The organism is Lentzea alba (assembly GCF_011067745.1).
Taxonomy (GTDB): Bacteria; Actinomycetota; Actinomycetes; order Mycobacteriales; family Pseudonocardiaceae; genus Lentzea; species Lentzea alba.
The window spans coordinates 452,956-508,748 of the sequence record NZ_JAAMPJ010000003.1; the positions used below are offsets into that span (position 1 = coordinate 452,956).

The 55,793-nt window shown below is 69.2% G+C and carries 56 protein-coding genes (1 of these 56 running past the window's edge); 27 read left to right on the top strand and 29 right to left on the bottom strand.

Going from position 1 to position 55,793, the window contains the following annotated elements:
• Together G7043_RS14540 and G7043_RS14545 are read left to right on the top strand one after the other, a co-directional pair.
• Positions 1-800 carry the end of an AbfB domain-containing protein gene (locus G7043_RS14540; protein WP_166046135.1) on the top strand. The gene continues 1,915 nt to the left of window position 1, outside the view, so 800 of the gene's 2,715 nt are visible here — the last part of the coding sequence; its start codon lies off the left edge, out of view; the stop codon is at positions 798-800.
• 8 nt (positions 801-808) lie between these two features.
• Positions 809-1,882 carry a S1 family peptidase gene (locus G7043_RS14545; protein WP_166046136.1) on the top strand — a complete coding sequence of 358 codons (1,074 nt, stop codon included), beginning with the start codon at positions 809-811 and terminating at the stop codon, positions 1,880-1,882.
• Positions 1,883-1,931: 49 nt separating this feature from the next.
• On the opposite strand, the gene G7043_RS14550 is transcribed toward G7043_RS14545, so the two are convergent.
• Positions 1,932-2,963, bottom strand: a complete 1,032-nt coding sequence (locus tag G7043_RS14550; RefSeq protein ID WP_313887876.1) for an NAD(P)/FAD-dependent oxidoreductase — start codon at positions 2,961-2,963, stop codon at positions 1,932-1,934.
• Positions 2,964-3,126: 163 nt separating this feature from the next.
• Here G7043_RS14550 and G7043_RS14555 point away from each other — a divergent pair, with 163 nt between their 5' ends.
• The 3 genes from G7043_RS14555 to G7043_RS14565 are packed head-to-tail and all read left to right on the top strand — an operon-like array spanning position 3,127 to position 4,740.
• Entirely contained in the window at positions 3,127-3,903 is a 777-nt protein-coding gene (locus G7043_RS14555; protein WP_207311144.1) for a heparin lyase I family protein, read from the top strand.
• Between the two features lie 40 nt (positions 3,904-3,943).
• Positions 3,944-4,309, top strand: a complete 366-nt coding sequence (locus tag G7043_RS14560) for a hypothetical protein (protein ID WP_166046138.1) — start codon at positions 3,944-3,946, stop codon at positions 4,307-4,309.
• On the top strand, positions 4,306-4,740 hold the full coding sequence (locus G7043_RS14565) for a hypothetical protein (RefSeq protein WP_166046139.1): 435 nt from the start codon (positions 4,306-4,308) through the stop codon (positions 4,738-4,740). Before G7043_RS14560 ends, G7043_RS14565 begins: the two co-directional genes overlap by 4 nt.
• 9 nt (positions 4,741-4,749) lie before the next feature.
• On the opposite strand, the gene G7043_RS14570 is transcribed toward G7043_RS14565, so the two are convergent.
• Positions 4,750-5,136 carry a RidA family protein gene (locus tag G7043_RS14570; protein ID WP_166046140.1) on the bottom strand — a complete coding sequence of 129 codons (387 nt, stop codon included), beginning with the start codon at positions 5,134-5,136 and terminating at the stop codon, positions 4,750-4,752.
• Positions 5,137-5,231: 95 nt separating this feature from the next.
• Between G7043_RS14570 and G7043_RS14575 the strand changes: the two genes are divergently transcribed.
• On the top strand, positions 5,232-5,594 hold the full coding sequence (locus G7043_RS14575) for a winged helix-turn-helix transcriptional regulator (protein ID WP_313887877.1): 363 nt from the start codon (positions 5,232-5,234) through the stop codon (positions 5,592-5,594).
• Here the strand turns inward: G7043_RS14575 and G7043_RS14580 are convergent.
• Positions 5,591-9,094, bottom strand: coding sequence for an NACHT domain-containing protein (locus G7043_RS14580; RefSeq protein ID WP_166046141.1), 3,504 nt, complete (start codon positions 9,092-9,094; stop codon positions 5,591-5,593). The genes G7043_RS14575 and G7043_RS14580 overlap by 4 nt on opposite strands.
• A 117-nt stretch (positions 9,095-9,211) precedes the next feature.
• Here G7043_RS14580 and G7043_RS14585 point away from each other — a divergent pair, with 117 nt between their 5' ends.
• Positions 9,212-10,147, top strand: a complete 936-nt coding sequence (locus tag G7043_RS14585; RefSeq protein WP_166046142.1) for an NmrA/HSCARG family protein — start codon at positions 9,212-9,214, stop codon at positions 10,145-10,147.
• Here the strand turns inward: G7043_RS14585 and G7043_RS14590 are convergent.
• The 11 genes from G7043_RS14590 to G7043_RS14640 all read right to left on the bottom strand — a co-directional run bounded on the left by G7043_RS14590 (position 10,134) and on the right by G7043_RS14640 (position 17,894).
• Positions 10,134-10,547, bottom strand: coding sequence for a MarR family winged helix-turn-helix transcriptional regulator (locus G7043_RS14590; protein ID WP_278185749.1), 414 nt, complete (start codon positions 10,545-10,547; stop codon positions 10,134-10,136). The two genes, G7043_RS14585 and G7043_RS14590, sit on opposite strands and share 14 nt — an antisense overlap.
• A 10-nt stretch (positions 10,548-10,557) precedes the next feature.
• A complete protein-coding gene (locus G7043_RS14595) occupies positions 10,558-11,232 on the bottom strand; it encodes a DUF4328 domain-containing protein (protein WP_166046144.1) in 675 nt (224 codons plus the stop codon).
• Between the two features lie 67 nt (positions 11,233-11,299).
• The gene (locus G7043_RS14600) at positions 11,300-11,641 is read right to left on the bottom strand and encodes a VOC family protein (RefSeq protein ID WP_242642249.1); all 342 of its coding nucleotides are present in this window, start codon (positions 11,639-11,641) and stop codon (positions 11,300-11,302) included.
• 56 nt (positions 11,642-11,697) lie between these two features.
• On the bottom strand, positions 11,698-12,486 hold the full coding sequence (locus G7043_RS14605; RefSeq protein WP_166046146.1) for a hypothetical protein: 789 nt from the start codon (positions 12,484-12,486) through the stop codon (positions 11,698-11,700).
• Positions 12,486-13,682, bottom strand: coding sequence for an RNA polymerase sigma factor (locus G7043_RS14610; protein WP_166046147.1), 1,197 nt, complete (start codon positions 13,680-13,682; stop codon positions 12,486-12,488). The genes G7043_RS14605 and G7043_RS14610 overlap by 1 nt, the downstream gene beginning before the upstream one ends.
• A complete protein-coding gene (locus tag G7043_RS14615; protein ID WP_166046148.1) occupies positions 13,679-14,050 on the bottom strand; it encodes a YciI family protein in 372 nt (123 codons plus the stop codon). The genes G7043_RS14610 and G7043_RS14615 overlap by 4 nt, the downstream gene beginning before the upstream one ends.
• Before the next feature lie 72 nt (positions 14,051-14,122).
• Positions 14,123-15,016 (bottom strand): LLM class flavin-dependent oxidoreductase, encoded by an 894-nt coding sequence (locus G7043_RS14620; protein WP_207311145.1) that lies wholly within the window; start codon positions 15,014-15,016, stop codon positions 14,123-14,125.
• A 10-nt stretch (positions 15,017-15,026) separates the two neighbouring features.
• Complete coding sequence (locus G7043_RS14625; protein WP_166046149.1) at positions 15,027-15,653, bottom strand: CoA transferase subunit B; 627 nt, start codon at positions 15,651-15,653, stop codon at positions 15,027-15,029.
• The gene (locus tag G7043_RS14630; RefSeq protein WP_166046150.1) at positions 15,637-16,398 is read right to left on the bottom strand and encodes a CoA transferase subunit A; all 762 of its coding nucleotides are present in this window, start codon (positions 16,396-16,398) and stop codon (positions 15,637-15,639) included. Before G7043_RS14630 ends, G7043_RS14625 begins: the two co-directional genes overlap by 17 nt.
• Positions 16,395-17,513 (bottom strand): acetyl-CoA C-acetyltransferase, encoded by a 1,119-nt coding sequence (locus tag G7043_RS14635; RefSeq protein WP_166046151.1) that lies wholly within the window; start codon positions 17,511-17,513, stop codon positions 16,395-16,397. The genes G7043_RS14630 and G7043_RS14635 overlap by 4 nt, the downstream gene beginning before the upstream one ends.
• A 21-nt stretch (positions 17,514-17,534) precedes the next feature.
• Positions 17,535-17,894 (bottom strand): muconolactone Delta-isomerase, encoded by a 360-nt coding sequence (locus tag G7043_RS14640; RefSeq protein ID WP_313887878.1) that lies wholly within the window; start codon positions 17,892-17,894, stop codon positions 17,535-17,537.
• A 121-nt stretch (positions 17,895-18,015) separates the two neighbouring features.
• Here G7043_RS14640 and G7043_RS14645 point away from each other — a divergent pair, with 121 nt between their 5' ends.
• Both G7043_RS14645 and G7043_RS14650 read left to right on the top strand, forming a co-directional pair.
• Positions 18,016-18,813 (top strand): IclR family transcriptional regulator domain-containing protein, encoded by a 798-nt coding sequence (locus tag G7043_RS14645; RefSeq protein WP_166046152.1) that lies wholly within the window; start codon positions 18,016-18,018, stop codon positions 18,811-18,813.
• A 10-nt stretch (positions 18,814-18,823) separates the two neighbouring features.
• On the top strand, positions 18,824-20,131 hold the full coding sequence (locus G7043_RS14650; RefSeq protein ID WP_166046153.1) for an NAD(P)/FAD-dependent oxidoreductase: 1,308 nt from the start codon (positions 18,824-18,826) through the stop codon (positions 20,129-20,131).
• On the opposite strand, the gene G7043_RS14655 is transcribed toward G7043_RS14650, so the two are convergent.
• Complete coding sequence (locus G7043_RS14655) at positions 20,128-20,634, bottom strand: DinB family protein (RefSeq protein ID WP_166046154.1); 507 nt, start codon at positions 20,632-20,634, stop codon at positions 20,128-20,130. The genes G7043_RS14650 and G7043_RS14655 overlap by 4 nt on opposite strands.
• Positions 20,635-20,663: 29 nt before the next feature.
• On the opposite strand from G7043_RS14655, the gene G7043_RS14660 reads away from it, so the two are divergent.
• The 4 genes from G7043_RS14660 to G7043_RS14675 all read left to right on the top strand — a co-directional run bounded on the left by G7043_RS14660 (position 20,664) and on the right by G7043_RS14675 (position 24,070).
• Positions 20,664-21,176 (top strand): GNAT family N-acetyltransferase, encoded by a 513-nt coding sequence (locus G7043_RS14660; protein ID WP_166046155.1) that lies wholly within the window; start codon positions 20,664-20,666, stop codon positions 21,174-21,176.
• 52 nt (positions 21,177-21,228) lie between these two features.
• Entirely contained in the window at positions 21,229-22,095 is an 867-nt protein-coding gene (locus G7043_RS14665) for an RNA polymerase sigma-70 factor (protein ID WP_166046156.1), read from the top strand.
• A gap of 81 nt (positions 22,096-22,176) precedes the next feature.
• Entirely contained in the window at positions 22,177-22,923 is a 747-nt protein-coding gene (locus G7043_RS14670; protein WP_166046157.1) for an SDR family oxidoreductase, read from the top strand.
• Between the two features lie 148 nt (positions 22,924-23,071).
• Entirely contained in the window at positions 23,072-24,070 is a 999-nt protein-coding gene (locus G7043_RS14675; protein ID WP_166046158.1) for a hypothetical protein, read from the top strand.
• 7 nt (positions 24,071-24,077) lie between these two features.
• Here the strand turns inward: G7043_RS14675 and G7043_RS14680 are convergent, their stop codons facing one another.
• Complete coding sequence (locus G7043_RS14680) at positions 24,078-26,750, bottom strand: helix-turn-helix transcriptional regulator (protein WP_166046159.1); 2,673 nt, start codon at positions 26,748-26,750, stop codon at positions 24,078-24,080.
• A gap of 112 nt (positions 26,751-26,862) precedes the next feature.
• Here G7043_RS14680 and G7043_RS14685 point away from each other — a divergent pair, with 112 nt between their 5' ends.
• The 7 genes from G7043_RS14685 to G7043_RS14715 all read left to right on the top strand — a co-directional run bounded on the left by G7043_RS14685 (position 26,863) and on the right by G7043_RS14715 (position 34,293).
• Positions 26,863-27,309: a VOC family protein gene (locus G7043_RS14685; protein WP_166046160.1), complete on the top strand. Its 447-nt coding sequence runs from the start codon at positions 26,863-26,865 to the stop codon at positions 27,307-27,309.
• Positions 27,309-28,649, top strand: a complete 1,341-nt coding sequence (locus G7043_RS14690) for a dihydrolipoyl dehydrogenase family protein (protein ID WP_166046161.1) — start codon at positions 27,309-27,311, stop codon at positions 28,647-28,649. The genes G7043_RS14685 and G7043_RS14690 overlap by 1 nt, the downstream gene beginning before the upstream one ends.
• Positions 28,646-29,242, top strand: a complete 597-nt coding sequence (locus G7043_RS14695) for a VOC family protein (protein WP_313887879.1) — start codon at positions 28,646-28,648, stop codon at positions 29,240-29,242. Before G7043_RS14690 ends, G7043_RS14695 begins: the two co-directional genes overlap by 4 nt.
• A gap of 9 nt (positions 29,243-29,251) precedes the next feature.
• Positions 29,252-31,294, top strand: a complete 2,043-nt coding sequence (locus tag G7043_RS14700; RefSeq protein WP_166046162.1) for a hypothetical protein — start codon at positions 29,252-29,254, stop codon at positions 31,292-31,294.
• Between the two features lie 66 nt (positions 31,295-31,360).
• The gene (locus tag G7043_RS14705; RefSeq protein ID WP_166046163.1) at positions 31,361-32,329 is read left to right on the top strand and encodes an NAD(P)-dependent alcohol dehydrogenase; all 969 of its coding nucleotides are present in this window, start codon (positions 31,361-31,363) and stop codon (positions 32,327-32,329) included.
• 50 nt (positions 32,330-32,379) lie between these two features.
• Entirely contained in the window at positions 32,380-33,822 is a 1,443-nt protein-coding gene (locus tag G7043_RS14710; RefSeq protein WP_166046164.1) for a carboxylesterase/lipase family protein, read from the top strand.
• 54 nt (positions 33,823-33,876) lie between these two features.
• Positions 33,877-34,293 (top strand): tetratricopeptide repeat protein, encoded by a 417-nt coding sequence (locus G7043_RS14715; protein ID WP_166046165.1) that lies wholly within the window; start codon positions 33,877-33,879, stop codon positions 34,291-34,293.
• Between the two features lie 102 nt (positions 34,294-34,395).
• On the opposite strand, the gene G7043_RS14720 is transcribed toward G7043_RS14715, so the two are convergent.
• Genes G7043_RS14720 through G7043_RS14730 form a run of 3 tightly spaced genes read right to left on the bottom strand, consistent with a single transcriptional unit; the run spans position 34,396 to position 37,765 of the window.
• Positions 34,396-36,009, bottom strand: coding sequence for an SDR family oxidoreductase (locus G7043_RS14720; RefSeq protein WP_313887880.1), 1,614 nt, complete (start codon positions 36,007-36,009; stop codon positions 34,396-34,398).
• A 2-nt stretch (positions 36,010-36,011) separates the two neighbouring features.
• On the bottom strand, positions 36,012-36,908 hold the full coding sequence (locus G7043_RS14725; RefSeq protein WP_166046167.1) for a PDR/VanB family oxidoreductase: 897 nt from the start codon (positions 36,906-36,908) through the stop codon (positions 36,012-36,014).
• Positions 36,908-37,765, bottom strand: coding sequence for a metal-dependent hydrolase (locus tag G7043_RS14730; RefSeq protein ID WP_166046168.1), 858 nt, complete (start codon positions 37,763-37,765; stop codon positions 36,908-36,910). Before G7043_RS14730 ends, G7043_RS14725 begins: the two co-directional genes overlap by 1 nt.
• 71 nt (positions 37,766-37,836) lie before the next feature.
• Between G7043_RS14730 and G7043_RS14735 the strand changes: the two genes are divergently transcribed.
• Positions 37,837-38,448, top strand: a complete 612-nt coding sequence (locus G7043_RS14735; protein WP_166046169.1) for a TetR/AcrR family transcriptional regulator — start codon at positions 37,837-37,839, stop codon at positions 38,446-38,448.
• Here the strand turns inward: G7043_RS14735 and G7043_RS14740 are convergent.
• On the bottom strand, positions 38,393-41,086 hold the full coding sequence (locus G7043_RS14740) for an ATP-binding protein (protein ID WP_207311146.1): 2,694 nt from the start codon (positions 41,084-41,086) through the stop codon (positions 38,393-38,395). The genes G7043_RS14735 and G7043_RS14740 overlap by 56 nt on opposite strands.
• A gap of 64 nt (positions 41,087-41,150) precedes the next feature.
• Between G7043_RS14740 and G7043_RS14745 the strand changes: the two genes are divergently transcribed.
• Entirely contained in the window at positions 41,151-41,717 is a 567-nt protein-coding gene (locus G7043_RS14745) for a DUF4386 domain-containing protein (RefSeq protein WP_166046171.1), read from the top strand.
• Here G7043_RS14745 and G7043_RS14750 read toward each other — a convergent pair.
• Positions 41,655-42,611: a class I SAM-dependent methyltransferase gene (locus G7043_RS14750; protein ID WP_166046172.1), complete on the bottom strand. Its 957-nt coding sequence runs from the start codon at positions 42,609-42,611 to the stop codon at positions 41,655-41,657. The two genes, G7043_RS14745 and G7043_RS14750, sit on opposite strands and share 63 nt — an antisense overlap.
• A 173-nt stretch (positions 42,612-42,784) precedes the next feature.
• On the opposite strand from G7043_RS14750, the gene G7043_RS14755 reads away from it, so the two are divergent.
• From G7043_RS14755 to G7043_RS14765, 3 genes are read left to right on the top strand one after another with little or no spacing between them, the layout of a single operon-like run.
• Entirely contained in the window at positions 42,785-43,315 is a 531-nt protein-coding gene (locus G7043_RS14755; RefSeq protein WP_166046173.1) for a hypothetical protein, read from the top strand.
• Positions 43,296-43,940 carry a response regulator transcription factor gene (locus G7043_RS14760; RefSeq protein WP_166046174.1) on the top strand — a complete coding sequence of 215 codons (645 nt, stop codon included), beginning with the start codon at positions 43,296-43,298 and terminating at the stop codon, positions 43,938-43,940. Before G7043_RS14755 ends, G7043_RS14760 begins: the two co-directional genes overlap by 20 nt.
• Entirely contained in the window at positions 43,937-45,502 is a 1,566-nt protein-coding gene (locus G7043_RS14765; RefSeq protein ID WP_166046175.1) for an ATP-binding protein, read from the top strand. The genes G7043_RS14760 and G7043_RS14765 overlap by 4 nt, the downstream gene beginning before the upstream one ends.
• Here G7043_RS14765 and G7043_RS14770 read toward each other — a convergent pair.
• The 6 genes from G7043_RS14770 to G7043_RS14795 all read right to left on the bottom strand — a co-directional run bounded on the left by G7043_RS14770 (position 45,435) and on the right by G7043_RS14795 (position 50,749).
• Positions 45,435-46,307 (bottom strand): SGNH/GDSL hydrolase family protein, encoded by an 873-nt coding sequence (locus G7043_RS14770; RefSeq protein ID WP_166046176.1) that lies wholly within the window; start codon positions 46,305-46,307, stop codon positions 45,435-45,437. The two genes, G7043_RS14765 and G7043_RS14770, sit on opposite strands and share 68 nt — an antisense overlap.
• A 13-nt stretch (positions 46,308-46,320) precedes the next feature.
• Positions 46,321-47,169, bottom strand: coding sequence for an SGNH/GDSL hydrolase family protein (locus G7043_RS14775; RefSeq protein WP_166046177.1), 849 nt, complete (start codon positions 47,167-47,169; stop codon positions 46,321-46,323).
• A 71-nt stretch (positions 47,170-47,240) separates the two neighbouring features.
• Positions 47,241-49,433, bottom strand: coding sequence for a heavy metal translocating P-type ATPase (locus tag G7043_RS14780; RefSeq protein WP_166046178.1), 2,193 nt, complete (start codon positions 49,431-49,433; stop codon positions 47,241-47,243).
• A complete protein-coding gene (locus tag G7043_RS14785) occupies positions 49,423-50,244 on the bottom strand; it encodes a hypothetical protein (RefSeq protein ID WP_166046179.1) in 822 nt (273 codons plus the stop codon). Before G7043_RS14785 ends, G7043_RS14780 begins: the two co-directional genes overlap by 11 nt.
• Positions 50,241-50,450, bottom strand: coding sequence for a heavy-metal-associated domain-containing protein (locus tag G7043_RS14790; protein WP_166046180.1), 210 nt, complete (start codon positions 50,448-50,450; stop codon positions 50,241-50,243). Before G7043_RS14790 ends, G7043_RS14785 begins: the two co-directional genes overlap by 4 nt.
• A 17-nt stretch (positions 50,451-50,467) precedes the next feature.
• Positions 50,468-50,749 (bottom strand): metal-sensitive transcriptional regulator, encoded by a 282-nt coding sequence (locus G7043_RS14795; RefSeq protein ID WP_166046181.1) that lies wholly within the window; start codon positions 50,747-50,749, stop codon positions 50,468-50,470.
• A gap of 346 nt (positions 50,750-51,095) precedes the next feature.
• Between G7043_RS14795 and G7043_RS14800 the strand changes: the two genes are divergently transcribed.
• A complete protein-coding gene (locus tag G7043_RS14800; RefSeq protein WP_166046182.1) occupies positions 51,096-53,030 on the top strand; it encodes a potassium transporter Kup in 1,935 nt (644 codons plus the stop codon).
• 7 nt (positions 53,031-53,037) lie between these two features.
• A complete protein-coding gene (locus tag G7043_RS14805; protein WP_166046183.1) occupies positions 53,038-53,619 on the top strand; it encodes an AAA family ATPase in 582 nt (193 codons plus the stop codon).
• Here the strand turns inward: G7043_RS14805 and G7043_RS14810 are convergent.
• Together G7043_RS14810 and G7043_RS14815 are read right to left on the bottom strand one after the other, a co-directional pair.
• Entirely contained in the window at positions 53,582-54,994 is a 1,413-nt protein-coding gene (locus tag G7043_RS14810; RefSeq protein ID WP_166046184.1) for a sensor histidine kinase, read from the bottom strand. The two genes, G7043_RS14805 and G7043_RS14810, sit on opposite strands and share 38 nt — an antisense overlap.
• Positions 54,991-55,662, bottom strand: a complete 672-nt coding sequence (locus tag G7043_RS14815) for a response regulator (protein WP_166046185.1) — start codon at positions 55,660-55,662, stop codon at positions 54,991-54,993. Before G7043_RS14815 ends, G7043_RS14810 begins: the two co-directional genes overlap by 4 nt.
• Between the last annotated feature and the right edge of the window lie 131 nt (positions 55,663-55,793).

The following is a 55,793-nucleotide window of genomic DNA, read 5'->3' on the forward strand; positions in this document are numbered from 1 at the left end:
CCACGTTCCACGTGCGTCCCGGACTCGCCGACGCGGCTTGCCTTTCGTTCGAGTCGAGGAACTTCCCCGGTCAGTTCCTCAGGCACAGCAACGGACGCATCCGCAAGGACGTGAACGACGGCACGATCGCGGCCGACGCCACCTTCTGCGCGCGGGAAGGTGCCGGCGGAACCGCACTGGAGTCGTACAACCAGCGCGGATCGTTCGTGCGGCACTACTTCGAGGGCGTCTACCTGGCGCGCTCCGGTGGCCCGAACCCTTGGGACACACCGAACTCGTTCGCCGCGGACATCACCTGGGCGATCGGCGTCGCGTTGTGGCGCAGCGGCGCGGACCTGCCGCTGGACCAGGCCCGGTCGTTCCGGGTGACCACGCCCGGCTTCACGGACCGCTACCTGCGCCACCGCGACGGCCTCGCGCGCACCGACGTCGTGACCAGCGGGAGCGACGGGCTGCTCAAGTCCGACGCGACGTTCGTGATCCGGCGCGGGCTCGCTGAGCCGACCTGCTACTCGTTCGAGGCCCGCAACTACCCGGGGAACTTCTTGCGGCACGCGGACTTCCGCGTCCGACTCAACGCGAACGACAACACCGACCTGTTCCGCCGCGACGCCACGTTCTGCGCCCAGCAGGGCACTGGGGGCGTGCGGCTGGAGTCGGTCAACGAGCTCGGCACCAACATTCGCCACTACGCGGAGGAGGTCTGGGTCGCCTCGAACGGCGGCGCGCACACGTACGACAACCCTGCCTCGTACAACCAAGACGTGAGCTGGGCCGTGGGCTCACCTTGGGCACCGTAGGAGAGAACATGCTGCTACGCATAGTTTCCGTGTCCGCGATCGTGCTGAGCACGATCACCATCCCTGCCGCGGCGGCTTCCGCCGAAGTCGTCGACGCGATGAGCCGCGACTTCGGGATCACCGCCGCGCAGGCGCTGACCAGGATCCGCGACGAGAAGGTGGCGCTGAAGATCGCGCCGGCCGCCCAGGAAGCCGCCGCCGAGTCCTTCGGCGGCAGCTGGTACGCCGACGGCAAGCTCCGGGTGGCGGTGACCGATCCAGCGAAGGCCGACGCCGTCCGGGCGACCGGCGCCGAACCGGTGTTGCGCACGAAGTCGTTCGCCTCGTTGAACGCGGTGAAGAACGGCATCGACAGACTGTCGAAGGCCGGTTCGGTGTCCAAGGACGTCGCCGGGTGGCGGGTCGACGTCCAGCGCGGTGCCGTCGTGGTCGACGCCCTGCCGGGTGCCGACGTGTCGGGGCTGCCCAAGGACGTCGTCGTCAACACCGAAGGCGTGCAGCGGCCGCAACCGTTCGCGGCCGGCACCGTGGGCGGTGACCCGTTCTACACGGGCAACGTCCGCTGCTCGATCGGCTTCTCCGTGCACGGCGGGTACGTCACCGCCGGACACTGCAACGTCGGCGCCTGGCACGTCTACGGCTGGGACCGGTCGTGGCAGGGCGAGTTCGTCGGCTCTTCCTTCCCCACCAACGACTACGGCTGGGTCCGCACCGGTGGTGGCTGGTGGAACGTTCCGGTCGTGCTCGGCTGGGGTCAGGTGAGCGACGCGCTGGTGCGCGGTTCGTGGGAAGCCCCGCCCGGCACGTCGGTGTGCCGCTCGGGCTCGACCACGCACTGGCACTGCGGCGTCGTCCAAGGCCGCAACGAGACCGTGAACTACGAGCAGGGTGCGGTCTACGAGATGGTCGGCACCTCGGTCTGCGCCCAGCCCGGCGACTCGGGTGGGTCGTTCATCACCGGCGACCAGGCGCAGGGCGTGACCTCCGGTGGGTACGGCAACTGCTCGAGCGGTGGCCGTACGTGGTTCCAGCCGGTCAACGAGATCCTGCGTGTTTACGGGCTGACGCTGCTGACTGCGTGATGCCGACCGGGACGCGGACCTGTGTTTCCGCAGGTCCGCGCTCCGGTGCTCAGTTGAACAGGATCCGCTTGGCCGCGGCCTTTCCTGGCGGCGTGCGCAACGCGGCGAACGCGAACTCGGCGAGCCCGGGACCGCGGACGAGCGACAGGCCGCGTCGTAGCGTCGACCGGATGCGGTAGCGGCGGCGCATCGCCGCGCCGTCGTAGTGCTCCAGCACGTACTTGTTGCCGCTGCGCAGGTAGTCGAACGTGACCGAGGCGGCGAGCTCGGACATCCGCAGGCACGGGTCGAGCCCGCCGGCGGTGAGCGGGGAGACCGCGCCCGCCGCGTCGCCGACCAGCAAACCTTGCGGTGACACGATCTTCCTGAGCAACCCGCCGACCGGGATCGGCCCGCCACGGCGCTGGACCGGGCCGGCGGGTTCCGGCGTCGGGAAGCTGTCGCGGAACCGCTGCAGCAGCTGGGGAAGCGGCGCGGTGAACCGGTCGGCGCGGCCGGCCAGCCCGACGTGCGCGTGTTCGCCGTCGTCGATGACCCAGGCGATGTAGCCGGGCGCGAGCCGCGGGTCGACCACGCAGTGGAACGTCGGCGTGGAGCCGGTTCTGATCGGGTAGACCTCCTCGATGCCGGTGATCAGCTGCCGGTTGACGTCGAGGCCGAGCTTCTTCGCGACGGTCGAGCGGGCGCCGTCCGCACCGATCGTGAACCGCGCTTTGGTCGCCTTGAGCGGGTAGCCGGCGTTGAGGTGGACCTGTGCGCCGGCGCGTTGGGCGTCCTCGACGGCCTGCCGGTAGATGCCCGCCATGTCGCCGACCCGGAACTCGTCCCGATCGCTCACGAGCTCCACCGGTCGGCGCAGGGACGGCGGGTAGAGCAGCACGCGCCGCACGGCCGGTCCGAGGTGCGGCAGGTCGTAGTCGGTGAGCGTGCGCCGGACGAAGATGCCCGTGGTGCGAATGCCGGTGTCGAGGCTGGTCCGGCGCTCGCACACGGCCACGTCGAGGCCCGCCTCGGCGAGCAGGCGAGCGGTGTTGAGGCCGGCCAGACCGGCGCCGACGACGAGCACGTCCACGGTGTCCACGGTCCCGACCATAGGTTCGCGGCGCCGGGCGGTTCCTGGTTCCCGGCAACACCTTCACCGGATCTGCACGGGACCTCCACAACTGTGCACCCTTGACACATCGGAGGTCTGTCGCAAAAGTGGTCTGTACCGCTGCCTCGAACCGTGGTTCGAGGAGGAACCGATGGAGTTGTTCAACCGCCGCACCGCCATGCGCGGAGCACTCGCGCTCGCGGCAACCCCGTTCGCCGCTGGGGTCGCGTCCGCTGACGTCGGAGCTCTGGCGTTCGTGCAGAAGTGGGCCGCGAACCCCGGATCGGCCGGGCTGAAGGCGTTCGTCGGCATCGAGGACGACCGCGCGAACTCGCACCCGTCCGCCACGCACATCTTCGCCGAGAGCGACCAGTACCGGTTCGTGATGCACAAGTCCGATCGGGACGGTTCCGACCGGCAACGCCAGGAAGTGCGCGCGATCCAGACCGGCAGCACCCGGCACGACATGAAGAAGGGCGAGACCTGGCGCTTCAACTACCAGATGTACATCCCGAGCACGTTGAAGGGCACCACCAGCTTCACGCACATCTTCCAGGTCAAGCACACCGGCGTCGCGTCGCCCGTGGTCACGATGTCGCTGTTCCGCTCGGGCTCCACCGAGACCGTCGAGATGAGACTGTTCGGTGCCGGGCAGGCGAAACTCGGCAGCACCCCGCTGGCGCCGTTGCGCAACAAGTGGATCGACGTCGAGATCGAGATCAAGGTCGCCGACTCCGGCAGCCTGCGCTACTCGCTCAAGGACGGCGGCACGACCGTGGTCAACGCGTCCCGCTCCGGTTTCGACACGTGGCTGGGCGGTGACCAGGCGCATCCGAAGTGGGGCATCTACCGGGGCCTCGGCGACTCCGGGCAACTGCAGGACACCTATCTGCTGCTGCGCAACATGAAGGCGTACCGGAACGAATGAGGTGTTCCCAGGCGGACGCCTGAAGGTGAGAATCATCCGCGTGGGGGATCTACACGGACGGACCGTTGAGAGCAGGGCCGGTGTCACCGCCTTCCTGGCGGGCGTGTGGCTGATCGCCGCGCCACCGGTCCTGCACTTCAGCGCGTCCCTGCACGCCTTCCGGCCCTACTGGTGGTCGATGGGCCTGGCTGTCGTGCTCATGCTGCTCGGCATGGTGCGCGCGATGGCACCGCTGGACGTGCCGCTGGCACAACCGATCACGATCGCTTTGGCGCTGTGGCTGGTCATCGTCGCGTTGCGCGGGGGAGACGGCTGGACTTGGGCCGTTTGGCTCAACCAACTGGTCGTTTCGGGCGTGGTCGCGCTCTCGGCCGGGCTGGCGTTGCTGATCGGCATCCGGCGATGAGCGCGAGGCACACGCCGTCGGACAACTGCCTGATCTGCCGCGGTGAGCAGGAAGTGGTCATCGGCATCGAGGAACGCGGGCCGCACGAGCGGATGTACGACTACAAGCGTGTCCTGTTCTGTGCCGCGTGCGACGTCGGCGAGCTGCGGTCGTTCAGCTACGACGACTTCGTCGAGTTCGGCGAGGAAGACGACGTCATGGTGTGGTCGGCCGTGCTGGTGTCCTCCGATGTCTCACGGCTGCGCGCTTCGTTCGCGTGCACCACTCCGTTGGACCACCAGTGCAAGTGCGCGCAACATCTCCGTGCCTACGCCACGGGCGTGCGGGTGGACAAGACGCTGCTGCCGGAGTACGGGCCCGACCGGCACAGCCCGGCCGGGCGTTCCGTCGTGTCGGTCAGGGTGACCGACGGTCTGGCGGAGTTCTGCTGAGTGGTTGGATCAGTCGATCACGGCGGTCGCCTCGATCTCGACCAGGTGCTCGGGCACGTCCAGCGACTGCACCCCGATCAACGTGGCAGGCGGCTTGGCGGTCGCCCCGAGCTTCGTCCGCGCGTTCTCGATGCCCTTGAGCAGCTCCGGCATCTTGTCCTGCGACCAGTCGACGACGTAGATCCTGACCCTGACCAGGTCCTCGAGCGTCGCGCCGGTCGCCTTGAGCGCGGTGTGGACGTTCACGTAGGCCTGTTCCGTCTGGATCGCGAGGTCCGGCACGGCGTCCCAGGCGACTTGGCCGGCGAGGTAGACGGTCTTCGACCCGGACGCGACGGCAACGTGGTGGTAGACGTCGAGCTTCGGCAGCTCGTTGGAGTTGATGAGCGTGATCATGGCTTCCCTTTGCTCTCTTGCGGTTACTCGGTCACCGTAGGAGAGTGTGGTTCGACGTGGAAGAACGCACTTTTTCGTGACTGGGGAACCACAAGGTGAGCAAGCAGCTCAGCGGGGATCTGGCCCGCGCGGATTCGTTGGCGCGCGAGATCTTCTCGGACATCGCCAACAAGTGGGCGTTGCTGATCATCGAGACGATCGGTGAGTCCACGAAGCGGTTCACGGAGTTGAAGACCGAGGTGGACGGGATCAGCCACAAGATGCTGACCCAGAACCTGCGGTTGTTGGAGCGCAACGGGTTGGTGGTCCGGGTGGTGCATCCGACGGTGCCGCCGCGGGTGGAGTACACGCTGACCGAGCCCGGGCAGGCGTTGCGGGCGACGGTGGACGCGATGTGCGCGTGGACGACCCGGTACCTGGGTGAGATCGAGGAGGCTCGACGCCGCTTCGGCACTTAGCCGAGATCTTGTTCCTGGGCCACCTGTTGCAGGAACGAGAGAGCTTCCTCGTTTTCGGGTGTGTTTTCCAGCGTCCGGCCCTCTAGGTAGGTGGCAGCGAAGCTGGCGAGTTCGGCCTCTCCCGTGTGCGGCCGGAACCGCTCGATCAACATCAAGATCACCTGTGGGTCGACCTGGTCGGCTGACGTGCCTACAACCAGTTCGAGTGTGCCGAGAAGATGCTGGTCGATCGTCGCCTCGGTTGACCGAGGTTCAGTCAGGTACTCGAAGGTGTCGGCGGGAAGGTAGACGGGGTGCAACTGGTTGACGAAGGGAGCTGCGGCCTCTTCCAGACGTGTGGCGTAGGTGCGAAACGCGTCGTCTATGCGGGCGTCGCCTGAGTTCAGCGTTGCCCACACCAGTGCCAGCGAGGACATCGCGCTGAGGGGATCCCGATCGAAGAACTCAGGCAGGAGGTCGGTGAGGACCGGTTTGCGTCCGACCAGATCGGGATGCGCGCAGACGATCGAGACCAGCTCGAACGACGCCATCGGGCTCGGACCCCATTCATCTGCTGTGCGAGGAAGCAACAGTTCGAGTCCCTGTTCCAGGATACGACGAGGAAGCCGCCTGGCTTCTCTGGAAAGTGCCGCAGTCAGAGCCACTTTGGCCTCGTCGTTGAGCGGGTCATCTGGGCCCAGAATAGTGAGGATCTCGCTTAGAGATGCGATGTCGTAGGGGATCGCTCGGCTCGTGCCTCCGGATCCGGAGGCGGTGCCAAGCCAGTTGGACAACTGCGCGACGAACATCTGCTCACGCGGATCCGACGTCATGTCAGCGCCGACGAAGGGCGCGCCGGCGCGCAGGAGTCCTTGAGTCAAAGGATCGCCAAGCAACCGTGCTTCCTTAACAGATGGCGAGTCGCCATCGTCGTACTGGGGGATGACGTCTGCTCCGTCGGACGTGAGCGTGATGGCGTCGATGAGTTCGCCCCAGCCCTCCGGGTCCAGTCCCGACTTCCACAGGTGGACTGTGGATCGCCAAGTCGCCAACGGTGTCGCGTCGTCCTGGGTGAGTGGACCTTCGAGAGGCGTGCCCTGCTCGGGGTTGAGGAGCACGCGCAGCGTGACCAGGTTGGCTGAGTAGTTGGCGATGCGAGTGATGACTGTGGCACGTGCTGGCTGGTAGGCCGAGTGAGAGTCGGTCAGCGCCCTGTCGTGGAAGACCCGGATGAGCTCGTCGAGCGTGTCGAGCACTCCTGCCTGCTCGCTGGCCTCAAGTGCGCTGAACAAGCCCCCCGCGAACTGGATGATTGGCCGGCGTTTGACGAATGCCTGGTGTGACGTCAGTGCGAACAGTCCCAGGTCGTCCGACGCGACGACTTCGCCAAAGGGATTGGCGGACAGCACTTTTCGCGTGGCGGCCATTTGTACGAGGAGCTTCATCGTCACCTGGGCGATCAGGTACTCACCGAAGGTCGCGTGCAGGAACTCGTAGGTGCGCAGAGCAGGGGTGGCGCCGTCGTTCAGCGTCGGCGAGTGGATGAAGAAGAAGTTCTCGACCGTGCGATCGGCGTCGTCGATCGGGGTGTCGAATGTGGTGAGCGGCCTGGGGTTCCGGCTCGGAGCGAAGATCGCGAGATCCTGGTTCAGCTCCGCTGCGGTCACGTACTGGTGGCCGCGGTTGAACATCGCGAACGCGGCGATTCCCAGACGCCAGGAGTTCTTGACCGTGAGGTCCTTGATGATGTCCGGCGCCAGCGGCTCGGGACTCTTCTGACTCACCTGGCGCACCACGAACAGGTCGATCAGACGGCGGTATAGCTCGGCGTTCGACAGGCTCGGGTCATTCAGGGGTGCCTGGCTCGGGTCGGCCGCGTAGATGGCCAGCATGAGGAGGAGCAGAGGCTGCCGAGCCAGTTCCAGGTGCTGGTCGAGCACTTCCACGCTGATGGGCCGAAAGCCGGGAGTGGTCAGGTTCGCCGTGTTCCATACGTTCAGCCAACGCGCGATGCGGTGGTCGTCGAACTCTTCGAGCTTGAGAATCGGTACGCCGAGCGGGATGCGCGCCCGATCCGCGACGAGCAGTCTGGAGGTGACGAGCACAGCGACCGGTCGGCCGAGGTCTGTCTGGTGGCGCTGGAATTCCTGTATCTGATGGAGATAGTTCGACTGGTGCACCCCGCTCGCCTGGATCAGCTCGTCGAAACCGTCCAGCAGAACCACAGGCAGAGTGTCCTCACACATGTCCGCGAAGTCCTGCCAGTCGATGCTCTTCCCGAGGACGCGACGGAGCGTCGACTCGATCTGGTCCTGCAAGCGGTCCTCGGCACGAACCTTGCGGAGTTGGACGGTGACCACGGTGAACAGATCGGCCGGCAGCCTTGCGGCGAGGACCTCCATCAGCAGCGACTTGCCCGCACCGGGGTTGCCGAGCATCAGGAGCGGGCAGGTGGTGCTTTCGGGCCCTGCGAGGTGCGCTGCCAGAAACGTGTCGAGGTTGTCGCGGACTTCCGTCTCAGTGTGCGCGGTCCACCAGTCAGTGGATGACGCGAACGTCTTGTCGTCGTAGACCGCGAGTCGGTAGGCGGGGGCGATGAACCCGTCCTCGACAGTCGGAAACACGGCTTCGACCGAGGACGGATCAATGTTGGAGCCGATGATCGGCCTGGTGAGCACTGCCTCGGCGACGTTTCGGAGCCTCTTCCGATGTGTCTGGCCCAGCGAGGCCTTCCCAGGCGAGATGAGTGCCATCAGTTGGGCGAAGAGCTCCAGCGACTCCGTGCGGGCGGACGCCAGGGTCTGCGTGAGCTTGGCGTCACTCTCTTCGATCATGGCGCGCGTCGCGGCGTGTTCACCCAGCAGCGCCCAGATCTGGAACTCCGGGATGGCGGAGGCGATCCCGATGTAGTGGTGCACGTAGGCGTTTGACGCTTTGACCATCACGGCGTTCGAGAACTCGACGGTGTGGAGACGCGCCGTCTTGTCGACCAGCTTGCCGAGGAATCGGCGCACGTCGACGATCGCCCTGCTGAGGAACTGGGACCGGAGTCCGTCGAGGTTCTCGTAGAAGCCGCGGGTGGAGTTCGGGGCCGGCACCGCCATGGCTGTGAGAGACGGCAGGGCAGAGACCTCCTTCTTGCCCTGTGGCGGTGTTGCGAACAGGATGCGGAACTTTTCGCGGTCGGTGATCTTGAGCTTGCCGAAGTCCTCGCCGATCTCTTCTCGGAACGCGTCGAAGACCGCCGTGACGGCGATGATCGTGTGCGCGGCGGCGATGAGCTCGTGGCGGTACCTGCCGGACAGACCGGTGAGCTTGTCGGTGATGCCGTCGAGGATCTTGCGAAGTGACGCCGTGGCCTCGTTCTTCGGATCGACCAGGCTCAGCACGTCGGGCTCGATCGCCCCGCCCACCAGGATGCTCACGCCGAGGAACGTGTCGGCCTTGTCCAACCACGGTCGGTCGTACTTGCCGAGGACGCGGAGCGCGCCTTCGTACGAGAACAGGGCCGGGCGCGACATCCACTACCTCCGCTGGGCGACTGGAAGGCCTATCGCCCAGCGTGTGGCACGGGTTACACCCAAACGAATTGGTCACCGACCTTGATAGTCACTAATCAGTGACTATATGGTGGAGGCATGACTGAGAAGAAGATCATTGCCGTGGTGGGTTCGACCGGCGAGCAGGGTGGTTCCGTCGCGCGGGCATTGCTGGCAGACGGTGAGTTCGCGGTGCGTGCGCTCACCCGCAACGTGGAGTCGGACGCCGCCAAGGAGCTTGCCGCGTTGGGAGCCGAGGTCGTTGCGGCCGACCTGTACGACGTCGACAGCCTGCGGAGGGCGTTCGACGGTGCGTACGGGGCGTACCTGGTGACGCCGTTCTTCACGCACCTGTCGGCGGCCAAGGAGATGGAGGAGGTCACGAACCTCGTCGAGGCGGCCAAAGGGGTGCGGCACGTCGTGTGGTCGACGTTGGAGGACACCCGCGAGGTGATCTCGCTCGACGACGACCGGATGCCGACGCTCGACGAGAAGTACAAGGTGCCGCACTTCGATGTGAAGGGTGGCGAGGCGGACGCGTTGTTCGAGCAGGCAGGGTTGCCGACGACGTATGTGCGGATGTCGTTCTACTGGAACAACTTGCTGCGTGACCTGGCGCCGCGCCGCAACCAGGAAGGGACGTTGGAGCTGTCGTTGCCGATGGGGGAGAGCAAGATCTCCGGCCTTGCCGGCGAGGACATCGGCAAGGCGATCGTGAGCGTGTTGAAGCGACCGGAGACCATCGGGCACACGATCGGGCTCGGGACCGAACATCTGACCGGACAGCAGGTGGCCGAGGCGTTCAGCGACGTGCTGGGGGAGGCCGTCAGGTACGAGCCCATGTCCCACAACGACTTCCGAGCGCTCGGCTTCCCGGCGGCGGCCGAGCTGGGCAACATGTTTCAGTACTACACCGAGTTCGACACGCACATCCTGCCGCGCCGGGACGCGGAACTCACCCGCGAGATCGTGCCGACCTGGTTGACGCTCAAGGACTTCCTCGCGCTGCACCGCGCGGAGATCACGATCGGGTAGTGATCTCCGCGAACACCGCCTTGAACGACGCGAACCGGTCGGAGCCGACCTGGCGGGCGAGCCGGGCCTCGATGTCGGCGATGATCCGCTTGGCCTGGGCCATCTGGTCGCGGCCCAGTTCGGTGGGCACGACCAGCTTCGCCCGCCGGTCCGCGGGGTCGGGCTGGCGGGTGACGTAGCCGAGGCGTTCGAGCTCGTCGATCAGCGTGCCGACGACCTGCTTGTGCTGGCCGGAGCGTTCGGACAGCTCGCTCGCGCGCGTGCCGCCGGCCGCGAGGTAGGCCATGATCGCGCCGTGGCGTGGCCGCAGGTGCTCGTGGCCCGCCTCGGCGAGACGGGTGAAGAGCTCCTTCTGGAAGCTCGCGAGCAGGTGCGCGGAGAGCACGCCGATGTCCGACATGCCGAGCATGTTAGCCCGGCAGCTGGTCAGTCCGAAGAGGACTGAGCGGAGTGGCCTGGAACTCCGAGATCCGGTGCACCACCTGCACGGCGAGGACGGCGGCGAGGATGCCGGCCAGGGCGCAGAAGGTGCTGAGGATCGCGGCGATCTGGAACGACTCGGTGGTGAGCTGGCCGTTCTCGAAGAACTGCAGGTACGCCAGGTCGAAGAGCCACATCAGGACGTAGGCGGTCCACCAACGAGTGGTCGTCCGGGACTGCACGCGTTGCTGCAGCGGCACTCCCTGCTGCTGTGGGTCGCTGGCCCGCCAGATGTCGTCGACGATCTGCTTGGGGAACCAGAGGTTCACGACCGGCGCGAGCCAGCCCAGCCAGACCCACACGCGGGTGTGCTGGTGTTCGGCGGCGTACGTGAGACGTTCGGCGTTGATGCGCGCGTTGTACAGCCACATGGCGAACACGACGAGCGCGACGAGAGCCAGCATGGTCTGCGGCCCGTCGATGAGGACGTTGGCCACGTCGACGGCCCTCAGGTCGGCGCGCGGCGCGGTGCCGGCGCGGTAGTCGACGACGGTCGAGTAGGTGAACCAGCCGACCGCCGCCTCGGCGATGTTGCCGAGGGCGACGAGTCCGACGAGAACGGAAGCCGCGAGACCGAGGCCCCGCACGGGTCTGAAGTGCTCCATGCACGTCAGACGCGTCCGGCCGCCGGAATGTTGAGTGGCCCGCCCGTGCGGCGGGCCACCCGGCAACTCAGCCTCGCGGCTCGTAGAGGCTGAACGGCGTGCCCTGGTCGTCCGAGCAGTGCGCGATGCGGCCGACGTCCGGCACGGTCTGCACGTCGTCGCTCTTGCCGCCGAGCTCGGCGATCTTGCGCACGGACGCGTCGATGTCCGTGGTGTGGAAGTAGATGCGCGGCTGGGTGAGCTGGGCGTCCTTGGCCGCGATCGCGCCCGCCGCGCCGTTGGTGACCACGTGGTAGTCCTCGCCCATCGGGCTGGTTTCCCAGCCGAAGACGCCCGCGTAGAACGCTCGCGCCCGTGCCGTGTCCTCGGCGGGCAGCTCGAACCAGTTGACCTGTCCGGACATCGTCATCGCTCCTTTGGTTGTGCTGGTGAGCGAAGGACGAGCGAACGCGCCGGAACTCGACATCAGCCGCCGAGAATTTTCAGACCCGCGTCGTAGTGGTCGAGACCGGCGCCGACGGCGGCGGCGACGGTCACCTCGAAGATCTCGTCCTCGGTGTGTTCCTGCTTCAACCGGGCCAGGACGTCGTCCGTCACGCGATAGGAGGCCGCGCGGACCGTTGCCGCGTAAGAACCCCAGGCATCACCGGCCGCGGCGGCCCGCCGAAGCTCCGCGGAGGTGTGCGCGGGTGCTTCCAGCACGGCGTGGCGCAGCGCGGCGGGGGTGCCGACGGCCTGGCCCGTGAGGAACCTGGGGAACCGGTAGCCGAACCGGTGCAACGAGCGGGTGCCGGACTCCAGCTGACCCGGCAACAACTCGAACCCGAACGCGTTGGCCAGCCGGTTCACCACCTGGAAGACCAGGCCGACGTGCAACGCGTCCACGGCGACGGTGCGGGGCAGCTCCGGTGGCGTCAGGTCGTCGAGGAACGCCAGCGCGGCCAGCAGTTCCGGTCGTAGCGGTGAAGGATCACCGGCGATCTTGATCAGTTCGGCGTGCGTGACAGCGCAATACGGGCACCGCAACCGTTCGGATGTGCGCTGCGCCATGTACTCGCGCTCGCCCGCCGTCCAGAACGACGGTCCGCGCATGGCCTTCGCGGTCAGATCGAGGAACACCGCGCCGAAGAAGTCCGGGCGGTACAACAAGGTCTTCGGCACGTCGGACATCGGCGCCCGCGAGACCAGCGAGGTGAAGCCGAAGAACATCCGCGCGGGCAGGCGGTGGCCGTGGTCGAGCACGGTGAGTCGCATCAGGTGACCTCCACGGAACGCAGGCGCCCCGCCAGGAAACGGCGATCGGCGGGACTGACCGCCAGGTCGTGAGCGAGCCGGTACGCGGCAACGGCCTCGTCGCGCCGGCCGAGGCGGCGCAACAGGTCGGCGCGGGTGGAGTGCAGCAGGTGGTACTCGGACAGCCCGGTGATGCCGTCGATCAACGACAGCCCGGCGAGCGGTCCGTCGACCATCGCGACCGCCACGGCGTGGTTCAGCTCGATCACCGGAGTCGGTGCCACCGAAAGAAGTTCGGCGTAGAGCGCCACCACCCGCGGCCAGTCGACCGGATCTTGGACGTGCAGCGCGGCGATCACGGCGTGCAGCACGTACGGGCCGGGCGAGCCGAACCGCAGCGCGCGGTCGAGCAACGTCATGCCCTCGGAGATCTCCTCGAGGTCCCAGAGCGTGCGGTCCTGGTCGGCCAGCAGCACGACCTCACCATCCGACGACAGCCGGGCGGCACTGCGCGAGTTGTGCAACAGCATCAACGCGACCAGGCCGTGCGCCTCCGGTTCGTCGGGCATCAACGCCGCGACGAGCTTGCCCAGCCGCAGGGCTTCCAGCCGCAAAGAGGCGTCCGAGGCGGTGTAACCCCGCGTGAAGATCAGGTAGATGACCGCGAGCACGCCCTGCAGCCGTTCGGGCAGCAGGTGGTCGGCGGGCACCTCGAAGGTGATGCCGGCGTCGCGGATCTTGCGCTTGGCCCGGACCAGCCGCTGGGCCAGCGCGGGTTCGGCGACGAGGAACGTGCGCGCGATCTGCGCCGCCGTGAACCCCGCGACCGCCTGCAGCGTCAGCGCCACCCGCGCCTCCTCGTTCAACGCCGGGTGGCAGCAGGTGAAGATCAGGCTCAGCCGTTCGTCGCCCAGCGAGACGAGTTGCTTCTCGGTCATCGTGACCGCGTCCGGCGGAGGCGCCGGCAGCTTCGCCCGCGCCATCCGCACATGTCGGAGCCGGTCCAGGGCGTGGTTGCGGGCAACGGTGAGCAGCCAGGCGAACGGGTCGTCGGGCACCTGGGCACGCGGCCACTTCCGCAACGCCTGCGAGCACGCCTCCTGCAGCGCGTCCTCGGCCAGTTCGAAGTCGCCGAGCGCCCGCACGAGCGCCGCGAGCATCCGGGTCCGGTGCTCGCGGTACACCTGTTCGACCGCGGCAGAGGCGAGATCGCTCATGCCACCCCGTGGTTCAGGCCGGGGATGTGATCGACCGGACGCACCTCGATCGTGGCGCCGAAGTGCGCCTGCGGGACCATCTCGGCCAGTTCCAGCGCCTCGTCGAGGTCGCGGCAGTCGAGCAGGTAGTACCCGCCCAGGTGCTCGTGGGTCTCGGCGAACGGCCCGTCGGTGAGCATCGCCTTGCCCTCCCGCACCCGCACGGTGGTCGCGGTGCTGACGGGTTTCAGCGGGTCACCGGCCACGAACACGCCCCGGCGCCGGCACTCGTCGGCGAACGCGTTGACCCGCGTGAGGATCTCCTCGAACCGCGGATCACCGGGCTTCGGGCGGTCCTCGCAGTTGTAGATCAAAAACATGTAGTGCATGCGTGCCCTCCAGTCGTCGTCCGAAGGACGATCGAACCCTCTGGATCTCGACATTCGAGCACGCCGTGTTTCTCACGGCGCGGCGAGCGCGCTGCGGATCGACGCGATCAGCTCGTAGCTGCGACGACGGTCCGCGTGGTGGAAGACGGGCGTGGTGATCATCAGCTCCCCGGTGCCGGACTCGTCGAGCACCGCCTGGAGCTTGCGGGTGATCGTCTCCGGCCCGCCGACCAGCACACGGCCGTCGTCGGGCTGCGCGGTGACGTCGTGCGGGCTGGGCAACAGGATCCGGTTGCCCTCGTGACGGCTGCGCACCTTGGCCCGGATCGGCCCGGCCAGCCACTCGGCCCGGTCGTCGTCTTCCGCGCAGATCGCCGCCACGCTGACCAGCTCGGCACGGCAGTTCTGGTCAGGGCTGAGGTGCCGGGCGAACGCGAAGGGCACCCCCAGCTCGGCGGCCAGGCCCGCGGTGCCGGGGGAGGAGCCGAGCAGCCACAGTTCCGGCACGTTGCCGCCCCGCACCGGCACGGCGGTCGTGTCCGCCGGGTCGAGCAGCGCTTGGAGCTCCTCCAACTGTTCGCGGTAGGGCCGGTCGGTGCGGCGGAGGGCGGAGACCACGTGCGGCGCTCCGCCCGGCGCCCGGCCGACACCGAGGTCGATCCGGCCGGGATGCAAGGCGGCGAGCGTGCCGAACTGCTCGGCCACCACGAGCGGCGGGTGGTTCGGCAGCAGCACGCCGCCGGATCCGACCCGCAGGCGTTCGGTGACGGACGCCAGGTGCCCGGCGAGGACGGCGGGGGAGGAGCTGGCGACCCCGCGCATGCCGTGGTGCTCCGGCACCCAGTACCGGTGAAATCCCAGCTCCTCCGCGAGTTCCGCGAGGTCGGTGGTGTCGATCAGCGCCTGCCGCGGGGTCGAGCCCTGGACGATCGGAGACGCGTCCAGCACCGACAGCCGAATCCCCATGCCGGCCAGACTAGAGAATCTCGGCTTCCGTCCGTTCCCGCACGGTTTCCTCGGACACACCCGGTGCCAGTTCCACGAGCCGCAGACCGTCCGGCGTCACGTCGAACACGCCGAGATCGGTGATCACTAGATCGACGCACGCCTTGCCGGTCAACGGAAGCGTGCACTCGTCCAGGAGCTTCGGGCTGCCGTCCTTGGCGGTGTGCGTCATCACGACGATCACGCGGCGCGCGCCGTGCACGAGGTCCATCGCGCCGCCGATGCCGGTGACGAGCTTGCCGGGCACCGCCCAGTTCGCGAGATCACCCCGCGCCGACACCTGCATCGCGCCCAGCACCGCCACGTCGACGTGGCCACCGCGGATCATGCCGAACGACAGCGCCGAGTCGAAGAACGACGCGCCGGGCAGCGTGGTCACGGTCTCCTTGCCCGCGTTGATCAGGTCCGGGTCGACGGCCTCCGAGGTGGGGTAGGGGCCGACGCCGAGGATGCCGTTCTCGGACTCCAGCACCACCTCCACGCCCGGCGGCAGGTGGTTCGGGATCAGCGTCGGCACGCCGATGCCGAGGTTGACGTACTCGCCGTCACGCAGTTCGCGGGCCGCGCGGGCGGCCATCTCGTCACGACTCCAGGGCATCGCGCACCGTCCTGAACTCCACGCTCTTGTCGGTCGCCTGCTCCGGCGACAGCTCCACGACCCGCTGCACGAAGATGCCCGGCAGGTGCACCTCGTCAGGATCGATGACGTCGACGAGCTCCTCGGCCTCGGCGATCGTGACGCGGCCCGCCATCGCGGCCAGCGGGTTGAAGTTGCGGGCCGACTTCTCGAACACCAGGTTGCCGAACCGGTCCGCGCGAGCGGCCCGGACCAGCGCGAAGTCGGTGCGGATGCTGTGTTCCAGCACGTACTCGCGACCGTCGAACTCGCGCACCTCCTTGGGCGGCGAGGCGATCGCGACGGTGCCGTCCGGGTGGTAGCGCCACGGCAGGCCGCCGTCCGCGACGAGCGTGCCGACACCCGCCGGCGTGTAGAAGGCGGGGATGCCGGTGCCGCCCGCGCGCAGCCGTTCCGCGAGGGTGCCCTGGGGGATCAGCTCGACCTCGATCTCGCCCGCGAGGTACTGGCGGGCGAACTCCTTGTTCTGGCCGATGTACGAGCCGGTCACGCGCGCGATCCGGCCGGCCGAGAGCAGGACGGCGAGGCCCTGGTCCATCGCGCCGCAGTTGTTCGACACGATGCCGAGCGAGCCGACGCCCTTGTCGTACAGGGCGTTGATGAGCACCTTGGGCACGCCGCACAGGCCGAACCCGCCGACCGCGACGGTGGCGCCGTCGTCCACATCGGACACCGCTTCCGCCGCGGAGGCCACGACCTTGTTCATGAGACCCTCTCGAAGACCGCGGCGAGCCCCTGCCCGCCACCGATGCACATCGTTTCCAGCGCGTACCGGCCGTCCCGCCGCTCCAGCTCGCGCAACATCGTCGCGAGAATCCGCGCACCGGTCGCCCCGACGGGGTGGCCCAGCGCGATGCCGGAACCGTTGACGTTGAGCCGGTCGTGGTCCGTCAGACCCCACTCGCGGAGCACGGCGAGCACCTGCGCGGCGAACGCCTCGTTCAGCTCGATCAGGTCCATGTCGTCCAGCTTCAGGCCCGCGTTCCGCAACGCCCGCGCGGACGACGGCACCGGCCCGATGCCCATCCGCGCCGGTTCGACCCCTGCCGAAGCCCACGACACCAGGCGGGCCAACGGACGCAGGCCCAGTTCCGCAGCGCGTTCAGGATGGGTGACCACGCAGATCGCGGCGCCGTCGTTCTGCCCGCTCGCGTTCCCGGCGGTGACCGTGGCGCCGTCGACGTCCATGATCGTCTTCAACGACCCGAGCTTCTCCAGCGTCGAACCCGGCCGCGGGTGCTCGTCCGCCACGAAGTCACCGACCGGCACCAGCTCGTCCGCGAACCGGCCGCGGGCGGCAACCGCCCGTTCGTGGCTGCGCAGAGCCAGCTCGTCCTGTTCCGATCGCGAGATGTCGTACTCGCGGCGCAGGTTCTCGGCGGTCTCCAGCATGCCGCCGGATACCGGGAAGTTGACGCCACCAGCGGAAACGCGGCCGCGCGCCAAAGCATCGGTGCCGGCGTTCGACATGCTTTCCACGCCACCTGCCAGCACGAGGTCCTGCGCACCGGTCTGCACGGCCATCGCCGCGTTGAGCACGGCCTGCAGCCCGGACCCGCAGCGGCGGTCGAGCTGCACGCCCGGTACGCCGATTCCGAGACCCGCGTCCAGCGCCACGACCCGGCCGATCGCCGGCGCGTCCATCGTGGGGTAGCAGTGGCCGAGCACCAGATCGTCCACTGAGGACGGATCGAGACCGGTGCGGTTCATCAGCTCCCGCACGACGATCGCGCCCAGCTCCTGGGCGGTGTGATCCTTCAGGGCACCGTTGTAGCGACCCACCGGGGTGCGGACGGGCTCGCAGATGACGGCGTCACGCATGAACTCTCCTTGTCTTGGGCGTCATGGCCGGGCCGCCAGGTCGGAGGGGTGTTGCGCCAGCGGCGTCACCTCGACCTCCGTGAACTCCCACAGCGGCAGCGAGGACAGGAACGCGTGCAGTTCGTCGTTGGACGGCACGTCGAAGACGCCGATGTCGCTGTACTGCCCGACGACCCGCCACAGGTGCGGCCACACACCGAGTTTCTGCAGCTCCAGCTCCCGGTCCTGCTGCGCCGCGAGGAGTTCGGCGCGGCGGTTCGGGTCGAGGTCGTGAGGCAGGGAAACGTCCATCCGCACGTGGAAGAGCACGGTCACCTCCTGGTGAAGTCCGCGACGGCCGTCCGGCAGCAGCGGGTTGTTGCGGTGACCCGGAATACCCACAGCCGCGGCGATTGAGTCCCATCTCCTGCTCTTCCTGTACGCTGTGCGTACAATCTGTACGCGTTGCGGTTACATCAGAGTGCACCGGGCTTCGTGGTGCTGTCAACGGGAGGATGGGCCGATGACGAGCGGTCCGGACGAGCGCGACTTCATCCAGAGCATCGAGCGCGGGTTCGCGGTGCTGCTCGCGTTCGACGAGGAGCGGATCACCCCGAACCTCGCGGAGCTCGCCGCCGCCACCGGGTTGTCCCGTCCGGCCGTGCGCCGGATTCTCCTCACGCTGCAACGACTCGGGTACGTGCGCGCGAACGGGAGCAGGTGGTCGCTGACGCCTCGGGTGCTGAGCATCGGACAGCACTACTCGGCGTCGAACGCGATGATCGAACTCGCGCATCCGCACCTGCTGGAGCTGTCCACGAAGACCGGTGAGTCGGCGTCGCTCGCGGCGCTGGACGGACGTGACGCGGTCTACGTCGCCCGCGTGCCGGTGCGGCGGATCATGAGCATCAACGTGTCGATCGGCACCCGCATCCCGGCGTTCGCGTCGTCGATGGGGCGGGTGCTGCTGGCCTGGGCACCGGACGTCGTGATCGAGGAGATCATCGCGGCCGGGCTGCCCGCCCTGACCCGGCACACGGTCACCGACGCCGACGCGCTGCGCGGCGTGCTGGCGCAGGTTCGCTCGGACGGGTGGTCGATCGTCGCGGAGGAACTGGAGATCGGGCTGCTCTCGGTGTCCGCGCCGGTCCGCGACCGGTCCGGCGAGGTGGTGGCGGCGCTCGCGTCCTCCACCTCCGTCGGTCGATCAACTGTTGAGGCGATCAGGAGTGATGTGGTGCCATTGCTGCTCGACGCCGCAGCACGGATCAGCGCCGATCTGGGCCACCGGAGCCCAGCGCGGCGAGAGGGCTTCCACTGACGGAGGACACATGTCCGCTCGGCCGCGGGTCCTGGTGATCGGTACCGGGTTCGCCGGATTCCACTGTCTGCGCAAGCTGGAACGCACACTCACCGAGGACACGGCCGAGATCGTCGCGATCAACCCCGCCGACTACATGCTCTACATCCCGCTGTTGCCCGAGGTCTCCGGCGGCGTGCTCGACCCGCGCCGGGTCGCGGTGCCGCTGCGGAACACCCTGAAGCGCACCAAAGTCGTGCTGGGCGCGGCGACCGGGATCTCGTTGGCGCAGAAGTGCGTGCAGGTGATGGACGTCGAGGGCCGGTCCCGTTCGCTCTCCTACGACCGCCTGCTGATCGCGTCCGGCAGCGTCACCCGGCTGCTGTCGATCCCCGGCGTCGCCGAGCACGCGAAGGGCTTCCGGACCGTCGCCGAGGCGATCCACCTGCGCGACCACGTGTTGCGGCAACTGGAGCTCGCCGACCAGTCCGACGACCCGGAGGAACGCCGCGCGCGGTGCACGTTCGTGGTGGTGGGCGCCGGCTACACGGGCACCGAAGTGCTCGCGCAGACGCAGTTGCTCACGCAGGACGCCTGGCGCCACCTGCCGGGCCTTCGCGACGTGCCACCGCGGTGGATCCTCGTCGACGTCGCGCCACGGGTGCTGCCGGGCCTGGACCCGCGGCTGTCCGGCCCGACGCAGAAGGTCCTGGAGAGGCGGGGCGCCGAGGTCAGGCTGGAGACCAGCCTCAAGGACATGACCGACACGTGCGCGCGGCTCTCTGACGGCACCGAGATCCAGACACGCACAGTCGTGTGGTGTGTGGGCGTGCGACCGGACCCGTTGGTCAGCACGTTGAAGATGCCCGCCACCAACGGCCGTATCGACACCGACACGCACTTGAAGGTGTGCGAGAACGTGTGGGCCGCCGGTGACGCGGCCGCCGTGCCGGACCTGGTGCGGCCGGGCGAGATCACCGCCATGACCGCCCAGCACGCCGAACGGCAGGGCCGGGTCGCGGCGATCAACATCGCGGCGTCGCTCGGGCACGGCACCGCCCGCGAGTACAAGCACAAGGACCTGGGCTTCGTGGTCGACCTCGGCGGCTGGCAGGCGGTCGCGAACCCGCTGGGCGTGCCGCTGACCAGCCTGCCGGCCAAGGCCGTGACGCGCGGCTACCACCTGATGGACCTGCCGTACGGGCGGTTCCGGACGGCCGCGAACTGGATCACCGAACTGGGCGGCGGCCGGCAGATCACGCACTTCGGGGTGGTGCCGGACATGGGCATCAGCCTGGCCAGGGCGGACCTGCCACCGAACGCCGCCGGAACCGGTTAGGCCCCGGTGACGCCGTCGATGCCCTCGCGCAGGAAGTCCGCGTGGCCGTTGTGCCGCGCGTACTCGTGGCACAGGTGGTGCATGACCAAGCGCAACGACACCTGCTCGCCCCACCTCGGCTGGTAGCCCGTCACGTCGAGCGACTCGGCCTCGCGCTCGATCTTGCGCGCGTGCTCGACCTCGTTCTGCCACGCCTCGAACGCCTCGGCGCGGCTCGAACCCGAGGCGTCGTAGGCCACCTGGTAGTCGTTGTCGTCCGACCACACCAACGGGATGTCTTCGCCGTTGATGACCTTGCGGAACCAAGTGCGCTCGACCTCGGCCATGTGCCGCACCAGGCCGAGCAACGTCAGCGTGGACGGGGGCATCGAGCGCCGGCGCAGGTCGTCGTCGGACAGGCCTTCGCACTTCATCGCGAGGGTGGCGCGATGGAAGTCGAGGAACGTGCGCAGGGTTTCGCGCTCGTCGCCCTGCATCGGCGGGCTGGGGCGTTCGGTGGTCACGCGGCCAGTCTGGGCGCCAGGATGATCTCGTGCACCCGGAATTGGTTTTGTTCGATGAAGACCTGCGCGGGCCGGTGGTCCGGTTCCTCACCGACCAGGTCACCGGCGATGAGGCCAAAGCGCACGATCACCTGGCGGACCACGCGTCCGGCGGGGGATCCAGCTTCGTGGCGGTCCAGGACGAGGTCGTGGGCATCGTCACCGTGCGCTGGCGGTCGAACAACCCGGCCCTCGGCGGCATCCCGCTGGTCCACCAGATCTCCGTGGCAGCGGAGCACCGCGGTGATGGCATCGCCACCAGGCTGATGGACGCGGCCGAGAACCTCGCCCGCGCCAAGGGCCACCCGAGGATCGGCATCACCGTGGGCCTGTTCGCCGAGTACGGCCCGGCCCAGCGGATGTACGCCCGGCGCGGCTACGTCCCGGACGGGCGCGGGGTGTGCCGCGGCGCGACACCGGTCCGGGAGGGTGAGACCGTCACCGTGGATCACGGGTTGCTGCTGTGGCTGATCAAGGACCTCGACGTGCCGGGCGACACATGACCTGCCCGCCCGCAACAGCGCTAGCGTGGCGGTGGAAGAGGGGAGCGGTCCGATGACGCAGCAGCTCGACGAGGCCGAGTCGGCGTTCGCGGCGGCCCGGCCGAGACTGTTCGGCATCGCCTACCGCATGACCGGCAGCGTGGCCGACGCCGAGGACCTGGTGCAGGAGGTCTGGTTGCGCTGGCAGCTCGCGGACCGCGCCGCCGTGCTCAACCCCGAGGCCTACCTGGCGACGGCCATCACCCGGCTCGCGATCAACGAGTCGCAGACCGCGCGGGCCCGCCGCGAAACCTACGTCGGGCCGTGGCTGCCGGAGCCGGTGGACACGAGCTCGGACCCGCAGGTCGGGGCCGAGCAGGGCGCGGTGCTGGAACTCGCGGTGCTGATGCTGCTGGAGAAGCTGACGCCGACCGAACGGGCCGCGTACGTGTTGCGCGAGGCGTTCGACTACCCCTACCGGGAGATCGCCGAGATCGTGCAGACCAGCGAGGTCGCGACCCGGCAGCTGGTCAGCCGGGCGCGCAAGCACCTCGCGGACGAGCGCAGGGCGCCCGTCGAGAAGGCTGATCAGCGCAAGCTCCTCGAAGCGTTCGTGGCGGCGGCACAGGCGGGAGACCTGGCCGGGCTGGAGAAGCTGTTCGCGCAGGACGTCGTGAGCTGGTCCGACAGCAACGGCGCGATCAGGGCGGCGGGGCGTCCGCTGTTCGGGGCGCAGAGCCTGGCGAAGATCATCTCGGGCTGGGCGCCGTCGTTCTGGGCCGGGGCGGAGGCGTCGTTCGTCGAGGCGAACGGGCTCACCGCGGTCCGGTTGCGCAAGGACGACGGCACCTACGCGGTGATCACCGTGAGCGCCTCCGAGGAGGGCATCGACCAGGTGTTGTGGCTGGTCAACCCCGAGAAGCTCAAGGCGTTTCAGTAGGTCTGTCACAACCGCGGGGGCTGTCCTGTCTTAGCTCGTGAACACCCGCACTCCGGCGGGGACCACGAGAGGGACGGACCCATGAGGATCGTTGTCATCGGCGGCACCGGGTTGATCGGCAGCCAGGTCGTGAAGCGGCTCGGTGAGCACGGCCACGACGCCGTGCCCGCGTCTCCGAACAGCGGCGTGAACACGGTGACCGGTGAGGGCGTCAAGGAGGTCCTGCAGGGCGCCGACGTGCTCGTCGACGTGTCCAACTCGCCGTCGTTCGCCGACGACGACGTGATGAACTTCTTCACCGCCGCGACGACCAACCTGACCCAGGCCGCCAAGGAGGCCGGCGTCGGCCACTACGTCGCGCTGTCGATCGTCGGCACGGACGAACTGCCCGAGTCCGGCTACCTGCGCGCGAAAGCGGCGCAGGAGAAGCTCATCGAGGAATCGGGCCTCACGTACTCGATCATCCGCGCCACCCAGTTCTTCGAGTTCGCGGGCGCCATCGCGAACTCGGCCGAGGTGGACGGCGCCGTGCACCTCCCGCACGGTGGCGTGCAGCCGATCGCGGCCTCGGACGTCGCCGCGGTCGTCGGCCGGACGGCGGCGACCGAGCCGGTCGGCGGCGTGCTGGAGATCGGCGGGCCGGAGGAGCTCACCATGGACGGGTGGATCCGCACGGTTCTCAGGCAGCGCAACGACTCTCGTGAGGTCATCGGTGACCCGCAGGCCAAGTACTTCGGCACGTTCCTGACCGGCAAGCAGCTCGTGCCGAACGCGGGCGCGCAGCTGCAGCCGACGAGCCTGCGGGACTGGCTGGCCGCCGGCAACTGAAGGTCCACAGTGGACGGGCTTCGGAATGGCCCGTCCACTGGTGCGCGCTCGGTCACATCTGCTGACAAGGGCTGATCAACCCTTACGTTGATGATCTCCCCGCTGTTACGGTCGACGCAGGGTGACTCACAGATTCTGGGGGGACGAGATGAGTCGATCAGTTGGTTTTGTGTTGTCCGCGGCAATGGCGGCAGCGGTCTTCGTCACCGCACCAGCCCACGCGGCCACGACGATCACGGAGTTCAGCAAGCTTCCCGGTACCACCGGCCAGGAACCGGCAGCGATCAACGACGCGGGCGTCGCGGTGGGATCCGCGACGGTCGACGGCAAGGTCCGCGCGGTGAGATGGGACACCGACGGCACGGTGAAGGACCTCGGTGGTCCGGCCGACGCGGGATTCGTCAGAGCGAAAGCGATCAACAGCACGGGCGTCGTCGCCGCCGAGACGTCGGCACCTGGGTTGGTGGCGGTCGCGCTGCGGTTCAACCTGGACGGCACGCACACCGTCCTGAGCTCGCCGCCGGGTCATCAGAACACGCGCGTCACAGGGATCGACGACGCCGGCGCGGTCTACGGCTGGAGCTTCGAACCGTCGAACCTCGACACGTGGCGTGCGTGGCGGTGGGACGCGAACGGCACGCGGTCCGAGCTCCCGCTGCCGGCCGGCACCTCCTCCAGTCAGGTCAACGCGGTTTCGCCGAACGGTTTCGCGACCGGCTGGGTCTACACGGCCGGCGAGTCGACGCGGGCGGTGCGCTGGAACCCGGACGGTTCGTTCACCCTGCTTCCCGGACTGCCCGGCGGTGGTACGGCCCTGGGCCAAGCCGTGAACCGGCACGGCGACGTGGCCGGCCAGGCGGACATCGGCAATCGGTCCAGGACGGTGAAGTGGGACCGGAACGGGAAGCTGACCGAACTCGGCGACCAGAGCTACATCGTCTCAATTGACGGCAACGGGTCGGTGGTCGGCACCGTGAACTACGAGCCGGTCCTCTGGAGCACCGAGAACGAGCAGCGGACTCTTCCCTGGCCGGACGGCGAGTACATCGGGCGTCTCACGGGGATCAACAACGCCGGTGTGATCGTCGGCTACACCGGCTACGAGTCGGTCTCGCCCGTGCGGGCCTTCAAGTGGGTCGTCAGCTGAACCGCGACTAGAACCTCGCGTCGCGCAACTGGCGGCGCGAGGTCACGCCGACCTTTCCGAACACCTTGCGCAGGTGCCATTCCACGGTCCGCGGGCTGATGAACAACCGCGTGCCGATCTCCGGGTTCGAGTAGCCCTCGCGGGCCAGCCGGGCGATCTGGTACTCCTGCGCGGTCAGTTCGTCGGTGGGGTCGGCGGTGCGTTTGCGGGCCGTTTCGCCGGTCGCCTGCAGTTCGCGCTGAGCGCGGTCGGCGAACGTGGACATGCCACAGGCCATGAGCATCTCGTGTGCTGTGCGGAGGTGCTCGCGAGCTTCGACGCGTTGGCCCTCACGGCGCAGCCACTCGCCGTACAGCAGGTGCGCGCGAGCCAGTTCGGGTTTCAGCGACGTGCGGGCGAAGTGGTCGATCGACTCGCGGAAGCCTTCAGCAGCACCGTTCAGCGCGCGCAGGCGAGCCTTGGCGCCCAACGACCAGGCGGTGTCGACCCAGTCCGCCGACCGTTCGAGAGCGAGGCCGGCCAGCTCGGCGTCACCGGTGCGGGACGCGGCCTCGGCCAGTTCGGTGGCGATCAGGCTGCTGTAGCCCAGGGCGTCGGAGTCGAACACGCGCACCGCGGCGTCGCGGGCCATGTCGTGGCGGCCCAGTCCGTTGTGGAGGATCGCGAGCGTCCAGTCCGCGATGGTCGCGAGCCGGCCCTGACCGTCCGAACGTGCTTGCGCACCAAGGGAGGTGGCCTTGTCCTCACCGCGGAAGGCGGCCTGCAGCAGCATCGCGTAGCCCACCGGCGGCGTGCCGGTGACCTCGGAGATGCGCACGTCCTCCTCGAGCAAAGCCTGCGCGGCGGCCGGTTCACCGGCCATGAGTTCGTTGTCCGCCAGGAAGTTCAGCGCGAACTGCAGCTGCACGAGGGCGCCGGCGTCGCGGGAGAGGCGGACCTGCTGCTGGGCGAACGCGCGGCGCGTGTCGAAGTCCCACAGCTCGCTCGCGATGATGCCGCCCGCCCGGTTGCCGAACAGCCACGGCACGCGGCTGATGTCGTCGGCGCCGACCTTCAGCCCGCGCACCTCGTCGAGCGCGCGGGTCATGAGCGGCACGGCGGCTCGGTAGCCCGCGGTGACACGGATCGACAGGGCTTCGAGCACCAGGTCCAGCGCGCACGGCGGCGTGCGCGGCGGCGGAGCGGTGCGGGCGGCGTCGGCCAGCGGCGAACCGGCCCAGATCGCGGCCGACAGGGCTTCCAGGTGGGTCTCGCGGGCCAGGTCGGCGTCGAACGGGGCGAGCCGGCGGGCGGCGCTGAACAGCAGCGGCGCGGCGTCGGCGACCCGGCGCCGGTCGAACGCGATGTGCCCGCGCAGGTGCTCGATCTCGGCGCTGCGCCGCTCGTCCGGCGGACCGGCCTCCACCGCGGACAACAGCCGCAGCGCCGCGTCCAGTGCGCCCGCGTCCCGCTTGGACCGGGCCGCCGCCAGCTCACGAGACGCGCGGCGGCCGGGTTCGGGGGTGAGCACGGCGGCCTGTTCGAGGAACGCGGCCGCGGCGAGCAGACCACCGCGAGCCTGGGCGCGCGACGCCGAGGTCTCCAGGTCGGCGGCGACCTCCTCGTCCGGTGAGGTGGTGCCGTGTGCGCGATGCCACGCGCGGCGGTCCGGGTCGATCGCGGGATCGGTGACGTCCGCCAGCGCCCGGTGCACGCGCTGACGGTCCACAGCGGACGCCGAGCGGTACACGGCGGAGCGCACCAGTGGATGCCTGAACCGGACCCGTGCGCCGAACTCGATCAGGCCGGTGCCGAGCGCGGCGGCCGCGGGATCGGCGCCCAGCCCGAGCAGACCGGCCGCCTGCCACAGCAGGGTCGCGTCCCCGAGCGGTTCGGCGGCGGCGGTCAGCATCAGCAACCGGGTGTCGGCGGGCAGCGGTTCGATCTGCCGGACGAAGCCCTGCTCGATCCGGCTGGTCAACGGCCCGGAGTCGAGCCCGTCCGCCAGTTCGGCGGTCGTCCACGCGCGCGGCAGCTCCAGCAACGCCAGCGGGTTGCCGCGGGCCTCGGCGACGATCCGGTCGCGCACCCGGCCGTCCACCGGTCCCTTGATCACCGACTCCAGCAAGGCACGGGAGTCGGCGTCGTCCAGGCCGCGCACGAACAGCTCGGGCAGCCCGTCGAGGTGGTCGTTGCCCTCGCGCAGCACGAAGACCAGCGCGATCCGTTCCGCGAGCAGTCTGCGGGCGACGAACCCGAGCACCGCGGACGACATCGAGTCGAGCCACTGGGCGTCGTCGACCAGGCACACCAGCGGTTGTTCGTCGGCGACCTCGGCGAGCAGCGTCAGCACCGCCAGCCCCACCATGAACCGCGTCGGCCGAGGTCCGGTGGCCATCCCGAACGCGGTGCCGAGCGCTTCTCGTTGCGGTGCGGGCAGCCGGTCCAGCCGGTCGAGGAACGGCACGCACAGCTGGTGCAGCCCGGCGTAGGGGAACGCGCTTTCGGCCTCCACCCCGGCGGCCCGCGCGACGCGGAACCCGGAGGCCCGCTCCGACACGTGGTCGAGCAGCGCGGTCTTGCCGATTCCGGCCTCACCCCGCAGGACCAGCACCTGACCCGCGCCCGTCCGCGCCTGCGTGAGCAGCCGGTCAAGCGTCTCGCCCTCAGCGCGTCTGCCGAGCAGACCTTCGTCCGACACGGGTCCGAGCCTACGGGCCAGGGGGCGACCAGGGAGTTCCACGGGTTCGAGCGACCCCCTGGCGCGAGCAATCTCAACTCATCGAAGAAACGACCGAAGGAGTTGAACCCCGATGGACTACAAGTTCGAGGTGGCCGTCATCCCGGTGAGCGACGTCGACCGGGCCATCCACTTCTACAAGACGCTCGGCTGGCGCCAGGACGCCGAGTTCGCCGACGACGAGGGCTACCGGCTCACCCAGTTCACCCCGCCCGGTTCGCCCGCGTCGATCATCTTCGGCACCGGCGTGACGAACGCGGTGCCGGGCAGCACCGAGGGCCTGCACCTGATCGTCGACGACGTCGTGGCCGCCCGCGAGGACCTGGTCGGACGCGGTGTCGAGGTCAGCGAGATCTTCCACGACAAGACCGGCATCTTCCACCACGCCGGCACCGACGCGAGGGTCGACGGCCCCGCTCCCGACCGCACTAGCTACGGCTCGTACCTCTCGTTCAGCGACCCCGACGGCAACGGCTGGGTGCTGCAGGAGGTCACGACGCGCCTCCCGGGACGTGTGTGATGCACCAGTACGACGTCATCGTCATCGGCGGCGGGTCACCCGGCGAGCACTTCGCCGCCGCCGTCGCCGACGGGGGGCTGCGAGTGGCCCTGGTCGAGCGCGAACTGCTCGGCGGCGAGTGCTCGTTCTGGGCGTGCATTCCGTCCAAGACGCTGTTGCGGCCCGGCGAGGCCGTCGCCGCAGCGCAGGACGTGCCTGGCGCGCGTGAGGCGATCACCGGCAAGATCGACGCCAAGGCCGTGCTGGCCTGGCGCGACTTCATGGTGTCGTCGTACGACGACGCGGGCGGCGAGAAGTGGGCCCGTGAAGCCGGCATCGACGTGCTGCGCGGTGACGGACGCATCGCGGGTCCGAACACCGTGGCGGTGGGCGACCAGACCTACACGGCCGACCACATCGTGATCGCCACCGGCTCGGAGGTGTTCATCCCGCCGATCCCCGGTCTGCGCGAGCTCGACTTCTGGACGAACCGCGAGGCCACCGGTGTGCAGGAGATCCCTGGCAGGCTGCTGATCCTGGGCGGCGGACCGGTGGGTGTCGAGATGGCGCAGGCGTTCCTGCGTCTCGGTGCCGAGGTCGCCCTGGTCGAGGGCGCCGACCGGTTGCTGCCCCGCGAACCGGAGGCGGCCGGCCGCGCGCTCACCGAGGCATTGGCAGCGGAAGGCGTCGAGCTGCACCTCGGCGTGCACGCCACCGCCGCCCGGTTCGAGAACGACGAGTACGTGCTCGACCTCCCGGACGGCACCCGGCTGCGCGGCGACAAGCTCCTCGTCGCCACCGGCCGCCGGCCGCGGGTCACCGGCATCGGGCTCGAAACCGTTGGTGTCGAACCGAATCCGCACGGCCTGAGCACCGACGAACGGATGAACGTGACCGACGGGATCTGGGCGGTCGGCGACGTCACGGGCCAGTGGAACCTGACCCACGTCGGCAAGTACCAGGGCCGGGTCGCCGCCGCGAACATCCTGGGCCGACCGGCGAAGGTCGACTACAGCGCCGTTCCGCGAGTCGTGTTCACCTCGCCGGAAGTCGCCGCGGTCGGTGCGGCAGAAGGAAAGTACACCGCGACCGCCCACCTGTCCGGTGTCGCGCGCACGGCGACCTACACCCGTGAGTACGCCACGCGACCCGGTTTCCTGACCCTCGTGTCCGACGGCGAAGTCCTCACGGGCGCCTACGCCGTCGGCCCCGAAGCGGGGGAGTGGCTGCAGCAGGCCACCGTCGCGATCCGCGCGAAGCTCCCGCTGCCGTTGCTGCTCGACGTCATCCAACCGTTCCCCACCTTTTCGGAGGCGTTCCTCAACGCTCTCCGCGACCTGGCAAAGGAAGTAGCGAAGTGAAGAACCTGGCAGAGATCGACATGAAGCTGGAAGTCACCGTCATCGGAGTCACCGACGTCGAGCGCGCCAAGGAGTTCTACAGCCGGCTCGGCTGGCGCCAGGACGTCACCCCGCCGTGGGTCGTGCAGTTCACCCCGCACGGTTCGAACGCGTCCATCCACTTCGGTGAGGGCGTCACGACCGCGGCACCCGGTTCGGGACGGCACTTCCTGATCGTCTCGGACATCGTCGAGACGCACGAGGCGTTGCTCGCCGCCGGCGTCAAGGTCGGCCCGCTCTACCACGGCGGCCCCGACGGTCCCGTCGAAGGCGCGGACCCCGACCGGCGCAGCTACTTCACCCGCGCCGAGTTCGCCGACCCGGACGGCAACCTGTGGATCCTGCAGGAGGTCACGACCCGGCTGCCCGGCCGCGTCGACGCCGACGACACGTCCTACGGGTCGATCACCGACCTGGCCTCGGCGTTGCGCCGCGCCGCGGTGGCGCACGGCGAGCACGAGAAGCGCAACGGCGGCGAGTACGACGAGAACTGGCCGGACTGGTACGCCGAGCACATGGTCAAAGAGCAGACGGGCGAGCAGCTGCCGCAGTAGGTTGCGGGAGTGATCCCCGAAGTCGAAAGAGCGCTGCGCGGAACGCCGACCAGGTTGGCGTTCCGCGCGCTTTGTGCTGCCGTCACGAGAGCCGGTGCGCAACCGGAACTCCTTGCGTGGTGCGAAGAACAACTCTCCGCCTGGCCGGACGAGACGCGTCAGGCACCGTGGTCCTGGCTCGCCGCATTGGAGTCCGGTTTCACCAAACCGGTGTGGCGACTGGTCCGATCGCTCGACCTCCGCGGCGACCACAACGGACTGCGCAAGCTGTCGCTGCCGGATCCGCGCGTCCGTGCGGAGGTACGGGCGGTGAGTCATCTGCAGCTCGGTTGGTACGACCACGAGCAGGCGGCGGCCCTCGCGGAGAACGCCGAACACTGGGAACACCTGCGCTCCGCCGAGTTCAGCGGCTTGATGGAGTTCGACGCCGCCGCACTCGCCCGGTTCGCGGCCGGTGAGGCGGTCACGCGGCTCGAGTCGCTGGTGGCCGTGCGGGCGTGGGAAAGCTTGTGGCACTTCGAGATTCCGCCGATCCTGATCGACCGGCCGACCCGGTTGCGGCACGCCGGCCTGCGCGCACCCGACCTGATTCACCTGCTGCGCAACGACCTGGCGCCGGACCTGACGTCCGCCGAGGTGCTCGTGGCGAGTCTGGAGGAGGCTCGCGAACTGGCCGCCTGCCCGCAGCTGGCCGCGCTGGACCGGCTCGCGATCGGGTTCCGCTGCGGCCGTGACGGCAAGTCGCCGCTGTGGAGGTCGTTCTTCGGCAACGTCATCGAGGCCGACGACGTCGCGTGCGAGGAGTTCTTCTCCCTCGCGAAACTCACGAACCTGCGCAGCCTGACGGCCCACGGCACGTCCATGGGGATGGGCCGCGAAGGACTCGGCGCGCGAGGCGTGGAGGCGATCGCCGGAAGTGGTGTGGTGGAGCGGCTTTCCGAGCTGACGCTGCGCACGCTCCCCATCGGCGACGAGGCGATCGCACGCGTGCTGGGTGCTGTTGATCCCGCGACCGTCGAGAAGATCGTGCTCGCCGACCTCGTCGCCACCGACCGCGCCGCGGACGCGGTGGCCGCGGACTACCCCCGGCTGCGGTACCTCGACCTGAGCAAGAACAAGTTCGGTGCGGAAGGCGTGCGGAAACTCCTCGCCGCACGCCTGCCCGCACTCGAACACCTCGACCTCAGCGGCGGCAGTGGTGGTTCGCCGCACTACAGCCGTGGGGACATGCAGCCGATCGGGGACGCGGGCGCGCAAACCGTCGCACGGTCGTGCCTTGCGTTGAAGACGTTGGACCTTTCCGCGACCGGGCTCACCAGTGCAGGGCTGAGCGCGGTGCTGGAGCTGCCGCTGGAAACCCTGGTCGTGTCGGGCAATCCGCTGGGCGGTCTGACTTCCGCGCCGGACGCGGCGGCGTGGCGCACGCTGCGGACGTGGCACCTGGACGACTGCGCTCTCGGGGACGCCGACCTCTCCTCGCTGCCAGCGTCAGCCCCGCTGCTCGACAGCCTTTCGTTGTCCTACAACAACATCGGTTCGAACGGCGCCCGCGCGCTCGCCGAGTGGCCGGTGCTGCCACAACTGTGGGAGCTCGGCCTGCACGACAACGTCATCGGTGACGACGGCCTGGTGGATCTCGCCCGGTCCCGCGCGGCGCAGCGGCTGCTGGAGCTCGACCTGGAACAGGACGTCTGGACCGCGAACCACCGCCGCAACAGCGCGTCGTTGCCGGCGGAGGTGGTGGCCGTGGAGTCGTTCCCGAACCTCGACGCGATGTTCCTCGGCGTCATCGACGGCTATCACGGCTCCCGTTCGTCCTGCGGATTTCCCGTCGAGAGGCACGAGGAACTGATCAGGACCGGGCGGCCGGAGCTCGTCGCGTTCCTCGAGCACGTCGAGCCTCACGACCTGCTTCCGGACGAGAATCCGGATCCGGACCCGCCGTCGGAGGACTTCCGCGCCGGACGCGCCGAGAAGTACGCGAAGGACTTCGCCGAAGCCGAGGAGTTCGCCGACCGGATGCGGTCGGACGACATCGGGTGGCCGCCCTAGGGGTCGTCCCTGATGCGTCGGGGCGTTGTCGCGGCTTAACTTCCTGGGCAAGCGAGGGAGGCCGCGATGAAGGCGATCGTCCAGGACAGATACGGCTCGGCGGACGTGCTGGAGCTGCGAGAGGTCGAACGGCCCGTACCGGCGGCGGGTGAGGTGCTGGTACGGGTGCGGGCGTCGTCGGTGAACGCCGCCGACTGGCACATCATGCGTGGCGACCCGTACTTCGCCCGGCTGTTCCTCGGGTTGCGCGGGCCGAAGTCACGGATTCGCGGCATGGACTTCGCGGGCGTGATCGAGGCCGTCGGGCCCGGCGTGAGCGGGATGCTGCAGGTGGGGGACGAGGTGTTCGGCGAGGTCGAGGGGTCCTTCGCCGAGTACGTCCGGGTGCCCGCGGCGCTGGTGGAACGCAAGCCGGTGAACCTGACGTTCGAGCAGGCGGCGACGCTGCCGCTGGCGGGCAACACCGCGTGGATGGGACTGCGCGACCTGCAGGCCGGGCAGCAGGTGCTGATCAACGGCGCGTCCGGCGGTGTCGGGCTGATGGCGGTGCAGATCGCCAAGGCGCGCAAGGCGATCGTGACCGGGGTGTGCAGCACGCGCAACGTCGAGCAGGTCCGGTCGGCAGGCGCCGACGTGGTGATCGACTACAAGACCGCGGACTTCACTCAGGGCGGCGAACGCTATGACGTCGTCTTCGACCTGGTCGGCAACCGGTCGATGAGCGCGTTGCGCGGCCTGCTCACCCCGGACGGCACGCTGGTGCTCTCCGGCGGCGGCAGCTTCACCGGTGGCGCGTTGTTCGGCCCGTACCGGTTGATCATCCAGGGCAAGGTGCTCGGCCCGTTCGCGCGGCAGCGGCTCGTGGTGCTGGAAGCCAAGCCCAGCAAGGAGAACCTGGCCGCACTGCGCGACCTCGCCGAGTCGGGACGGCTGGTGCCGGTGATCGAGCGGACCTACCCGCTGACCGAGGCGCCCGACGCGATCCGGCACGTCGAGTCGGCGCACGCGCGGGCGAAGGTCGTGATCACGGCCTGACCGCGGAAATTCCCTGGCGCTCGGCGGGGCGCGGCGGCGAGGATCCGCGGATGGTCGAGGCTCGCGTGAGCGGTGGAACGGTTCGGGGCGCTTCGGAATTGGGGCTGGAGGTCTTTCGCGGCATCCCGTTCGCCGCGCCGCCGGTGGGAGACCTGCGGTTCGCCGCACCCCAGCCGCCCGCCGCGTGGGACGGCGTGCGGGACGCGCTGGCGTTCGGTCCGCCTCCACCGCAGTCAGCGCTGTTCGGCACGGACGACCTGGGCGTCCAGGGCGACGACTGGCTGACCGTCAACGTCTGGTCGCCCGACCTCGCCGCGAACCTGCCCGTCATGGTGTGGATCCAGGGCGGTGGCTATCTGCTCGGCACCTCGGGCCTGCCCGAGTACGACGGCGCCCGTCTCGCCCGGGACGGCGTGATCGTGGTGACGTTCAACTACCGCGTCGGCATGGAGGGCTTCGGTGCTGTCGACGCCGCTCCGCCGAACCGCGGCCTGCTGGACCAGGTCGCCGCCCTGGAATGGGTGCGCGACAACATCCGCGCGTTCGGCGGCGACCCGGCGCGCGTGACGGTCTTCGGGCAGTCGGCGGGCGGCGGTTCGGTGGCCGCGCTGCTCGCCATGCCACGGGCCGCGGGGTTGTTCCACCGGGCGATCGCGAGCAGCGTGCCAGGCGCGTACTTCACTCCCCAACTGGCCTCCGGCATCGCCGCGGTGGTCGCGGCCGGACTGGGCTGGGTCCCCACCCTGGACGACCTGCGCGAGGCGGATCCGTGGATGCTGGCGCTGGCCGCCGACGAGATGCTGGCGGAGATGCGCGAGAACCCCGGAAGCTGGGGACAGGCAGGGCACAAGCAGATCCCGTTCGCGCCGGTCGTCGACGGTGACGTCCTGCCGGTCACCCCGTGGGAGGCGCTGGCCAAGGGCGCGGCGAAGGACGTCGACCTGATCGTCGGCCACACGCGGCACGAACAGCGCCTGCTGTCGGTGATCGAGGGCCTGGCGGGCAGCATCACGCCGGAGCAGGCCGCGAAGGCGCTGGAGGTGCTCGCTCCGGGACTGGAATATCCGGACGCCGAGCCGGAGGAGTTGTTCGAGCTGGTCTGCTCGGACTGGCTGTTCCGGATGCCGTCGCTGCACCTGGCGGAAGCGCAGGTCGCGGGCGGCGGACGGGCTCACCTCTACGAGGTGACCTGGGAGCCGACCGAGATCTTCCGGGCGTGCCACGGCGTCGACGTGCCGCTCGTGTTCGGCAACCTCGACCGGGGACAGGCCGCTGCCGTGCTCGGCGAACTGACCGCGGAGACCGAGGAGGTGTCCGCGCAGATGCGGCAGGCGTGGACCGGGTTCGCACTCCACGGCGATCCCGGTTGGCCTTCCTACGACCCGGACGCCCGGCTCACCCAGGTCTTCGACGTGCCGGCGGCCGTCGTCCCGTATCCGGAGGAGACGTCGCGGCGGATCTGGGCGGGGCACCGCTTCGAACCGCTGCGCTGACCCGTGGAATACCTGCCGCTGGACGACGTTGTACGCGTCCGGAAGGGAGGTTCGATGAACGACAACTTCAACTCATATCAGCCGAACGGTGAGGTGGCGGCAGACCGCTGGGTCACCGCCACGCACCTGTTCGACCCCAGGCAGGCGGACACCCCGGCCGGCAAGTGGGACCGGGCGCAGTTGCTGTTCGAGGCCAAGGACTACATCAAGGCCGCGCAACTGCTCGCCGAGCTCGCCGAGGAAGTGCCGTTCCAGACGGACCTCTGCCTGCTGCTGGCCCGCGCCTACTACCACTCGGCGCAGCTGGGCAAGGCCGAGGCGCAGCTCCGCGTGATCGTGGACCGCGACCCGGTCGAGCACTACGCCCACCTGCTGCTCGGACGCACGCTGGAGCGGCAGGGCCGGCCCGACGAGGCCGCACCCTGGCTCCGGCTGGCCGCCGCTCTCGGCGGGGAACCAGCCGCGCTCTAGGCGGCGCTCGCGCCCACCCTGGGACGTTGATGAGGGGAGCTTTCCCAAACCCCAGGTTGAGGAAAGCTCCCCTCATCAACCACCCGAACGGGTGAGTGAGGGCTAGCCGAGGTCTAGCTTCGCGAACGTGCGCAACAGGCCTGGTGTGACCCGGCTCGCCAGCCGGGCTGCTTTCGCCTCCGCCGTCACCGGCACCACCGGCCGGTTGCGGCGGACGGCGCGCACGATCTCCGCGGCCACGCCCTCGGGACCGAAGCCGCGCCGGGCGTAGATGCGGGACGCGCGTTCCTGCTTGCGGCTCTGCTCCTCGGCGCTGACACCGGAGAACGTCGTGGTCGCGGTGATGTTCGTGTTCACCAGACCCGGACAGATCGCGCTGACGCCGATGGCGTGCGGCGCGAGTTCGGCGCGCAGGCAGTCCGACAGCATGAACACCGCCGCCTTGCTGGTGGCGTACGCGGAGAGGATCTTCGACGGCAGATAGGCCGCCGCCGAGGACAGGTTCACGATGTGGCCGCCCTCTCCGCGTTCGACCATCAGTTCGCCGAACGCCCGGCAGCCGTGCACGACGCCCCACAGGTTGACGTCCAAGACCCGTTGCCACTGCTCGGTCGACGTCGACAGGAACGACCCCGAATGGCCGATGCCGGCGTTGTTGACGACGACATCGGGCACGCCGTGTTCGTCGGCGACCTGCCGCGCCCACGCGCGCACCGCTTCCTCTGCGCGCACGTCGACCTCGTAGGCGTGGCCGTCGACCATGTCCGCGGTCTCCTCGGCCGCGGCGAAGTCCACATCGGACACCACCACTCGAGCGCCGGTGCGAGCGAACGCCACCGCGGTCGCCCGGCCGATGCCGCTGCCACCGCCGGTGATCACGACCAGTTCGCGCGGGGGAGTGGAGTCCGCGATGAACTCGCTGATCATCCGGGCGAGCGGCGCGGGATGGCTGAGTGGCGCCCAGTGCCCCGCGGCGATCCTGCGTCGGCGCAGCGTCGGCACCCAGCGCTCCAGGTCCAGCGGCTCGGTGCGGATGTAGCGGTCGCGGGTCGGCTGGATCACCTGCACCGGCATGGGCGCGAGACGGTGCCGCGGCGAGCGCATGACCGGGCGGATGTTGGCCCGGTACAACGAGATCCCGCGCACGGCGTCCCTCGTGATCGTGGGAGCGGGCTCGGCGCGCACGCCCTCCAGTCGCCGCAGCACGCCTCCCCAGCGCGGCCCGAGGTAGAGGCGCCAGAACAGCGGCGCGAGCACCGGCAGGTGGAACGCGCCGATGTACCAGGACCGGGCGAGCTGCCGGAGGCGCGCGATCGACAGGCCTTTGCGCGACCAGTGGGCCATGTGGTCGAGGCACGGCCCGGAGATCGACGTGAAGGTCGCGATCCGCGCGCCGGGCGTCGTCACGGCCTCCCACGCCTGGATCGAGCCCCAGTCGTGGCCGACGACGTGCACCGGCGCGTCCGGGCTGACCTCGTCGATCACCGTGAACAGGTCCTGTGCCAGGTGTTCGAGCCGATAACCGTCCTCAGTGGACGGCGGTGTCGACTCGCCCATGCCGCGCACGTCGTAGGTGACGACGCGGAAGTCCTTCTCCAGCAGGGCGGTCACGCGGTCCCAGACGGTGTGCGTGTCCGGATACCCGTGCACCAGCACCACGGTCGGCCCGTCCGTACCGCGCACCCGCACGGCGAGTTCGACTTCCCCGGAACGCACCTTCACAGTTCCTCCAGAACTAGCCTGTCGCCGGTCGGCCGGTCCACGCAGATCCGCACGCCACCTACGTCGCACGTGCCGCAGAACCCCTGCCGGCACGAGTAGGCGACCGACGGCCGGAAGTCCCTGATCACGTCGAGCGCCGACCGGTCGGCGGGCACGTCCAGGGATACCCCGCTACGCCGCAGTTCCACCGTGAACGGGCGGCCGTCCACGATCGGCGGCGGGCTGAACCGCTCGAAGTGCAGCCATCGTGACGAGAACTCCGCCCACACCTGGTCGAGCATCGGCGCCGGACCACAGCAGTAGACGGCACCACGGGGTACCGCGTCCTTCAAAAGCGGCCCGCCACGGCCGATCCGCACGTCGACCCGGCCGACCGGCAGTTCGTCCAGGAACGGCATCGCCGCCATCGACCGCCCGCAGTACACGAGCCGCCAGTCCAGACCACGCCGCGCGGCCGCGTGCACCATCGGCAGGATCGGCGTGATCCCGATGCCGCCCGCCACGAACACCACGGGCCCGATGCCGGCGAACGGGAACGCGTTGCGCGGCCCCCGCACCTGGATCCGGTCACCGACCCGCAACGCCTGCACCTCGCGCGACCCGGCACCCACCGCGCGCACCGCGATCCGGTAGGTGTTCTCGGACGGATCGCCGCACAGCGAGTACTGGCGGCGCAGTCCGGACGGCAGGTGCAGGTCGACGTGGCAGCCCGGTTGCCACGCGGGCAGCGCCATTCCGCCGAACCGCAGGCTCACCACGCCGTCCGCGACCTCAGTGCGTTCGACGACGTTGAGCCACAACGCATCCCGTGCCACGCCAGGACGTGCCCGGCCGCCGAACCGGGTGACCGCGGCGTCGTAGAGGGTGCCGAACCGCGTGAGCGCTCCCAGCATCAGTGCGCCTCGCGAGCGGCCGGTGAGGACGCCAGATACGCGACGGCCTGACTCGTGGACCCCTCCTGCTTCGGGTGGTACGCGGGGTGGAAGTACCGCAGGAACGCCCGGAAGAGGTCCGACAGCTTCGGCAACAACCCGCGCCGCCCAGCCCGCATCGTCTCGCGCCACGTGAGCCGCACTTTTGTGGTCGTGTCGGCGTGCATCATGAACCGCGCGCCCCGCACCCACAGCCAGAACAGGATGGGCGCCACCAGGAACATCGTGCGAGCCCGCCGCACGTACCGGCGATCGAGATGGCACATCAGGTCGTACGCGACGCTGCGGTGCTCGACTTCCTCGGCCGCGTGCCAGCGCAACAGGTCCAGCATCACCGGGTGGAGGCCCGCCCGGTCGAGCGCGTCGGCGTTCAGCATCCAGTCGCCCAGGAACGCCGTGAAGTGCTCGACGGCGGCGACGATCGCGACCCGTTCGATCAACTGCTCACGCGCCTGTTCCTCGCTGAGGCCCGGCTTGGGCCCGAGGATCCGCCGGAACACGTGCTCCATCTGCCGCGTGAACGGCCGCGGGTCGAGGCCATTGGCGAGCAGGTGGTCGAGCACCTCGCTGTGCGCCTCGGCGTGCATCGCCTCCTGCCCGATGAACCCGAGCACGTCCTCGCGCACCGTGTCGTCCTCGATCAGCGGCACCGCCTGCTGGAACGTCCGCACGAACCAGCGCTCGCCCTCCGGCAGCAGCAGGTGCAGGACGTTCATGACGTGCGTGGCCACCGGTTCGTCCGGGACCCAGTGCATCGGCAGCGCCGACCAGTCGAACCGCACGTCACGCGGTTGCAGAACGAGGTTGTCCGGCTCCATCGCAGACCTCCCGACAATTACTACGCCCGCGTAGCTTTGTGAAAGCTACGCCACCGTAGCAATATGGGACCGTGAACACAACGCGCCGGAAGTACGCCCGCCGCCTGCCACCCGAGCAGCGCCGCGAGCAACTGCTGGACGCCGCCCTGAGCCTGATCCCTGCCGGTTTCGACACGGTGACCATGGAGTCCGTCGCCAAACAGGCCGAGGTCACCAAGCCCGTGCTCTACGACCAGTTCGCCAACCGCGGCGAGCTCATCAGCGCCCTGCTCGAACGCGAGGCCCAGCGGGCCACCGAACAGGTCATCGCCGCCCTGCCCACCGACTTCGCCACCCGTTCCCCGGACGACGCCTTCGCCGACGCCGTCCGCGTCTTCGTGCACGCCGTGGTCGAGGCCCCCGACCGCTGGCGCCTGGTGCTCCTCCCGCCCGAGGGCACGCCGCACGAGTTCCGCGCCCAGGTCGAACTGGTGCGCACCGGCGTCCTGGCCCAGATCGAGGACCTGGCCGCGCTGGGCCTGAAGGAACTGGGCGGCCTCGACGACCTGGACTCCGCGCTGCTCGGCCACGCGATGCTCGCCCTGGCCGAGATGTCCGGGCGTCTGGTCCTGACCGACCCGGAGAAGTTCACGCCCGACCGGCTGGTGGCCTTCGTGACCCGGATCGCCCACGGCCTGCGCTGAGCACCGCGCGCATGTAGAGCAACGCCTCGCGGTCGTCCATTCCGGGCGCCGTGGTGGTGAGCCCGCTGACGAGCCGTTCCGCCGCCAGCGCCCCGAAGTCGTTGGCGTGCTTCAAGTACCCGAGCACTCGCGCCGCCTCCTCGCGCATGCTCGCCTTCGTGATGGCGATGAACTCGACCGCCACCACACTGGCCGCCACGACGTTGCCGGTCTCCAGCAACTCGTCGATGTGCGCTGTGAGCAACTCGAACGCCTTGCCGTGATCCCCACGCCGAAACGCCCGCCGCGCCTCAGCGGTCTTGTTGGCCGACAACGTGCCCGGCGGCAACTCGGCGTCCGCCGCCTCGTCGAAGAACGGCTCGTAGTCGCGCCCCTGGAACATCGCGCTGTAGCCGAGCGTCTGCAACGCCCAGTGCAGCAACGTCGGTGGGCCTTCGTGCCGGTACCTCTGCGCGAGCTTCGTGACCGTCCTGTCGACGTGCTCGAACCGGCCGATGCCGAGAAGAGTGCCGGCGGGCATCAGCTCCAGGAACGCCCTGAGGTGCGGGTCGTCCACTGTGTCCAGCGCCTCGGTCAGGCAGCGCGCGAGTTCCTGGCCGTCGCCGGACGCGTAGGCGCGGGCATAGCGGCCTAGCGGGTGGTTCGGCGTGTCGGGCAGCGGTGCCGGACTGGAGCTTTGCGTGTTCCGCTCGGCCGCCCAGAGCAGCCAGAACGCGTGCTTGCCTGCGTCGATGGTGTCGGGGCTGTCGGAGCCGTGCTCGCCCGCCTCGACGCCGCCAAATCTGTCAGACCCATTCGCTATTGTTGATTTTGGGGGAACCCCGGCGCTTGCGTGTGTGTGGTGCGTCGCCATAGGCCGTGCGAGCCGCTCAGCCCAGTCGCCGATCTCACGCCGCCCCCGCAGCGGCAGCTCGGTGACGACCGGGCGAATCAGGGCGTCCGCGAGCCGCAAGTCCCCGGCCTCGAACGCCCACGTGACCGCCGCCCGCAGGTTCGGCCACAGCTCGGCGAGCCGTCCGACCCCCTCGACCTCACCGGGCCCCACCAGCAGCTCACCCACCGCCGCAACCTGCCGCAAACACCAGGCCGCGTGTAGCGCCAGTGCCTCCGAGTGATCCTCCAGCTGCTCAGCAGCGAACTGCCGCAACGGTTCCAGCAACCGGAACCGCCGTCCGAACGGTCCGGAGTGGACAGCCACCATCGACCGCTCGACCAGATCGCCCAGCACACCGGACTCAGCGACCGCATCAAGGTCGAACGGCGCCGCGAACACCGAAAGCCGGCAGAACAACGCCCGCTCAGCCGCCGACAACAGGTCGTAAGACCACTGCACCGCCGCCCGCACCGTCCGATGCCGCGCAGCACCGGTCCGCCGGACCCCGATGTCGAGCCGGGTCAGCAACTCCGCAGGCCGATGACTCCGCACCCGCGCCGCGGCCAGCTCGATCGCCAGCGGAATCCCGTCCAACAGCCGGCAAAGCTCCGCAACAGAGCCGTCGTCAACATACAAAGCATCAGCAGCGCGCGCACGAACCTCAAACAGCTCAACACTCGCGTCAGCGTCCAACGGCGAGACAACAACAACCTGCTCGTCAGCGACAGACAGCCGTTCTCGCGAGGTAGCCAGAACCTGCACCGACGCACACACAGCAGCAGCGAACGCCGCAGCACCGTCAAGCACGTGCTCGCAGTTGTCCAACACCAACAACGACGGCCGTGCGGCAACCACGGCCTGTGCCACCGTCACGCCAGGCCGTTCCACGATCCCCAACGCATCGGCAACCGCCCGAGCAACATCGCCAGAAGACTCGATCTCCGCCAGCGACACGAAAGAACCGGAGAAAACCGAAGCCAACCGCGTCTTGCCGATCCCACCCGGCCCCACCAACGTCACCACCGGCGCACGCCGCAACGCCTCACCAACAGCGGCAAGATCAGCATCCCGGCCGATCAACACCGCACCGGGCACCTCGACATGCGCCAGCACCTGCTGTTGCGCGGCCCGCAACTCCGGCCCGGGCTCAACCCCGAGCTCATCGAGAAGATGCTGCCGAACCCGTTGGTACACCGCGAGAGCGTCGGCCTGCCGACCGCTCCGATAGAGCGCAGTCATCAACAGCGCCGCGAGCCCCTCACGAGTCGGATGGTCCGCCACGAACGATGACAGCTCACCAACAACAGAGCGCGGATCAGCCGACACACGACGCGAGAAGTCCATCTCGACCGCGCCGAGCCACTCCTCGACGAGTCCGGCGACAACAGAGGCCAGCCCCGGCGCCGACAACCCGGCCAGCGGCAGCCCACCCCACGCCGCCACGGCCCCAGCGGCATCGCCGGCCAGAAGAAGCGCGCGGAACCGCTCCACGTCAGTCGGCACGTCGAGCCGATAAGCGGCACCGACCCGTGCGATCGCCGCAGCTCCCAACGACTTCCGCAGCTGCGCGACGTGCCACTGCAGCACTTTCACCGAAGGTGGCGAGTCAAACCACACCAGATCGATCAGCCGCGACTCGGGCACCGGCACACCCGGCGACAGGGCCAGAGCCGCCAGCACCGCAAGAGACCGCGGCGAACCGACGTCGATCAACGAGCCGTCGTCGCCAACAGCGCGGACACCACCGAGCAGATCGATCCGCACGAGCCGAATTCTCACACACCAGACGCACACCAGCCGCACACCGACGTCAGCCAACCTCGACGCCATGACAGCACGTGTTGTTGGTTCCCTCTTCATCACCGCAACGGCCGCAGGAGTGGTCAGCGCCGCCACCCAAGGCACCACCCGTGGGCTGTGCGTGTTCCTCATGGCGTTAGCCATCGCGTTCATCGCACCGACGTTGTTCCCCGTCCTCAAACAACACGGCGAGGGCGCAGCGATGGGGTACGTCGTCGCCAGGACACTCGAGGTCGTGTTCCTGATGACGGCCATCGCCCCGATCGCGCACGTCCGAACGGACGAGCTCTGGGGCCACGCCAGCGCGGTCTACTTCTGCGTGAGCGTCGTGCTGCTGAACTCGCTGCTGTTCCGCTCACGGCTGGTACCGCGCTGGATCTCCGTGTGGGCCCTCATCGCCGTGGTGCCGTACGCAATCGGTGCCGTACTCGTACTCCTGAACGCAACAGAGCAGACGCAAGTAGGCGCGCTCTTCGTGCCGTTGGCGATCAACGAGATGGTGCTCGCCGTCTGGCTGCTCGCCAAAGGCTTCTCAGCCACGCCTAACGCGCACATGGGTGAGCAACGCGAGTCCAGTCGGCTCGCGACCGACTGACACGTCACATCCCGGCAGCAACGCCCGGACGGCCGCCTCGTCGCGCTCGATCAGCTGCCACTCCATCAGGTACTCCAACGGCCACCGGAACGGGTTGTCCACCGCGGTGTTGGAGAAGTAGAAGGTGCCGCCCGGCCGCAGCAGCCGCGTCAGCACGGCCTCGGTCAGCCGCACGGCCGCGCGGTCGTTGAGGTAGTCGTACAGGCCGTTGACGAGCACTAGATCGAACGGCGCGAGCTCGGCCAGCGGGTTCAGCGCGCGGAAGATGTTGCCGGGCACCACCGAGGTGAAGTCGTTGAGCAGCCCGAGCCGCTTCTGGGCCAGCGCGAGGGCGTCCGGGTCGACGTCGCTGAGCACGAACCGGTCACCCGGCCGGACGATGCCCGGCGGGATGGACCGCAGGTCGGGCGCGGCACCGGAGGCGATCAGCAGGATCGACCGCGGGGCGTTGCGCGGCGCGGTCAGCGTGTCGCCGATCAGCCGGGCCTGGTGCATCACCCGGTTGCGCTGCTGCTGGCTGAACGGCGAACCCTGCAGGTTGGCCTCGACGTGCCAGCCGAGGGTGCCCGGCGTGACGTTGTTGGCCTGGGCCATCACGTGCTCGACGAACCGGAAGTCGGTCGGATAGCCGCGGGTCCACTCCTCCTCGCTGCGCATGAACGGCGTGCGCGCGCACGCGGACCGTGCGGGCTGAACGATCGCGGCGATGTCCTCGTCCGGCACGCCCGCGAGCACGCTGGCGCCGATCTGCGCACCGAGCGTGCGGAAACGGCCTCCGACCAGCATGTGCGTGGCGGGATCGGTGAGGTTGAACTCCTTCTCACTGCGCAGGAAGCCGTCGACGGCATCGCTGAGCCGGTACAGGGCGTCAGTGCTGTGCGGGAGCACGGTCATCGAACACTCTTCCTCGCTGCGGCAACGGTTCCAGAGCCTGTCAGCCGGGGCGGCCGACCGACAGAGGCTTTCGGGTAATACGGGGCCAACCCTGTCCGCAGTTCACGGGATGCCCTCGTAGTTCCGAAAGACGAGAACGCGAACCCTGGAAGCCACTCGAAGGGAGAACCGAGATGGAGTGGCTCAACGAGCTCGCGTCGTGGGCGTGGGCGAGGCACCACAACGAGCTCAGCTGGTACATCCGGCCGCTGTTCCTGCTGCCGTTCGCGTACTTCAGCTACAAACGCAGTGGTTGGGGCATCGCGCTCACCCTCGTCGCGCTGGCGACGAGCATGGCGTGGTTTCCGGCGCCGGAGCACCCGACGGCGGGCGCGATCGAGATGCTCGCCTCGGAACGTGAGTACCTGCTGGGGGAGTGGACGCTCGCGAAGATCGCAATGTCCCTGCTCGTCCCGCTGATGCTCGGCGGTCTGGCCGCGGCGTTGTGGCGGCGTTCGCTGTTCTGGGCGCTGGTCGCGATCAACGGCGGCGGCCTGTCCAAGATCGCGTGGACGTTCGTGGTGAGCGACACCGCGGGCGCGGTGCAGCACCTCTATCCCGCGGCGACAGGACTTGTCGTGGTGAACGCGGTCGTCTTGTTCGTGTGGCGGCGCAGGCACACTGCGCACGTGGTTCCATCGGCACATGCGGGTAGCTCTGGCTGATGACGCGGCGCTGTTCCGCGAAGGCGTGGCGCGGCTGCTCACCGACGCGGGGTTCGAGGTGGTGGCGAAGGCGGGCGACGCGGCCGAACTGCTCGCGACGGTCCACGCCGACCCGCCGGACGTCGTGGTCGTCGACATCCGGATGCCGCCGGGCTTCACCACCGAAGGCCTCGACGCCGCACAGGAGATCCGCAGGATCCATCCGCACGTGGGAGTGCTCGTGTTGTCCGCGCACGTCGAACCGCACTACGCGCTCAAGCTGCTCGACGACGACGCCCGCGGCGCCGGTTACCTGCTCAAGGACCGGGTGGCGGACGCCGCCGAGCTGTCGGACGCGGTCCGGCGGGTGGCGGCGGGCGGGCTGGTGATCGACCCCGGCGTGGTGGCGACGCTGGTGGGCAGGCGGCGGGTCGACGATCCGCTGGAGTCGTTGTCACAACGCGAACGCGAGGTGCTCGCCGTGATGGCCGAGGGACGCTCCAACCAGGCGATCTGCGAGCGGTTGTTCCTGAGCCCCAAGACGGTCGAGGCGTACGTGCGGTCGGTGTTCACGAAGCTCGGGCTGCAGCAGGGTCCCGACGACAACCGGCGGGTGCTGGCCGTGCTCGCCTACCTGCGCCGATGAGAATCCTCTGGCTGGGCACCGGGTTCCTCGCGCTGGCCGCGCTGGTGTGGGGCGGCTACGAGGTCTCGGTGCCGGCCGTGGTGCTGAACCTCGCGGTGGGGCTCGCGTTCATCGGCGCCGGGATCGAGGCCGCGGACCGGCGCCCCGACAGCTTCGCGGGACAGCTGATGATCGCGGTCGGGCTCGCGTGGTTCGTCCGGTTGACCGGGGCGATCGAGAACGACGTGGCGTTCGCTGTCGGGGTCGCCACGAAGACGCTCTACCTCGCGGTGCTCGGACATCTCCTGGTCACCTATCCGAGCGGGCGGATCGTCAGCCGTTGGCAGCGCGTGGTGGTGGGTGTCGCCTACTTGCTCACCGTGCTGCCCAACGTCGGGTGGTTGCTGCTGACGGAGGTCGAGAGGCCGCAGAACACCGTGGTGATCCGCGAGGTCCCGTCCCCGGACGTGCCGACCATCGCGGTCGTCGTGATGATCAGCGGGATAGTGCTGCTCAGCGCCTTGCTGGCGCGGATGGTCACGCGCTGGCTGCGTTCGGGGAGCGTGGCCAGGCGCGATCTCGGTCCGGTCGTGTGGGGTGGCGCGGCGATCGTGCTGACCGTGGTCGTCACGTACGTGGCGGCGTTGCTCGGGTTGCCGTCGGCCGTGCAGGTGGCGTTGCAGTGGTCGACCGAGGTGGTGCTGGTCGGATGGCCGCTGGCGTTGCTCTACGGGCTCGTGCGGGCGCGGCTCGACCGGTCGGCGGTGGGGGAGCTCGCGGTCTCGCTGGGCGCCGGGCTGCCGGACGACCTGCGCTCCGTGCTGGCGCGCACGCTGCACGACCCGTCGCTGGAGATCGTCTACGGCGAGGTCGCGCCGAGTTCCCGTGGCGTGACCTACCTGGAGGCGGGTGGGACGCGGCTGGCGGCGCTCGTGCACGATCCCGCGCTGGATCCCGTGTTCGTGCGGGCGGTCGCGGCGAGTGCGGCGCTGGCCGTGCAGAACGAGTTGCGGGCCCAGCGCATCGTGGAGGCCGCCGACGAGGCACGTCGTCAGGTCGAACGCGACCTCCACGACGGCGCGCAGCAGCGGCTGGTCTCGGTGCTGCTGACGTTGCGGCTGGCCGAGAGCTCACCCGAGTTGCTGACGGCCGCGCGAGAAGAGCTGGCCAGGGCGTTGGACGAACTGCGTGAGCTGGCCCGCGGCATCTACCCGGTGCTGCTGACCGACGCCGGCCTCGGCCCGGCGCTGTTGTCGCTGGTGGAACGGTCCGCCGTGCCCGCGGTGCTCGTCGGCGTGCCGGCGGAGCGGCTCTCCCCGGTCGCGGAACGCACCTGCTACTTCGTGGTCGCGGAAGCGCTGACGAACGCCGCCAAGCACGCCCAGGCCCGCGAGGTGCGGATCGACGTGACCCGCGTCGACGGGTTGGTCGCGGTCGAGGTGAGCGACGACGGGGTCGGCGGCGCTGCCGAACTGCGCGCGCTGGACGATCGAGTGGCGGCCGCGGGGGGACGGCTCAGCGTTCGCTCGTCGGCGGGGCGGGGGACGACGGTGCGGGCGGAGTTCCGCGACCTGCCGCGATGACGGCGTCCGCGATCGCCTGATGACCGGCCGGAGTGGGGTGCACGTCGGTGTCGTCGCAGTAGTAGGTGAGCGTGCACACCTCGGCGACCGCGGCCGGGATCTGGCCGTACTTCGGGTCGTCGGTCAGGTCGGTCAGCGCCCCGTACCCACCGGTCATGTTGGTGACGTCGACGAACTTCGCGCCGAACTTCGCGTACTCCGCGGCGATCTCGCCGTTGAAGTCCTGGTACAGCGAGACCGACGTGCGAGCGACGTCCTCGCCGTTCGGCAGTGAGGGGTTCACCCACGCGCCGAGGAACACGTCCGGGTAGCTGATCCCGACGATCGGCACGTCCGGCGCCGCCTCGCGGAATCTGGTGAGCGCGGTGGCGATGTTGGTCTTGGTGCCGGTGACCGCGGAGCTCGCGCACTCCGTCGGGTTCTCGGCCACGGCACACGGTTCCAGCAGGTCGTTGCTGCCGATGACCACCGTGACCAGGTCGACCCTGCCGGAGCGCAACGCGTCGACGGTCGCGTCCACCTGGGTCCTGCCGCCGGCGTCCGGTTCACAGGCCTCCTGGGAGAGGAGATCGGCGGAGGTGGCGCCGTTGCAGGCGAGGTTCATCAGCCCGAGGCCGGATCGCTTGGCGACGATCTGGGCGAAGCTCTCGCCGGTGCCGTTCGGTCCGAGTCCGGTGGCGTAGGAGTCGCCGAGGGACACGTACAGCCGTTGGTCGGACGTAGTGGTGCTGCTTGCCTCAGGTGAAACCGCGGTGCACGCGGTCAGCGCCATCAGCAGGGCCAGGACCAGAGCGAACCTCCGCACGCCTGCTCCGTGATCAGCCATTCGCGGCCGTGACGGCCTCGGCGATCGCCTGGTGGCCGGCGGGCGTGGGATGCACGTCGGTGCGGTCGCAGAAGTAGGTGAGCGCGCACACCTTGGCGACCGAGGTCGGAATCCGGCCGTACTTCGGGTCCTGGGTCAGCTCGGACAGCGCGCCGTACCCGCCGGTCGCCTCGGTGACGTTGGCGAACTTCGCGCCGAACCGGCCGTACTGGGCGGCGATCTTGGTGTTGAAGTCCTGGAACATCGTCACCGACAGCTGGGCGAGGTTCTTGCCGTTCGGGAACGACGGGTTCACCCACGCGCCGAGGAACACGTCCGGGTAGGTGAGTCCGACGATCTTCACGTCCGGCGCGACCGCCCGCAGCTCGCTGAGCGTGCCCGCGACGTTGGTCTGGATGTCGGCGACGGTCCTGGTCGCGCAGTCGAGCGGTTGCTGCGACAGCGCGCACGGCGCCAGGTCGTTGCCGCCGATCACCACGGTGACCAGGCCGGTCTTGCCACCCTTCAACGCCTCGACGGCGGCGTCGAGCTGGGTCTTGCCGCCCGCGTCCGGCCCGCACGCGGGCTTGGTGGCGAGGTCGGCCGAGGTGGCGCCGTTGCAGGCCAGGTTGACGAGCTTCAGGCCGGACTGCTTGGCGACGATCTGGGCGAAGCTCTCGCCGGTGCCGCCCGGAGCGAACCCGGTGGCGTAGGAGTCGCCGATCGACACGTAGACCTGTTGCTGCTTCTGTTCGGCGGGCTGCGTGCTGGTGGAGTTGGTGGGTGCTGGGGCCGGTGGCGGGCTGGAAGTGCACGCGGCGAGCGCCACGAGCAACGCCACGACCAGGGCAAACCTCGGCACACCTGCTCCTTCTCATCGGATGCTGATGTGCCGAGGCTACGAAACCGCCCGTGAGGGTCGTGTCAGTCGCGTCAGTGGAAGGCGCGCAACCGGAGGCTGTTGCTCACCACGAACACCGACGAGAACGCCATCGCGGCGCCCGCGATCATGGGGTTGAGCAGGCCGAGCGCCGCGAGCGGCAGAGCGGCGACGTTGTAGGCGAACGCCCAGAACAGGTTGCCCTTGATCGTGGACAGGGTGCGCCGTGACAGCCGGATCGCGTCCACGGCGGCGTTGAGGTCGCCGCGGACCAGCGTGAGGTCGCTGGCCTCGATCGCGACGTCCGTGCCGGTGCCCATCGCGAGGCCCAGATCGGCCTGGGCGAGCGCGGCGGCGTCGTTCACGCCGTCGCCGACCATCGCCACGACGCGTCCCTCGTCCTGCAGCCGCTTCACGACGTCGACCTTGTCCGTGGGCAGCACCTCCGCGATGACCTCGTCAATGCCGACCTCGGCCGCCACCGCTTCCGCCGCCGCCCTGTTGTCGCCGGTCAGCAGCACCGGACGCAGCCCGAGCCGCTTGAGTCCCTCGATCGCCTCCTTCGACGTCGGCTTCACCGTGTCGGCGACGACCAGCACACCGCGGGCCTTGCCGTCCCACGCGACCAGCACCGCCGTGCGGCCCTGCTGTTCGGCCTCCGCCTTGGCCTTCTCCAGGTCTGTGTCGAGCTGGATGCTCCAGTCGTCGAGCAGTTTTTCCCGGCCGACGAGGACCGCGTGGCCGTTCACGACGCCCTGCACGCCGAGTCCTTCGACGTTCTGGAAGCCCTCGACCTCCGGCACCTCGCCCGCTGCCTTGACGATGGCCTTGGCGATCGGGTGTTCCGAGGCGTGCTCCAACGCGCCCGCCAGCTTGAGGAGCTCGTCCTCGTCTTCCGCGGTGTGCACGCTGACCAGGCTCATCCGGCCGGTCGTCACGGTGCCCGTCTTGTCCAGCACCACGGTGTCGACGCGGCGGGTGGACTCCAGCACCTCCGGCCCCTTGATCAGGATGCCGAGCTGGGCGCCCCGCCCGGTGCCGACGAGCAACGCGGTCGGCGTGGCCAACCCCAGCGCACACGGGCAAGCGATGATCAGCACCGCCACCGCGGCCGTGAACGCCGCACCGGCGCCGTTGCCCGTGCCGAGCCAGAAGCCCAGCGTGCCGACGGCGAGCGCGATCACGATCGGCACGAACACCGCCGAGATCCGGTCCGCGAGGCGCTGCACCTCGGCCTTGCCGTTCTGCGCTTCCTCGACCAGCTTCGCCATCTGCGCGAGCTGCGTGTCGGCTCCGATCCGGGTGGCCCGCACGACCAGACGACCGCCCACGTTGACCGTGGCGCCGACGACCGAGTCGCCCTTGCGCACCTCGACCGGCACGGACTCGCCGGTCAGCATGCTCGCGTCGACCGCCGAGCTGCCTTCCTCGACGACGCCGTCGGTGGCGATCTTCTCGCCCGGCCGCACGACGAAGTGGTCGCCCGTCTTGAGCTCGCCGGTCGGGATGCGGACCTCGCGGCCGTCCTTGATGACCGCGACGTCCTTCGCGCCGAGTTCGAGAAGCGCCGTGAGGGCCGCTCCCGCACGCCGCTTCGACCGCGCCTCGAAGTAGCGCCCGGCCAGGATGAACGTCGTCACGCCGGCCGCGACCTCGAGGTAGATGTTGCCGGTCCCGGCCATCCGCTCGATGGTGAACGTGAACCCGTGCGTCATGCCGGGCGTGCCGGCGGTGCCCAGGAACAGCGCGTAGAGCGACCACAGGAACGCCGCGCCGACGCCGAGGGAGATCAGCGTGTCCATCGTGGCGGCGCCGTGCCGGAGGTTCGTCCACGCCGCCTTGTGGAACGGCCACGCGGCGTAGGTGACGACCGGTCCGGCGAGCGCGAGCGACAGCCACTGCCAGTAGGTGAACTGCAGCGCCGGGATCATCGCCAGCGCGATCACCGGCACCGCCAGCACCGTGGAGGTGATCAGCCGTTGCTTGAGCGTGTCCGTCGGTTCCGCGGCTTCGCTCGGGGTGGTGGGGAGTTCGGCGGTGTAGCCGGTGTCCTCGACGACCTTCACCAGGTCGGCCGGCGTGAGGTCGCCCGCGTAGCTGATCCGCGCCTTCTCGGTCGCGTAGTTCACCGACGCCTCGACGCCGTCCAGCTTGTTGAGCTTGCGCTCGATCCGCGCGGCGCAGGAGGCGCAGGTCATGCCGCCGATCGAGATCTCGATGGTGCTGGAGGTGGTGTCAGTGCCCATGACCGCCCTCCTCGTGGGTCGTGAGGGTGAACTCCGCCGTGCGGACCTTGTTGTCGTGCTGGAAGTCCAGGAACAGCCGGTAGGTCCCGGCCGTCGGCACCTCGACCGCGAACTTCACGTCCTCGCTCTCCTCGGGGTGCACGTGCAGGTACGCCAGGTCGGCTGACCTCAACGCGACCAGATGTCCCTTGGCGCCCAGGTAGTTCTGCAGGTCCTGGACGGGCCGGCCGTTCTTGGTGATGCCGATCGTGACGGTCGACGCGGTGTTCGGTGTGAGGTCACCTGTGAGGGTTACCTCGTAGCCGTCGACCGTGAACTTGCTGCTGTTCGCGTGTTGTTCCGGCTGGTAGTCGCCGGGGATCTGGACGTCGGCGCCGAGCGTGGTCTTCGGCCCGTCCTCCGGCCTGAAGTCGGCGAACACCCGGTAGCTGCCCGCCTGGTCGAAGCTGAGCGGCACCGACCACATGCCGTCCGGAGCCATCTCCGGATGCACGTGCCGGAAGTTCGACCCGTCCCGGCGGACGACGATCAGGTGCAGGCGCTTCTCGTGCTCCACGGCGAACTTCGTGACGGGCTGTCCGTCCGGTCCGTTGATGTGGAAGCCGAGAGATTCGTCGTCGTGGAGGACGAGCGTGTAGCCGTTGTCCGCAACGGACAGTCCTGGTGGGACCTTCGCCGGTTCGGCCTTGTGCTCGTTGTGCTCTGGTGCTGGTTGGGCGGTGGGTCCGGCCGCTGCTCCCGCGGCCCAGGTGCCGCCGAAGATGACGGCCAGCACCAGGCCGTAGAGCGCGACCTTGCTTCCGGTCCTCATCGCTGCACCAGCTCGTAGCCGGCCTCGGCAACCGCGGCCCGCACGTCGTCCAGCGCGATCGGGGTGGCGCTGGTGATCGTGACCTGGCCGGTCGGCAGGTCGACGGCCACCGCACGGACGCCGCCGATCCGGCCGACCTCCTCGGTCACCGAGTCGACGCAGTGGCCGCAGGTCATGCCGTTGACGGTGTAGACGGACTCGCTCATGGTCTTCTCCTCGCGGGTTAGGAGCGAACCAGGCGGGCGATGGCGTCGCTGGCTTCCGCGATCTTCGCGTCGGCCGCGCTGCCGCCCTCGCTGATGGCCTGGCTCACGCAGTGCTTGAGGTGCTCGTCGAGCAGCCCCAGTGAGACCGCCTGCAACGCCCTGGTGGCAGCGGAGATCTGAGTGAGCACGTCGATGCAGTACTCGTCGTTCTCGATCATCCGCTGCAAGCCGCGGACCTGGCCCTCGATCCGGCGGAGGCGGCGCAGGTGGGCGGTCTTGTTCTCGGCGTAGCCGTGCATGTCTCGCTCCTTCTCCTGCCACCGCGCGGCCGGCTGGTCATGCCGGGGGAGCGGTGGGCTCGGAGTCATTTATACCCTAGGGGGGTATGGGTATGTCAAAGGGTGGCGGTGTTGGGGGCGGGTGGGGTCGGTTTGCGAGGGCTGGTCGCGTTCCAGCGGAGGGGTAAGCCCCGATCGCGACGTGTGAATGCGTCGCCGCTACCCAGCCGCGTCTCACCCCAGCGCGGCACTGGTTGTGGGCGTGCCGTCCCAGCCGTCAAGGACGCGTAAAGATCACCCGGTAGCGCTCTGCGGCACCTCCACGCGCCGGTTATCTTGCGGGCACCAGGCGTCGAGGGGGTAGCTCGTGGCTGATCAGCGGACCGCGGACGACCCGTCCCGCCAGAAACTCGCGCACGACACCGTGCGGCTCGCGGTGATCGTCGGCGCGCTCGGCGTCGTGTTCGGCGACATCGGCACGAGCCCGATCTACACGATCCAGACCGTGTTCAACCCGGCGGACCCGCATCCGGTGCCGGTGAGCATCGCCAACGTCTACGGGGTCGTGTCGCTGATCTTCTGGTCGGTCATGATCATCGTGACCATCACGTACGTGCTGCTGGCGATGCGGGTCAACAACGACGGCGAGGGCGGCATCATGGCCCTCATCACGCTGTTGCGGAGGTGGAAGGCCAGGCAGGGGCGCAAGGCGGCCGCGACGCTGGCGGCGTTGGGGATCTTCGGGGCGGCGTTGTTCTTCGGCGACAGCATGATCACGCCGGCGATCTCGGTGCTGTCGGCCGTAGAGGGGTTGAAGGTCGTCGAGCCGGAGCTCGAACGGTTCGTCGTGCCGATCACCGCCGTGATCATCGTGGGGCTGTTCCTGGTGCAGCGGCGGGGAAGTGCCGCGGTCGGGCGGTTCTTCGGGCCGGTGATGATCCTGTGGTTCACCGCGATCGGCGCGGCCGGGATCGTGGGGATCGCGGGGCATCCGGAGATCCTCAAGGCGTTGTCGCCGACGTATGCGCTCGGGTTTTTGTTCGGGCACTTCGACATCGCGTTCTTCGCGCTGGCGGCGGTGGTGCTGGCGGTGACGGGTGCCGAGGCGCTCTACGCGGACATGGGGCACTTCGGGCGGCCCGCGATCGCGCGGGGGTGGTTGTTCCTGGTGTTGCCGGCGTGCGTGCTCAGTTATCTGGGGCAGGGCGCGCTGATCCTGGCGGACGAGAAGAACATCAGCGGGCCGTTCTTCCTCCTCGTGCCGGAGTGGGGGCGCTGGCCGATGGTGGTGCTGGCGACGGCGGCGACAGTCATCGCGTCGCAGGCGGTGATCACCGGCGCGTACTCGGTGGCGTCGCAGGCCGCGCAGCTCGGGTACCTGCCGCGGTTGCGGATCGCGCACACGTCCGAGTCGACGATCGGGCAGATCTACGTGCCGTGGATCAACTGGGTGCTGATGGTGTCGGTGCTGACGCTGGTGTTCGCGTTCCGGAGCTCGGCGGCGCTGGCGTTCGCGTTCGGCATGGCGGTGACCGGCACGATCACGATCACCACGTCGCTGTTCCTGTTCATCGCGCGCTGGAAGTTCGGGGCGCCGGCCTGGGCGATCGGGCTCGGGTGCGTGGTGCTGCTGGGTGTCGACCTGCTGTTCCTCGCGGCGAACCTGACCAAGCTGCTGCACGGCGCGTGGCTGCCGTTGCTGATCGGCCTCACCGCGTTCACGGTGATGACGACGTGGCAGCGCGGCCGGGCGATCGTCACCAGGGAACGCCGGGAGGCGGAAGGGTCGCTGCAGGCGTTCATCGAGGAACTGCACCGGCTGTCGCCCACGCGCGTGCCGGGCACGGCGGTGTTCCTCAACCGCGGCAAGGAAACCGCGCCGCTGGCCATGCGCGCGAACGTCGAGCACAACCAGGTGCTGCACGAACGCGTGGTGGTCGTGTCCATCGAGACCGAACCGGTGCCGCGCGTGCCGGTGGACCGACGGGTCGAGGTCGACGACCTGGGCCACAGCGACGACGGCATCATCCACGTGACCGCGCGGTTCGGGTACATGGAGACGCCGGACGTGCCCGCCGCGCTGGCGTTGCTCGACCCCGCGCGGACCGAGGGCGAGCTGAACCTCGGCCAGGCCCGGTACTTCCTGTCGAAGATCGAGCTGCAGCGCGGCAAGTCACCGACGATGGCCGGATGGCGCAAGCGGTTGTTCGTGGCCACGTCGTACATCACCGCGGACGCCGCCGAGCACTTCGGATTGCCCCGAGAGCGAACAGTGATCATGGGAGCGCACATCGATGTTTAGGTAGGGCATGAGCCCGTACTTGGAGCTGGAACCGACCACCGACAGCCCGAAGGTCGTGCTGGTCGCGGGCATTCCCGGCACCGGCAAGAGCACGCTCGCCGAAGCGCTGGCCCGGCGGCTGAAGGCGCCGATCTTCTCGATGGACTGGGTGCTGGGATCGTTGGTCCTGGCTCGCGCGATCACCGACGAGAACGCCGAGGCCGTGGTGGATCTGCAGCTCACCGCCCTGGTGGCCCGGCACGTCCAGTTGGGGATCGACGTGATCGTCGACGCGACCGGGCACACGCGGGAGGAGCGCGCGCAGTGGCGTGAGCTCGCGGAACGGCTCGGCGGCGAGTTCGTCGGGGTCGAGTGCGTCTGCTCGGACGAACGACTGCACCGCGAGCGGATCGAGGGCCGGTCACGCGGCATTCCCGGCTGGCACGCAACGGTTTCGTGGCAGCACGTCGAACGCATGCGCGGTCTGTGGCAGCCGTGGGAGGACGACCACCTGGTGCTCGACTCGGCCGTCGAAACCCCGGACAGCTCGGTGGAACGCGTCCTTCCCCGCCTCAGCTCACCGCCACCGGCCGGTGCCCGCCGAAGATGAGATCCCAGTCCAGTTCCGGCTCCGGAACCGGGCGTGGTTCGGGGATGTGGCCGTGGGTCGAGACGATGGAGCCGTTGAGGAACTGCCACATGTCGTCGCCTGCGCGCTGTTGCGTTCTGACGGCGGCTTTCCTCGGTTGCGGGATACCGGTCGGAATCGTTGCTATGAAACGAATTCCGTGGAACCCGTCGGCGTCGGTGGCCTCCAGCGTGCCGTGGTGCCTGGTGGCGATGCGACGGGCGATCGCGAGCCCGAGACCGGCGCCGCCCGCGGCCCGGGTACGCGCCTCGTCGAGCCGGGTGAACCGGTCGAAGACGCGTTCCCGGTCCGCTTCGGGGATGCCGGGACCGTCGTCGATGACCTCGAGCGTCGCGGCGGACCCGCCGCGCAGGCGCACGATCACCTCGGTGCCCGCGTGGCGTTCGGCGTTGTCCAGCAGGTTGCCGAGCAGCCGGGACAGCTGAGCCCGCCGCCCTGGAACGAGCACCTGGTCGTCGGCTTCCAGGGTGACCATCGCCCGGCGGGAGACTTCCCGGTGCGCCACGGCGGTGAGGTCGACGGTGTCCTGTTTGTCCAGTGCGTCGGCGTCCAACCTGGCCAGCAGCAACAGGTCCGTGGTCAGCTCCTGCAGCCGTTCGGCGTCCTCCAGCGCCGCCTTCACCACGGTGGGCCAGTCCGAGATGTGCGGATGTGAGAGCGCGATCTCCAGCTCGGCGCGCAGTGCGGCCAGTGGGCTGCGCAGCTCGTGCGAGGCGTCCGCGACGAACCTGCGGGTGTCCTCGACGGAGCGGTGCACCCGGTCGAGCGTCTCGTTCAGCGTGGCACCCAGCCGGGCGATCTCGTTGTCGGAGGACGGAACCGGGACGCGCCGGGTGAGGTTGTGCTCGTTGATCTCGGCCACCTCGACCCGCATCGCCTCCACCGGCCGCAGCACCCGGCTGACCGCGGCCAGCACCGTGATCGACACCAGTGCGGTGATCGAGGCGAGCGCGCCGAACAGGGTGAACGTCGCGTTGTTCAGCTGACGTTGTGCCTCGGAGACGACCGACCGCACCTCGTCGTGGCTGCGCTGCGGCCCATCACCGACCAGCTGGTACGGGGTGTTGTCGGGGTCGTTGAACGGCCACAGCGACAGGTGTGGCCGCACTTCGGTGCTCGAGTACCGGACGGCGATGCCCGGCGTGGAGATGAACTCGTGCTCGTCCAGCTGGAAGCAGCTGTAGACGCCGCACATGTAGACCGTGCGCGAGCTGTCCGCGGTCTGGGCGGTGAGCTGCTGGCGTTGCGACACCAGCAGCAGCGCCCCGGCGAGACCGATCAGCAGCGCGGTGATGGCCGTGGCCAGCACAGTGACCTTGACCTGCAAGGATCTCATCGATCCACCAACCGATAGCCGACGCCGCGCACGGTGGTGATGCTCCGCCGGTCGAACGGTGTGTCGATCTTGCGGCGCAACGCGCTGATGTAGACCTCGACGAGGTTGGGATCGGGGTCGTGCGTCGCGTCCCACACCCCGTCGATGATCTCCGACTTGGTGACGACCTCGCCCGCGTGCCTGAGCAGGAAGTTCAGCACCGAGAACTCCTTCGCCTTCAGGTCGATCCGCGTGGTGCCCCGGTGACACTCCCGGCTGACCGGATCGAGCACCAGGTCGCCGGCCCGCAGCAACACCGGCTGGGCGGTGCGCGACCGCCGGGCGAGCGCCCTGAGCCGCGCCACCAGCACCACGTAGGAGAACGGCTTGGTCAGGTAGTCGTCCGCGCCGGTGTCCAGCCCCTCGGCCTCGTCGAACTCGCCGTCCTTCGCGGTGAGCATCAGGATCGGCGTCCACACGCCCGCGTCCCGCAGCTCCTGGCAGACCCGGTAGCCGTTGAGGCCGGGCAGCATGATGTCCAGCACGATCACGTCGTACGGGTGCTCCCGCGCCCGCCACAGCCCGTCCGTGCCGTTGCGCTCCACGTCGACGGCGAACCCCTCGGCGGTCAGGCCGCGGGTGAGCAGGTCGGCGAGACGGGGATCATCTTCCACCACGAGCACGCGCATGGGAGCAGCCTGCCGCATCGCCCGTGATCGAGTCCTGAAATTCGGTTCAGGATCGTTCAGCGTCTCTTCAGGTTCGCCCTGGCAGGCTCTGCGCCGTGGACGGGGGGATCCACTCAGGGGGAGAAGGTGGC

Bases quoted from the DNA above. Each gene is read 5' to 3' on its own strand.
- G7043_RS14545 (WP_166046136.1), top strand. From the start codon at position 809: ATGCTGCTACGCATAGTTTCCGTGTCCGCGATCGTGCTGAGCACGATC.
- G7043_RS14555 (WP_207311144.1), top strand. From the start codon at position 3,127: ATGGAGTTGTTCAACCGCCGCACCGCCATGCGCGGAGCACTCGCGCTC.
- G7043_RS14565 (WP_166046139.1), top strand. From the start codon at position 4,306: ATGAGCGCGAGGCACACGCCGTCGGACAACTGCCTGATCTGCCGCGGT.
- G7043_RS14570 (WP_166046140.1), bottom strand. From the start codon at position 5,136: ATGATCACGCTCATCAACTCCAACGAGCTGCCGAAGCTCGACGTCTAC.
- G7043_RS14580 (WP_166046141.1), bottom strand. From the start codon at position 9,094: ATGTCGCGCCCGGCCCTGTTCTCGTACGAAGGCGCGCTCCGCGTCCTC.
- G7043_RS14585 (WP_166046142.1), top strand. From the start codon at position 9,212: ATGACTGAGAAGAAGATCATTGCCGTGGTGGGTTCGACCGGCGAGCAG.
- G7043_RS14590 (WP_278185749.1), bottom strand. From the start codon at position 10,547: ATGTCGGACATCGGCGTGCTCTCCGCGCACCTGCTCGCGAGCTTCCAG.
- G7043_RS14595 (WP_166046144.1), bottom strand. From the start codon at position 11,232: ATGGAGCACTTCAGACCCGTGCGGGGCCTCGGTCTCGCGGCTTCCGTT.
- G7043_RS14600 (WP_242642249.1), bottom strand. From the start codon at position 11,641: ATGACGATGTCCGGACAGGTCAACTGGTTCGAGCTGCCCGCCGAGGAC.
- G7043_RS14605 (WP_166046146.1), bottom strand. From the start codon at position 12,486: ATGCGACTCACCGTGCTCGACCACGGCCACCGCCTGCCCGCGCGGATG.
- G7043_RS14610 (WP_166046147.1), bottom strand. From the start codon at position 13,682: ATGAGCGATCTCGCCTCTGCCGCGGTCGAACAGGTGTACCGCGAGCAC.
- G7043_RS14615 (WP_166046148.1), bottom strand. From the start codon at position 14,050: ATGCACTACATGTTTTTGATCTACAACTGCGAGGACCGCCCGAAGCCC.
- G7043_RS14620 (WP_207311145.1), bottom strand. From the start codon at position 15,016: ATGGGGATTCGGCTGTCGGTGCTGGACGCGTCTCCGATCGTCCAGGGC.
- G7043_RS14625 (WP_166046149.1), bottom strand. From the start codon at position 15,653: ATGCCCTGGAGTCGTGACGAGATGGCCGCCCGCGCGGCCCGCGAACTG.
- G7043_RS14630 (WP_166046150.1), bottom strand. From the start codon at position 16,398: ATGAACAAGGTCGTGGCCTCCGCGGCGGAAGCGGTGTCCGATGTGGAC.
- G7043_RS14635 (WP_166046151.1), bottom strand. From the start codon at position 17,513: ATGCGTGACGCCGTCATCTGCGAGCCCGTCCGCACCCCGGTGGGTCGC.
- G7043_RS14645 (WP_166046152.1), top strand. From the start codon at position 18,016: ATGACGAGCGGTCCGGACGAGCGCGACTTCATCCAGAGCATCGAGCGC.
- G7043_RS14650 (WP_166046153.1), top strand. From the start codon at position 18,824: ATGTCCGCTCGGCCGCGGGTCCTGGTGATCGGTACCGGGTTCGCCGGA.
- G7043_RS14665 (WP_166046156.1), top strand. From the start codon at position 21,229: ATGACGCAGCAGCTCGACGAGGCCGAGTCGGCGTTCGCGGCGGCCCGG.
- G7043_RS14670 (WP_166046157.1), top strand. From the start codon at position 22,177: ATGAGGATCGTTGTCATCGGCGGCACCGGGTTGATCGGCAGCCAGGTC.
- G7043_RS14675 (WP_166046158.1), top strand. From the start codon at position 23,072: ATGAGTCGATCAGTTGGTTTTGTGTTGTCCGCGGCAATGGCGGCAGCG.
- G7043_RS14685 (WP_166046160.1), top strand. From the start codon at position 26,863: ATGGACTACAAGTTCGAGGTGGCCGTCATCCCGGTGAGCGACGTCGAC.
- G7043_RS14690 (WP_166046161.1), top strand. From the start codon at position 27,309: ATGCACCAGTACGACGTCATCGTCATCGGCGGCGGGTCACCCGGCGAG.
- G7043_RS14705 (WP_166046163.1), top strand. From the start codon at position 31,361: ATGAAGGCGATCGTCCAGGACAGATACGGCTCGGCGGACGTGCTGGAG.
- G7043_RS14710 (WP_166046164.1), top strand. From the start codon at position 32,380: ATGGTCGAGGCTCGCGTGAGCGGTGGAACGGTTCGGGGCGCTTCGGAA.
- G7043_RS14715 (WP_166046165.1), top strand. From the start codon at position 33,877: ATGAACGACAACTTCAACTCATATCAGCCGAACGGTGAGGTGGCGGCA.
- G7043_RS14725 (WP_166046167.1), bottom strand. From the start codon at position 36,908: ATGCTGGGAGCGCTCACGCGGTTCGGCACCCTCTACGACGCCGCGGTC.
- G7043_RS14730 (WP_166046168.1), bottom strand. From the start codon at position 37,765: ATGGAGCCGGACAACCTCGTTCTGCAACCGCGTGACGTGCGGTTCGAC.
- G7043_RS14745 (WP_166046171.1), top strand. From the start codon at position 41,151: ATGACAGCACGTGTTGTTGGTTCCCTCTTCATCACCGCAACGGCCGCA.
- G7043_RS14750 (WP_166046172.1), bottom strand. From the start codon at position 42,611: ATGACCGTGCTCCCGCACAGCACTGACGCCCTGTACCGGCTCAGCGAT.
- G7043_RS14755 (WP_166046173.1), top strand. From the start codon at position 42,785: ATGGAGTGGCTCAACGAGCTCGCGTCGTGGGCGTGGGCGAGGCACCAC.
- G7043_RS14760 (WP_166046174.1), top strand. From the start codon at position 43,296: ATGCGGGTAGCTCTGGCTGATGACGCGGCGCTGTTCCGCGAAGGCGTG.
- G7043_RS14765 (WP_166046175.1), top strand. From the start codon at position 43,937: ATGAGAATCCTCTGGCTGGGCACCGGGTTCCTCGCGCTGGCCGCGCTG.
- G7043_RS14780 (WP_166046178.1), bottom strand. From the start codon at position 49,433: ATGGGCACTGACACCACCTCCAGCACCATCGAGATCTCGATCGGCGGC.
- G7043_RS14785 (WP_166046179.1), bottom strand. From the start codon at position 50,244: ATGAGGACCGGAAGCAAGGTCGCGCTCTACGGCCTGGTGCTGGCCGTC.
- G7043_RS14790 (WP_166046180.1), bottom strand. From the start codon at position 50,450: ATGAGCGAGTCCGTCTACACCGTCAACGGCATGACCTGCGGCCACTGC.
- G7043_RS14795 (WP_166046181.1), bottom strand. From the start codon at position 50,749: ATGCACGGCTACGCCGAGAACAAGACCGCCCACCTGCGCCGCCTCCGC.
- G7043_RS14805 (WP_166046183.1), top strand. From the start codon at position 53,038: ATGAGCCCGTACTTGGAGCTGGAACCGACCACCGACAGCCCGAAGGTC.
- G7043_RS14810 (WP_166046184.1), bottom strand. From the start codon at position 54,994: ATGAGATCCTTGCAGGTCAAGGTCACTGTGCTGGCCACGGCCATCACC.
- G7043_RS14815 (WP_166046185.1), bottom strand. From the start codon at position 55,662: ATGCGCGTGCTCGTGGTGGAAGATGATCCCCGTCTCGCCGACCTGCTC.